The sequence below is a fragment of the Mesorhizobium sp. M1312 genome (assembly GCF_040318115.1).
GTDB lineage: Bacteria > Pseudomonadota > Alphaproteobacteria > Rhizobiales > Rhizobiaceae > Mesorhizobium.
On the sequence record NZ_JAMYLQ010000038.1, the window covers coordinates 1 to 56167 of the forward strand.

Below are 56167 nucleotides of genomic sequence, written 5' to 3' on the forward strand. Positions count from 1 at the left end.
TGCGGGCCACGCACCGCCCAAACCTACCGCAGAAAACCCTCGCCCGAAATCATAGCACCACCGCGGCCTTGGCCGAATGGTTACGGTTCCCCTTGAGCCTGCGTCTGGTCGAGGAAATGCTGCTGGAGCGCGGGATCGCGGTTTCGTATGAGACAATCCGCCGGTGGGGCATCAAGTTCGGTCCGGATTACGCTCGCCGCTTGCGCCGCAAGCAGCGCAGCCGAAACGATGTCTGGCACCTGGACGAGGTCGTCATCACCATCGCCGGCAGGAAACGCTGGTTGTGGCGCGCCGTCGACCAGGATGGCTATGTGCTCGACGAGATCGTCCAGAACCGCCGCAACACCAAAGCGGCCAAGCGCTTGCTGACGCGGCTGCTGAAGAGGCAAGGCGTCGCGCCGAAGTGCATGATCACCGACAAGCTGCGCTCCTATGGAGCAGCCAGGCGACAGGTGATGCCGGACGTCGAGCATCGGTCGCATAAGGGATTGAACAACCGGGCGGAGAATGCACATGTGCCGCTGCCTGCGGCACGGAGGTCTTGTTGAGTGCGCCTCTGCCCACAAAGCGGTGGCAGCAAGAAAAAGCGCAATTGTTTCGGCCTTCGTGATGACCACCGTCCTGTCTTCAGCTTGATTTTGCGGAATGCCGCCACTTCCGCTCGTCCTGCGCCTCAGACCGCGCGTCGGTAAGTCCAGAGTTGTGCGGGCGGGATGTTGCGGACGACGAAATCATAGTGAGACACGACATAGCGGTCGGGCATTTTGATCACCGGCGACAAGGGTCCGTAGGTGATTTGAATCACCGGTCTGCCATCCGGTATCCGGGCCAGCAAATCCTCAATAAGGCCAACACGCTGTTCCATCGGAAAGCTCAACAACGGCACCGCACTTATGACACAGTCGAACTGCTCCCCGCTCCGCTCGGCGAGCACGTCTCTCAGCGCAAACGCATCGCCCAGTCGAAAATCCACGCCCGGAAGGGCTCGCTTCAGGCGCTGATAGAAATCCTTGGAATACTCGACCGAAATCAGCTGATGCGGCTTGATGCCTCTTTCGAGGATTGCCTTGGTGATGACGCCAGTTCCCGCGCCAAGTTCAAGAACCGGCAATCCGGATGCCGGGTTAATGACGCTTGCCATGCGACGCGCGGCATGAATGGACGTTGGCATGAGCGCGCCCACCCGTTTCTTGTCCTTCTGCCAGCCCTTGAAGAATTGCACTTCTTCTTCGAACTTCCTGCCGAGGCGCTCCTTCAATCGAAAGACCATGTGCACTCCCTGCTACTGATATCCGTTGGATCATTTTGGCGACGAACGTTTGTCCAAGCTTTGCGACTGCTCAATTATGCGGCATCGGCTGTCGCGAGCAGCTCGCCTTCGCGCTGCCCGGGCAGAACTCCGACGTTATCGATAAGCCGCGTCCCGCCGAGCCAGGCGGCGACGATCAGGCGGGCCGGTCGGTCCGCGGCGCAAAGAGGCGAAAGATCCTGGTCTGCTCGCAGCTCGAGATATTCGACTTCGTCGTAACCGGCGGCGAGGATCGCTTGCCTGGCCTCGGCAAGCACAAGCTCTGTCGGCGCTCCTGCCGACAGCCGCTCGGCCGAAGTGGACAGGACTTCGGCGAGCCTTGGCGCTGCCAAACGCTGCTCGACCGAGAGCCTGATATTGCGCGACGACATCGCCAGGCCGTCGACTTCACGTACCGTTGGACAGGCTACAATCTCGATCGGAATGTCGAGATCGCGCACGAGCCGGCGAACGACGTGCAGTTGCTGGAAATCCTTCTCGCCGAAGAAGGCGAGATCAGCACGCGTCTGTAGAAAGAGCTTGGCGACGATAGTTGCCACGCCGTCAAAATGGCCGGGACGGAACGCGCCGCAAAGACCCTCGCTCACTCCACGCACCGAGATCGTGGTGGCGAAACCTTCCGGATAGACGTCCGCCGCATTTGGCGCGTAGAGCAGATGAGCGCCGAGCGGCGCGAGCTTGGCGGCATCGTCATGCTCGGTGCGCGGGTAGGCCGTGAGATCGGCCGCGCTGTTGAACTGTTTCGGGTTGACGAACAGCGTCACGATAACCCGGTCGGCCTTGCCGAGTGCCGCACGCACCAGGCTCAGATGGCCTTCATGCAAGGCACCCATGGTCGGCACGACAGCGACCTTGAGGCCATTCTGACGCCATGCCGCGACAGCCACGCGCAATTCGGCGACGGTTCGTGCGATCGCGATGCTCATGCTGCTTCTCCACCATTGACCGTGCTTGGAGTATCGCCGAAGACATGCTCGGCCGCTGGAAAGCTGCGGTCGCGCACGTCCTGCGCGTAAGCCGCGATCGCCGCCTCGGCGATCTCACCGAGTTCGGCATAGCGCTTGACGAATTTGGGCCGGAAGTCGCCGAAGATGCCCAACATGTCGTCGACGACGAGAATCTGCCCGTCACAGGCCACCGAGGCGCCGATACCGATCGTCGGGATCGCTACCTCTGCGGTGATCCGGCGGGCGAGCGCCTCGGGGACCTTCTCCAGCACCACCGCGAATGCCCCAGCTTCGCTCACGGCATGCGCGTCCGCCCCGACGCGCTCCGCATCACCGCCTCTGCCCTGCACGCGGTAGCCGCCGAAGGTATTGACCGCCTGTGGCGTCAAACCGACATGGCCCATGACCGGCACGCCGCGTGCAGCGAGGAAGCGGATCGTCTCGGCCATTGCCTCGCCACCTTCGAGCTTGACCGCCGCGCAGCCGGTTTCCGTCATGACACGTGCGGCATTGCGGAAGGCCTGCTCGGGGCTTTTCTCGTAGGAGCCAAACGGCATGTCGACGATCATCAGCGCCTTCTCGAGGCCACGGCGCACGGCCTGGCCGTGCATGATCATCATCTCAAGCGTCACGCCCAACGTCGACGGCAAGCCGTGGAGCACCATGCCGACGCTGTCGCCAACGAGAACAATGTCACAATGCCGATCAACGAGCTTTGCGATCGGCGTGGTATAGGCCGTCAGGCAGACGAGCGGCGTGCCACCCTTCCGGGAACGAATATCCGGCGGTGTGATCGCCTTGGTGTTAGCAACAGCACTCAAGAAGGCTCCTTCCCCAACGTTACCAACCATGTGTGCCGCGTTTGGCACATTTTTGTGCAGGTGCGAAGATGAAAATCGCTATCGCGCGTGGTGGAGACGCGCTGACAGTCATCGTAAATCATCTATCAAATCGCCAAACAGGAGATCGGCGTAGGAAGAGAAGGCGCACCGGGCGAAATCGATCAGCTATCTCGGCCTTCACTGCTCCCCTTTCGCTATTGGCTCAGTTAATCGCCTCCACGCACAGAGCGACGCCCATGCCGCCGCCGATGCACAGCGTGGCGAGGCCTTTCCTGGCACTTCTGCGGCGCATCTCGTAGACCAGCGTGTTGAAGATTCGGGCACCGGAGGCGCCGATCGGGTGGCCGATGGCGATGGCGCCGCCATTGACGTTGACGATCGAGGGATCCCAGCCCATGTCCTTGTTGACGGCGCAGGCCTGCGCGGCAAAGGCCTCATTGGCCTCGACAAGGTCGAGATCACCGACCGACCAGCCGGCTTTGGCCAGCGCCTTGCGCGAGGCGGGGATCGGGCCGGTGCCCATGATCTGCGGATCGACGCCGGCGGTTGCCCAGGACACGATGCGCGCCAGCGGGGTGATGCCGCGCCTCAGCGCCTCTGCTTCGCTCATCAGCAGCGCGCCAGCGGCGCCATCGTTGATGCCGGAGGCATTGGCGGCGGTCACGGTACCGTCCTTATCGAAGGCCGGTCTTAGCTTTGTCATGGCGTCGATCGTGGCGCCGTGGCGGATGTATTCGTCTTGGTCGACAATGGTGTCGCCCTTCTTGCCCTTGACGGTGAAAGCCACGATCTCGTCCTTGAATTTGCCGGCCTTCTGCGCGGCCTCTGCCTTGTTCTGGGAGGCCAATGCGAGCCGGTCCTGGTCCTCGCGGGTAATCTGGAACTGGCGTGCGACGTTTTCGGCCGTGTTGCCCATGTGGTAGCCATTGAAGGCATCCCACAGCCCGTCCTTGATCATGGTGTCGATCATCTTGTAGTCGCCCATCTTGACGCCGGCACGCAGGTGTTGAGCGTGCGGGGCCAGCGACATCGATTCCTGGCCGCCGGCGATGATCACCTTGGCGTCGCCGGTGGCGATCTGCTGCATGCCGAGCGCGATGGCGCGCAGGCCAGAGCCGCAAACCTGGTTGAGCCCCCAGGCGGTGGTTTCCTTGGGCAGGCCGGCATTGATCGACGCCTGGCGAGCTGGGTTCTGGCCCTGCGCCGCCGTCAGCACCTGTCCGAGAATGACCTCATCGACTTCGCCCGGCTCGACATTGGCGCGCGACAAAAGCTCCCTGATGACGACGGCACCGAGTTCATGCGCAGGGGTGGCGGCGAAGGCGCCGTTGAAGGAGCCGACGGCCGTGCGTGCGGCACTGGCGATGACGATTGAAGTCTTGCTCATGATGGCTCCTTTTCTCGTAAGCGGCGCCCTGACTTTCGGTGGCGCGCCTCCCTATCAGTTAACGATCGTTGCTTCGGTAGCCCCGCGTAGTTCATCATCAGTCACGCCGTCGGCGAGTTCCACTAGCTTCAACCCACCGGCGACGACATCAAGGACGCCAAGATTGGTAACAATCCGATCAACCACTCCTTCGCCCGTCAGCGGCAGTGTGCACGCTTTTAGGATCTTCGACTCCCCTGCCTTGTTGGTATGGTCCATGACGACGACCACTCGCTTTACGCCGGCAACCAGATCCATTGCGCCACCCATACCCTTGACCAGCTTGCCAGGGATCATCCAGTTAGCGAGGTCACCGCTCTCTGAAACTTCCATCGCGCCGAGGATAGCCATGGCAATCTTGCCGCCGCGGATCATTGCGAAGCTTTGCGCAGAGTCGAAGAAGGCCGAATGCGGCAGTGCCGTCACCGTCTGTTTGCCGGCATTGATGAGGTCCGCGTCGACCTCGTCTTCGGTCGGGAAGGGACCTATGCCGAGCAGGCCGTTCTCCGACTGCAGCGTCACGTGAACACCCTCGGGAATATGATTGGCGACCAGCGTCGGAATGCCGATGCCGAGATTGACGTAGGTGCCGTCTTCAAGTTCGCGCGCGGCCCGCGCCGCCATCTGGGTTCTATCCCAAGCCATTCGTCTCTCCCTACTTTCAAGCTGGCGCGCGTGTCGTGCGCCGTTCGATACGTTTCTCGTGCTCGCCCCGGACAAGGCGATGCACATATATCCCCGGCAAGTGGATCTGATCAGGATCGAGGGTTCCGGCAGGTACGATCTCCTCGACCTCTGCCACGCAAAACTTTCCGCAGGTGGCGGCTGGCGGGTTGAAGTTGCGTGCTGTCTTGCGGAAAACGAGGTTGCCCGACGTATCCGCCTTCCAGGCTTTGACGATCGACAGGTCTGCGATGATAGCGGTTTCAAGCACATAGGTCTCGCCGTTGAAACTCTTTTGCTCCTTGCCCTTGGCGACCAGGGTGCCCACACCGGTCTTGGTATAGAAGCCGGCGATGCCGGCCCCGCCAGCGCGCATGCGCTCGGCGAGCGTCCCCTGCGGATTGAATTCGATTTCCAGTTCACCGCTCAGGTACTGGCGCATGAACTCGGCGTTCTCGCCTACGTACGACGAGATCATCTTCTTGATCTGCTTTGTCTTCAGCAGCACTCCGAGCCCGAAATCGTCGACGCCGCAATTGTTCGATGCAATCGTCAGCCCCGTCGTGCCGGCGTCTCGGATCGCGCCGATCAAAAGCTCCGGAATTCCGCAAAGGCCAAAGCCCCTGCCGCAATGGACATGCCTTCAAACAGCAAGCCGTTCAGTGCGGAACCAGCGTCATTAAAGACTTTATTCAACTCACTCCTCCAACGATTCGGTGCTTTGATATCGGGTTAGGCTTCGCCTGCAGGCGTGCACGACGTAGCCTTGGATAAGCCAGACCGACGGTGTCACTCCTTGGGGCGACGTCAACAGGAATTCCGGAAGCATATTGTGATCTTATGGGACGCCCAGACTTGGCGAAGGCAAAACCTTCCTCAGTTACTCGCCACTTGTAGCTCCGAGAGCGGCAAGTCGCGTCAGGTGATAATTTGCGTCGCCAAACAGCGTGTCTATCATGGTGACATGCCTGAAATAGTGCCCAATGCTGTGCTCCATCGTCATTCCAATGCCACCGTGCAATTGGATCGATGTGTGACCGATTGCCTTTGCGGACCGGCCAATCTGCACTTTTGCAGCCGAGATCGCCCGTTCCCGTGCTGTTGCATCCTCCTCTCCAGCCATCACCGCGGCGTAGATTGCCATCGAACGTGATTGCTCGAGATCGACAAGCATGTCGACTGCCCTGTGCTGCAGGACCTGGAAACTACCAATTTTCTTGCCGAACTGCTCGCGCGTCTTGAGGTAGTCAAGTGTAATCGCTTGCATTTTGCCGAAGGCCCCAAGCGCTTCAGCACATACTGCTGCAACAGCCTCGTCCGCTACTCGCGACAGGATTGGGAATCCCCCTGCCGGGTCTCCAATCACGTTTGTCGAGCCAACCCGCACATTCTCAAGCGTTATGTCGGCAGCGCGCGATCCACTATGGGTTGGGTAACCGCGGCGACTAAGTCCTGGTGTGTCAGCGTCAAGCAGAAACAGGCCGATACCTTCTTTTTGTCGCGACTCGCCGGACGTGCGCGCCGTTACAATGAACTTGTCGGCGCTCTCCCCGTGCAGCACGAGCGCCTTCATGCCGTTTAGGATCCATTCGTCCCCGTCTCTCTTTGCCTGGGTTTCGACATCAAAAAGATCATAGCGCGACTGGGGCTCCATGTAGCCAAGGGACATTTTCGCCTGACCCTGAGCGATGGCTGAAATGAATTTCGACTTCTGCGCTTCACTTGCGCCGTGGCGAAGGATCCCGCCCGCAAGCACCACAGTTGAAAAATACGGCTCTAGAGCCAAAGCCCCGCCAAATGCTTCCATAACGATCATCGTGTCGGCCGCGCCGCCGCCGAAGCCGCCATATTCCTCGGCAAATGGCAGCGCGAGAAGTCCTAGATCAGCATAGTTTGCCCACATGGTTTCGCTGTAGCCGCGTTCCTCAGTCTGATAACGCCCACGATCTGCGAAACCATATTTGTCGTGCATCAATCGTTCGATGCTGTCTTTCAAGAGCCGCTGCTCTTCCGATAGATCAAAATTCACGGCCGATCTCCTTTCCGACGCGACCCTAAGTTCTAGAGGCCAAGGATCACCTTCGCGATGATGTTCTTTTGGATTTCACTTGAACCAGAGTAGATCGTTGCGGCGCGACTGTAGAAATACAACGGCGCGATCGTCTTGGCCCACTCGGGCCCCACCGATTGCCCGTCTTCGAGACCGACTTGTCCATCCGTCAGATCTGGAAGGACGTAGGGACCAACCACATCCATCAGGAGCAATGTGGCCGCCTGCTCGATCTCAGATCCCTTAAGCTTGAGAATGGATCCGGCCGGGTCTTGGATTCCGTTCTGTTGCGTAGAAACGGTGACCGCACGCAGCTGGGTGATTTCGAAAGCTTTCATTTCAACTTCGACGGCAGCCACTTTCTCGCGGAATGCCATTTCGTCGATCAACCGCTTCCCACCCACGTAGCACTGCGCGGCAAGATGTTTAGCACGCTGCACTCGTTCCTTAATGAGGCCTAGGCCGGCATCGACGAAGCGTTCATTGCCGAGCAAGAACTTGGCGTAAGTCCAGCCCTTGTTCTCTTCACCGATGAGGTTCTCAATGGGAACACGAACATCGGAGAAGAAGACTTCGTTGACCTCATAGCCGCCGTCAATCAGCTTGATCGGCCGCACCTCGACGCCAGGTATCTTCATGTCGATCAGGAGAAATGAGATGCCGTCCTGTTTCTTTACATCAGGATTTGTTCTGACCAGGCAGAAGATCCAGTCCGCATATTGCGCGCCCGTTGTCCAGATCTTCTGACCATTGACAACATAATGGTCGCCATCGCGCACAGCCCGCGTCTTAAGCGAAGCGAGATCGGATCCCGCGCCAGGCTCAGAGAAGCCTTGGCACCACCAATCCTCAGCGTTGATAATGCGCGGCAGGAAGTGCAGTTTTTGCGCCTCGTTGCCAAAGGTGTAGATGACCGGGCCGACCAGAGTAACACCATAGCCAAACGCCAACCGTGCAGCGGGGAACGCTTGCAGCTCTTCCTCATAGATATATTGTTGGAGGGGAGACCATCCAGCGCCGCCATACTCCTTCGGCCAGCTTGGCACGCCCATCTTGTGGAGAGCACGCATCCCCTCGGCGATTTCGTTTTTTGATAGGTGCTGGCCTTCGGCTAGTTTACGGCGAGTTTCCGGTGATATGTTGTCACGGAGGAGCCGACGCACCTCTTCACGAAACTTGCTCTCATCTTCTGTGAACGCGAGATCCATTGATCCCTCCATGAGCTTTAAATACGACAACAAGGGCGTCGCAATTAGCAGTGTTAACGGCCCGGGGCGCCTGCCTGCCGCGACCGGGGCATTGAATAGGTGGAGAGCGCTAGATGCCCTTCCACACAGGCTTACGCTTCTCGACGAAAGCCCTAGCGCCTTCCGATTGATCCTCAGAATTGAAGCATTTCTGAACCGATGCCAAAGAGCGGCTGTGCTCGAACGCGGCTTGCTCGGGGATATTCTCGGTCCGACGCATCATGTCTTTGATGGCAGCAAAAACGAGCGGCGGTCCTTCCGCCAAGAGCGCTGCCAGTTCACGTGCCCGTGTCATCAAGTCCTCGATCGGGAGCACTTCGTTGACTAATCCCCAGCGTTGGGCATCGAGAGCGTCCATCCTGCGTCCGGTAAACATGAATTCCAAAGCGACGTTGCGAGGAATCCGGCGCGGCAGACCAACGACGGCCAGGTTTGGCACCACGCCAACGTTAATTTCCGGGAGTGCGAAGTAAGCGGTTTCCGCGGCCAAAATGATATCGGCAGATAGCGCGGCTTCCAGCCCACCACCAATGCAAATTCCATTGACCGCGCAAATCACAGGTTTGTTGAGATTGGGTAGCTCGGTCGCTCCCGCCCAACCTCCTGCTCCGTGATCTGCGTCCGCCGCCTCACCATCCGCGGCAGCTTTAAGGTCCCATCCTGCACAAAAGAATTTCTCTCCCGCGCCGGTGAGAATCGCCACCTTCAGGTCCGGGCTATCGCGAAATTCTCGGAACGTTTCTCCCATCAAACGTGAGGTAGCAGCATCAATGGCGTTCGCTTTCGGTCGATCCAACACGATCTCCAGAACGCCGCCTCGTTGTTCGATCTTCAGAGGTCCTGACATCTTCATTCCTCTCCCCTCAGTCTAATAAGGCTGTCAACCGCGACTGCGCCGAGACCTTGTGCCCGAACAATGATCGGATTGATTTCGAGCTCGAAAATACACGCCGCCGGGTCTTGAATCAGTTCGGCAACCGACATGACGACTGAGATCAAAGCATCCACGTCGGCCATTGGGCGCCGCCGATAGCCCGATAATAGACGGAAAGACCGCAGTGTTTTCAGAGCACTGAGCACGTCCTGTCTGGAAAAAGGCGGAAGCAACACTATCGAATCTTTAAGAAGTTCGGCAAGTACGCCACCTGCACCGATCAAAACGACCGGGCCGAACTCATCGTCGACATTGACACCCACAATGAACTCGGCAATGCCGTCGTGGACCATCTCTTCAACCAGGATTTTTTCAGTAATCGCGCCAAGTCGGGCCGCTTCCATTTCCGCCTTTTCGACGTTATCGACGTTGAGGGCGACGCCATTTAGCTCGGTTTTGTGCTGGATCGATTGGGAGGATACTTTCATTACGACCGGGAAGCCGATTGTCTCCGCCGTTCGAGGCGCATCCTTCGCAAAAACCTCGGCGGAACGCGGCGTCTTTATGCCGGCCGACGACAGCATTTGCTTTGCATCGAACTCATTCAAATTGCGTATCGAGCCATTATGGGCACGCCGATCGAGACGCGGTGGCTTGAAGTTTGCCCACGAGGATCCCATGGCCGCGGCAATTTCGAATGCTCGGAAAGTCTCTGACATGCCTTGCATGGGGGCTACCCCTGATTTCAAGGCCATGTCGGCAATAAATGCTGGTGTGGACTCAGGCATCGTACTTGCGATGAAAGCCTTGGCTCCCGTCTTCCGTGCGGCAGCCAGGAAGGCTCTTATCGGAAGCTCTTCCTTATGCGCTTGTGCTTCCAGGTTCGGGTGATCCAGGAAGAAGCCATAGAGGTCGGCATCGCCATCTTGGAACACAGAAAACATCTGGCACAGCTTTTCCTCATCGTGCCAAATGAAAGTCTGGAAATCTAAAGGGTTGCCGAGGGTAACTTGATCGCCCAGGCTTTTGCTCAGTGCATCCTTGGTCTCGGTTTTGATCAGCGGCAATTGCACCTCGACCTTTTCGAGCAGATCGGATGCGATGGCCATGTCACCACCTGACCCACCAGAAATCGCCAGGCGGTTTCCGGCGAACGGGCCGTGCACATGAAGTAGCTTCAATGTTTCAACGAATTCGGCGATGCTATCACACCGGCCCACACCAACTCTTTGCAAAAGCGCATCGAGATACCGTTCGGTACCCGCCATCGCGCCTGTATGACTTAAGGCAATGCTGCGGGCAGACTCCGTGCGGCCGGGTTTGAGGATCAGGATCGGAATCCGCCTTTCCTGAGCAGCGCACGCCAGGTCTCTAAGGTCGGTCGGATCGCCCATAGACTCAAGGTACATACCGATAGCTGATACTCTCGGGTCCTCAAGAGCCGCGTAAGCGAGATCGACAGATGTCACCGACGATTGATTGCCGGCCGAGAAGACTTTTCCGATCGGCAAATGCCGATTGGAAAAGAGCACGTCACAAGCGACCGTCCCCGATTGAGAAATAACGCAAACGCCTCGATCTACGGACTGAGTGACAGCTGGATCCGGAAATAGCGAGATGCGGTCAAAGAAATTAACAAAGCCGAGGCAGTTGGGGCCAAGGAAGGGAAAATCTCCCGCAGCATCTAGCAGCCTGGTGTTAAAGTCGACCCCGCCGTCCCCCGAGCGCTCCGCGAAACCGGACGCCAGACAAACTGCCCCGCCTGCGCCTAGCTCTCGTAACAGTCGCACCGCATCGATCGTCGCGTCCCGGTTGATGCCAAGGAATGTGCAGTCAGGTACCGTGGGCAAAGCCTCGAGAGATGGCCAGAAGCCCTCCACGCCTGCAGCGGCCTTTTGCGGATGAACTCTGAATATTGGCCCTTGAAAGCCGAAATTCCGGCAGTTTTGCTCCACGAGATCGGCCCAGCGCCCCCCCAAGATGGCGACGGATTTGGGCGACATGAGCCGCGTCAGATCTTTCCTCATCGCTACCTCCCGCTACCGGCTCGCTATGCGCGAGCCGGCTTCTCCCCAATGGAACGTCCCACCGCTTCAGGCATCGGAAGCGCCGCGTGCGCTTCAAGAATCGGTTTGAGCTTTTCCATGATCGCGGGCTGAGGCGGGACCGACCGTTTCCCCTTCAGGGAAACGTGCAGCATTACGCTCTCATATGTCGACAACACTTCATTGTCGGATGCCCTATGCAGCGACATGAAACAATGGATCTTCTTGCCGTCTGATGGAAGCAGTTGAGCCTTGACATACAGCGCGTCGCCAAGCTTTGCCTCAGCAAGCAGCCGGACATGACTTTCAACTGTATAGTAGCTATGGCCGCCCTTTACATAGTCCATGTCGACTCCACATTGCTGGAGCAGCACATCGGTAGCGTCAGCGAAGCACTGGGTATACCGGTATTCCGTCATGTGGCCGTTGTAGTCGATCCAGGCTGCCGGCACTTTCACGTCGAGAAGTCGCAAAGCCTGGTCGCGTGAAACGTTATCGACCTTCGGGGCGATCTTCCAAAGGTGGGTTTCGAAATCGGCCAAAAGCTTTCCCGCACCCCAGCCGCGCCCCTCATCTCCCACTTTCAGCGCCTGCAAAATTCCGACCAGGTTCTGGTCGCGGATACGCTCGAGGTCTCGAATACCGCGCTGTCCTGACTGCGCGTCAGACTGGCTCGCGATCTTCTCTACTAGTTCAGGATTGAGATCAACGACGTTCGTTAGCTTGGTCCACGGCCACTCGAGGCAGGGACCGTACTTGGAAAGGTAGTCGCGCATGCCAGCTTCGCCGCCAGCAACGCGGTAGGTCTCAAACAGACCCATCTGCGCCCAACGGAGGCCGAACGAATATCGAATGACGTTGTCGAGCGTTTCGGTATCGCAGATGTCATCCTTGATCAACCAGAGGGCTTCACGCCACAATGCCTCCATGAGCCGGTCGGCGACAAAAGCGTCAATCTCTTTATTGATAAGCAACCCGGTCATGCCGATAGTGGCCAACCTGGCTTTGGCATCCTCGAGCGCTGCCCGCTTCGTTTGGATACCGCCAACGAGCTCAACAAGCGGCAGCAAATAGACTGGGTTGAACGGGTGTGCAACAAACATCCGCTCTGGATGTTTCATGTCCTTCTGAAGATCGGTCGCCATGAGCCCAGAGGTCGAAGATCCGATCAACGCCTCTGGATCGGCGGCAAGATCGATCTGGGTGATCACGCTGCGCTTGAGGTCCAATCGCTCTGGTACACTTTCCTGGATCCAGTCGGCGCCCTTAACAGCCTCCTCAAGAGAAGCGCAGAAGATCAATGCTCCCCTCTTTGGAAGAGGTGCATTTGTCAGAAGCGAATAAGCATATTCCGCATTTGCAATTACCTCGCCAACGAGCCGTTTAGCTTCGGGGTGAGGATCATAAACATTCACGTCGATGCCAGCCAAAATAAAGCGGGCGATCCAGCCGCCGCCGATGACACCGCCGCCAATGCTGGCCGCCTTTTTGATTTGAGCCATTGAAGTTTCTCTTTCTCAGTTGAATGCGTGATCGTTCCGGACATTCACTTCAGCAGGTCGCGAGACCCTGCCAAAATGAGTTTTTACCGCCCAAATAGATTACCGCTTGGTGAGCTTGAGTTTGCGGCGAACTTCCTCCGGACCAATGATCCTGGCTCCCATGTTTTCGACGACATTGACGGCCCTTTCGACCAACTGGCCGTTGGTCGCAAACTCACCCTTTCCAACGTAGAGATTGTCTTCAAGGCCGACACGAACATTTCCGCCAGCCAGAACAGCGGCCGCGGGGTATGCCAACGCGTCACGGCCGATAGCGAACGCGGAAAAGGTCCAATTTGAGGGGATCGTGTTCACCATTGCCATCAAGGTACTGAGATCGCTCGGCGCGCCCCACGGGATGCCCATGCAAAGTTGAACGAGGACGGGATCTTCGATCAGGCCTTCCTCGACAAGCTGCTTGGCAAACCACAAGTGTCCCGTGTCGAAAACTTCGATTTCGGGGCGAACGCCGAAATCGGTCATCATTTTTGCCATTGCGCGAAGCGTCGATGGCGGATTAGCCATCACATAGTCGCCGAGGTTGAAGTTCATCGTGCCGTTGTCAAGCGTGCAAATTTCGGGAGTGCACTCAAGAATGTGCGCAAACCTTTCCGAAGCCCCAACGAAGTCACTGTTCGGCGCCACTGGGAACGGCTGCTCCACACTACCGAAGATAAGGTCGCCGCCCATGCCAGCCGTAATATTCAAAACAACGTCGGTGTCTGCCTGGCGAATACGATCAGTGACTTCCTTGTAGAGATCGTTTCGCCGAGACGGGGCGCCTGTCTCTGGATCACGAACATGGATATGGACGACTGCAGCACCAGCCTTGGCAGCTTCGATGGAGGCGTCTGCGATTTCTTTCGGCGACCGAGGCACATGTCGGGATTTCGATGCGGTGTCAGCTGCACCGGTTACAGCACAAGTAATGAAAACCTCGCGGTTCATGGTCAGTGGCATTGCTCTTCTCCTTGTATGGTCGTGGGGTGTTGCCAGCCAATGCTTCCGCATCGCGGCGCACCACACTCGTCAGATGTTGTCGGTTTTTAGAATTCAGTTGCGTTGGTTTGGCCGTCAATGACGAGCGACTGTCCGGAGATTATCCGTCCGTGAGGACTGCAGAGATACAAAACCATACTGGCGATCTCCTGGACACTCACCAGTCTGCGCATGGACGTTTGATTGAGAGCTGCCTGCCTAATCTCTTCGACTGGCACCCCGCGAGACTGCGCTGCCATGAGATTCACCCTTTCTGCTCGAGGTGAATCGACATTCCCAGGGCAGATCGCATTCACATTAATGTTCTCGGGTCCAAGCTCCCTTGCCAGCACTTCGGTAAGCCCGATGACACCGTATTTCGCGGTGCAATACGGTGACCGAAGCGGAAATGGAAAGATGCCGGCGACGGAGGACATATTGATGATAGACCCACCTCCGGCCTTTTTGATCAGTGGAATCGCCGATCTCGCACAATAAAATGAGCCATCCAGATTTACGGCGAGAGTGCTCTTCCATTCATCATCACCCATAGATTCCACCGGCTTTGCCGGCCCCGAGACCCCCGCGTTGTTAACTAGGATGTCGAGGCCGCCCATGTGGCGGTGAACCTCTTCGAAGAGCTGAACCACGGCATGGGAGATCGACACGTCAGCGGCTAGCGCTTGCAGCCCAGCTTCTGCTTGCGCGCGCTCAATCGCATCGAGATCAACGTCGCAGACGAGCACTTGTGCTCCTTCGGCAACAAACCTTTCCGCTACCGCCCTTCCGATACCAGACGCGCCGGCAGTGATGAGGACGCGCTTATTCTCGAGTTCCAAATTCATGCAGATCAATTCCTCCGCGTTAGGAATTCGTTCGGCGCCTGGGTCTCCTGGGAGGGTCGCCCTATCAAGAAATATATCCCGGATTACATAATGCACATTATATTTAAAAGATCCCTCCGTCAATAGAGCTCGGCGTCTTTGGAGTTCGACCTTGAGAGCCGCTCGGGCAACAGCAAATTCGCTGTGCAGAAGAGCTTTTGCACCTCTCTCGGTCCTAAACTATCCCTCTGATATGGCAGAGTTTCTCCGCTCTCCCCATTTCCAGCCGGAATTTTTTGCGCGCTCAATGTCGAGGATGAAGTCAGGACAAGGGCGCCAAGTTTTCCATTGCAAGGAACAGCAAATTTTTTCAGGAATGCCCATTACGTAAACCTCGACACTGCAGTCGAACACGCGTCCCTTGCCGACGCCGTTACAGAGGCATTGATCTTGCTGGTAGAACAGGTTGCCGGACGAGGAACAACACAATGCACCGCTTGTCGCGCCACCTGCAAACGACTCGGTCCTTGCAAGTCGTCTCCGGCATGGCCGCTCGCCCTCGGCGAGACGCCGCTTTTCGCCCCGGCTCCCAATCAAACGTACTTTGAGGAATGTCGAAGCCGCCCATGGTTTAATATTATATATTGACCATTATCTCATAATGGCGGAGGTTAAAGCGTCCCGGGCAGGTTCGATGCCACAGGAAACGTCGCAAGCGGATTTGATCGGTTATCGAGATATGCCAAAAATTATTGATGTTGAGCAGACCCGACTTCGCATCGCTAGGGCAGCATGCAAGGCAATAGCACAAAAGGGCATCTCGGCTGTAACCATGATCGACATCGCCAATGCCGCAAACGTGACAACGGGAATGATAACCCATTATTTCGATGGGAAGGCAGACATTATCGCAGCTGCCATGCGTATTCCCTTCCTTAACATAGAGCGTAACCTCGCTCATTTGCTGGAGAAAGGCGAGACGGACCTCGCTACGCTGCTTGACGTCGCGATTCCAGCATCGAAGTCTCATTTTGAGGATAGCCTCATTTGGGTGAATTTTTGGGGTGTGATTGCAACCGACCCTGAGTTTCGCAAACTCAATGTCGCATTGCATCGGGAAGGCGGGAATATATACGCACACCTAATCCGATCCAGCTGGCCTGAGAGTAACGAGTGGCCGGCAGAGGTCTTTGAGGCAGCGCTTCGGTCTATCGTAACATTTATCTTCGGGCTGACAGCGGGCGGCGTAACAAATCGCGCCGTTTGGACGGCAGCCGTGCAGCGCACACAATTGCAGTCACATCTGAATTTGGTTCGCCAATCATCGCGACTACAGGCGCTTCACGTTCGCAGCGCCGAGGATACCCTGATAGCTACTGAGGCTCGTTTGTCTACAAGATTAAGCGCGGCACGGGTCACTGATACCTTGAGCATTACGCAGGATGACTAGAACTGGTAAATGTCGCAGGCTCAACCTGTCTCGGAATCGATAACCTTCAACGAGGTGTTGGAAGAAATCGACGATAAAGCCCGTCGGCTTGCCGGGCCTGCAATTTTCGATCTTTAGGCTTTTTGCTAAAAGCGGTTCCTCCTGCATTCAATGCTTATCGCGGGTGCGGGACAGACATCGAGAGCAACCTTCAACCAATAGAACAGCCGACTGTTCGCGTCAGCGCCGGGCCAGTGAAAGCATGCACGCGTTCTTAAATTGAGGCTTGCCGTTTTCTCGAGGCCTTGCCTTCGGGTTGCGAGGCGAGGCGTCGGACCCGGGCGGCTCTTGGAACCATCCTTTAATGAAGCTGCTGTTGACTCTTATTATCTCACGTGTATTATATCATAGGAGCTCGAAAAATAAGAACGCTTGCGACACTGGATGGGCTGATTAGGCCTTTACGACTCCTGGCGCGCTGGGTCGCGGCGCGGCTTTTTTTGGCAAGGGGAAGGTGGTGAGAATCTCAATGAAGCCAGGTTCGACATCCGACGTTCAGCCTATTCTAGAGGTGCGCAATCTCGGAAAGTCCTTCGGCCCGCTAGAGGTACTGAAGGGCGTCAATGTATCGGCCTCCAAGGGGGACATCCTGACGTTGATCGGCAGTTCCGGATCCGGGAAAAGCACGCTGATCCGCTGTGTCAACTTCCTCGAAGAGCCATCTCAGGGAGAGATAGTACTAGACGGCACCGTATTTCCGGCCATTCCGAGCCGACGGAGGACCCGACAACAGAATGCCGATCTGATCATGCTCAGGCGCAAGGTGGGCATGGTCTTTCAATCCTTCAATCTCTGGCCGCATCGCAGCGCCATCGAAAATGTGATGGAGGGTCCGCTTCAGGTGCTTGGAGTATCGAAGAAGGAAGCGCACGAGCGGGCACAAGCTTATCTCGACAAAGTGGGACTAGGCGACCGCAACGGTTACTACCCAGCTCAACTCTCCGGTGGGCAGCAACAACGCGTGGCGATTGCGCGAGCACTCGCCATGGAGCCAGAAATTCTTCTCTTTGACGAACCGACATCTGCGCTCGACCCCGAGCTGGTCGGCGAAGTCCTACGTGTTATCCAAAATCTGGCTGTCGAAGGTAGGACAATGGTGATTGTTACACACGAGATGCAGTTCGCACTCGAGGTGTCATCTGAGGTTATTTATCTTCTAGGAGGAACTATCGCAGAAAGAGGTAAACCAAACGACGTCCTAAGACAACCAAAGTCGGAGGCTCTTGCCTCCTTCCTCCAAAGATATAGGCCATAGTTAACCATGACAAAGAGGGAACTGAAATCATGATCATTAGACTCAGAACAATCCTGTTCGCAACTACTCTCGGTGCAATGGCGATGTCGCCGGCATATGCGCAAGATACTATCAAGATCGGCATCGACGCATCTTATAAGCCAAATGCCTGGGTCGCCCCCGATGGGGAGCTCACAGGTTTTGAAGTTGATCTCACCAAGGCAGTGTGTGCCGAGATCAAGGCAAAATGCGACATTTCCAATGTGCCCTGGGATGGAATCTGGACGGCACTTGATACGAACACGATCGACATGGTAGGCACTACTGTGACCGTGTCGAAAACACGTCTGGAGAAGTACGACGCGTCGCGCGTTATTTACAAAATCGGGTACGCCTTCTTGGTTCCTGCCGACGCGGATATCTCGGGCGGCATTCCGGCTTTAAAGGGCAAGTCGATTGGCACGATAACGGGCACCCAGCCTTACTACGAATACATTAAGGCGATGCTCGGGGACGACACCGACATTCGCGGCTATGACAGTCCTGATGCAGCGGGGCTCGACCTCGATGCCGGCCGCATAGCAGCTTTCATGAATGACGACCAGCAGCTTCAGTACCAATTCATTAGTACTGGTAAGTACAAGCTCGTTGATAAACCGACTTACGACTCAAAGTTTGTCGGCGCCGGCCGGGCGTGGTTCTTCCGTAAGGGGTCAAAGGACCTCGTCGACAGGTTCAACAAGGGTCTTGATGCCGTCATTGCATCTGGCAAGCTGAACGAAATTGGCGTGAAGTATCTCAAGACAAACTTCACTACCCCATGATGGATCTGGACCGGATGGTGACGAGCAGTGCTTGAGATCGTCGCGCCGTACTTGAGCCTTTGGTTGAAAGGCGCAGCACTCACCTTTGGGTTAGCTGCTGTGTCTTTCCCCATCTGCGTAGCGATAGGGCTGGTGGTAGCTTTCGCCAGCTTCTCGCCAGCCCGAGCGATTTCCACACTGGCGTCCGTGTTTATTAATGTTTTCCGCGGTCTACCGGAAATAATCGTAATCTTCATTGTCTTTTATGGCTCTACAATCGTGCTTGCTGCTATCGGCAAAAGCGTTGGTTATGAGGCGGGAGGAGTGAACCCGGCCATTGCCGCGACATTTGCGATGTCTTTTCAGTCAGGATCTTACGCAGCTGTCATCTTCAAGGATTGGATAAGCACGCTTCCTAGAGGCTACGTGGAGGCGGGCCTTGCCATCGGAATGACCCGCTTTCAAGTCCGCCGGCGAATAGTCGTGCCGCTTGTACTACAATCGGCGACTCCCGCTCTGGGCAACTTGTTTATGGTAATGCTGAAGATCTCAGCACTCGCATCGCTAATTGGAGTTCAGGAGCTTAGCCGCTCCACGAACATAGTCGCTGGAGCGACTCGCGAACCGCTGTTTTGCTACATGATCGCCGCAGCCATGTATCTTGCTATCTCCGCTGTGTCGAGTCTAATCCAGCATGGCTTTGAAGCGGCCATTGAAAGATCTCGGTAGATGCTAAATCTGGCATTATTGGAAACACCAGGGTTTTGGTGGACTGTTTTAAACGGGCTCGTGACAACCGCTGCCCTAACTGTGCTGAGTATGGCATTTGGGTTCCTGTTGGGCGGTGCGCTGGCGACGTTACACCAATATGCCGGCGCGCCGGCGCTGCGCATCGCCGCCAAGACATATATTTTCGTATTCCGCGGCGTGCCGCTGCTCATCCTGCTATTTTTGGTCTACTATGGCATGCCAAGAATTGCGTGGCTGCGCGGAGGACTGTTTTGGGATCTCGTGCTGAGTTCGCCTTTTCGAACGGCCGTATTTGTTCTTAGCATCAACAATGCCGCCTATCTTGCTGAAATGATCCGCGGAGGCCTCAAAATGGTTCCCCGCGGACTGCTTGAGGCGGCCGTTGCTCTCGGGATGACCAGGAAGCGGGCGTTCTTTCGCGTTCACGCGCCGCTCGCACTCAGGTCTATCCTTGGCAACTTAGGCAATGAAACAGTCGCTGTGATCAAAGCATCCGCCATCACCAGCGTGATCACAGTCCACGACCTCATGGGAGGTCCTACTATCTTAGGCAAGATACATTTGGACCCCCTCACGCCTTTGTTAGTCGTTGGTTTGATTTACATCTTGATAGTTCAAATCATCGATCACCTTATAACCCGATTACAGGCTCATTTGGCGGTCGAAGGCATTGGCTATGTCCGGAACCTCTAGGGTGTCATGCCCTTCAAGCGACACCACTACCGAGTCTTATGTGGGTCAGCACATCTCTGGCGTCATGCCTGAGATGAACAATAATTTGGGGGGCGTGTTGCTATCAGGTAGTTATCATTCCCGCATTACGTCGATGTTCAGTAAGCGCTGTTCTCAGGCCACGGCCTCGAGCTCAGGAGCCTGGATGTAGGCCCATGGCAGCAGATCATCGATCTGGCTGTTGGGCTGGCCGTTGACGATCCTGGTGAGGACATCAGCAAGATAGCCGAGCGGCTCGACACCGCTGAGTTTGCAGGTTTCGATCAGCGACGCGATGACTGCCCAGTGTTCGGCGCCGCCGTCGGAGCCTGCAAAGAGCGCGTTCTTGCGGTTGAGCGCAATCGGACGGATGGAGCGCTCGACCACGTTGCTGTCGATCTCAATGCGGCCATCGTCAAGGAAGCGCGAGAGGCCTTCCCAACGCGAGAGCGTGTAGCGGATCGCCTCGGCGAGCTTGGTTTTCTGGCTGATCAAGCCGAGCTTTTCGCGCAGCCAGGGTTCGAGATCGGCGATGATAGCGCGGCTATTTTCCTGAGGCATCGCACGGCGCTCCTCGGCCGATTGGCCGCGGATGCCGTCCTCGATCTTATAGAGCTCGGCGATCCGTCTCAGCGCCTCACTGGCGATCGGCGCGGGACCGGCTGCCACCAGTTCATAGAAGCGTCGGCGCACGTGTGCCCAGCAGAAGGCGAGCGTGACACCGCTCTTTTCAGCCAGCACGCGATAGCCGCCATAGCCGTCGACCTGAAGGATTCCGGTGAAGCCAGCGAGATGGGCGATTGGACGCTCGGCCTTGCGGTCGGGCGCATAGACATAGGCGACGCCCGGCGGATCGCCGCCATTCCATGGTCGGTCATCGCGGGCATAGGCCCAGAGTTGGCCGGTCTTCGTCTTGCCGCGGCCAGGATCGAGCACCGGCGCGGTGGTTTCGTCAGCAAAGAGCTTCGGCGAAGCCTTCAGCTTGCCAAGCAGCCGCTCATGCACAGGACGCAGATGCCAGGCGGCGCGGCCGACCCAGTCGGCGAGCGTGGAGCGATCAAGATTGATGCCTTGCCGGGCATAGATCTGCGCCTGACGATAGAGCGGCAAGTGATCGGCGTATTTGGAGACCAGCACCTGGGCGACCGTTGCCTCGGTCGGAAGACCACCCTCGATCAACCGGGCCAGCGCGGGAGCCTGAACGACCACATCCTCACAGGCGCGACAGGCATATTTGGGCCGGCGCACGACGATCACACGCAGCTGCGCCGGAACGATGTCGAGCCGCTCGCTCACGTCCTCACCGATCCGATGCAGGCCGTTGCGGCAGCACGGGCAAGCATGGTCCTCGATGTCGACGACCATCTCGACACGAGGAAGATTCGCCGGCAGTGCACCCCGGTTGGCCCGGCGTTTGGCAGTCTTTGCCTGTCGCTGGTCCGGAGAGGCCCCCTCGGCCTCTTCCTCGCCGGCCGCCTCGATCTGTTCAGCCTCCTCGAGCCCAAGAAGGAGCTGATCCTCGGGGAGCGTCTCGGCGCGACGGCCGAAGCGGTGACGCTGCAATTCCTTGATGATCTGGATCAGGCGGGCGTTCTCGACGTCGCGCGCCAGGACCATCGCCTTCAGCGCATCCGGATCGTCGGGAAGCTGGTCAGCCGTTATCGCCATGAGCGGATCAGACCATATTCGCCGACAGCCCGCGACAGCGGAACGCGGGTCCGGCGCGCCTCGTGGACCCGCCGCCAGTCGAGACCTTCGAGCAGCGCCGACAGTTGCGCGGCCGTCAGTCGCATCATGCCGTCATGCACTTTCGGCCAGCGGAACTCGCCGTACTCCAGACGCTTGGCATAAAGGCAGACGCCAGTGCCGTCCCAGAAGATCAGCTTGATCCGGTCCGTCCGCTTCGCCCGGAAGACGTAGACCGTGCCGCTGAACGGATCGGCCCCATCGTCTCGCGCACCAGCGCCGCCAGCCCCTCCGCGCCCTTGCGGAAGTCCACTGGCTTCGTCGCCACCATGACCTTGACCGCACCCGTCGGCCCGATCACGTCGTTGCCTTAAGCGCGCAGATTATAGCAGCCACCGTTTTGGTGTCGGCGCCGCGGCCAACGCGCATGGCGACACCGTCGATCTCAAGCTCGATCACGCCAGCGTCGCGGACCGCCTTCTGCTTCCATGGTCGTCCTGGGCGCTTCGCTGTGGGTTCGGTTGTCGGCGCCGCCACAACCGCCAGCACAAAGGCAGGAGAATCTTGCTGCACCGAAGCGGCCTGTTTGCGCGCTTCCCGACGCCAGGCGAACACCTGCTGCGGCCTCAGGCCATAACGGCGGGCGACCTCGGAAATGATTGCGTTCGGCTCCAGCGTCTCCGCGATGATCCGCGCTTTGTCATCCACCGACCACTGACGCCGGCCGCCAGCACCGTTGATCACCTCGAAACGTCGAGGCTGCCGTTCCGGGTCAAGCGTAAGGTCAAGTCCAGACACAAGTCGATCTCCGATCCCATTACAGAACCGGCAACCTCACAGATCCAGACCACTCCTGAAAGGTGGTCCGGAAACACCGCTTACGATGTTCAACACTAACTCCCCGTGCTGAGGCCTTTGCCGTATCAGGTAACTTCGGCCACCTCGCTAAAGTAACATATGCCCATTCTTGACCATTTCCGGTCGCCCGAGCGCGGCCGCGGATCTGAGAGTGGCTCGCAGAGCCATCGCGGAGAAATGATGACGGCGGGTCCTGGTTCTACTTCGCCAGCGCCGCCGCGCGCCTTGACCGTGTCAGATTCGAATGCCGCAACCTGGTTGCCGTCGATCACCGTTGTCATATTCAGCCCATGCGCTCCGATGCGTAGCTTCCTGGGCTCGCTGGGAAGACGACAGAGCGGTTGCCGTTCATGAAGACACGGTGATGGATGTGGGCGTGGATGGCGCGGGCCAGGACCTGACTTTCAACATCGCGGCCCATTGAGACATAGTCTTCCACAGATTGAGCGTGCGTGATGCGCACAGTATCCTGCTCGATGATTGGCCCTTCATCGAGATCCGGCGTAACATAGTGGGCCGTGGCACCGATCAGCTTCACGCCGCGCTCATACGCCTGCTTGTAGGGATTAGCGCCCTTAAAGCTCGGCAGGAAGGAGTGATGGATGTTAATGATCCTGCCCGACATCTTGCGGCACATTGCGTCTGAAAGAACCTGCATATAGCGGGCGAGAACAATCAGCTCGGTACCTGTCTGCTCGACAAGGTCCATGAGCTGCGCCTCCGCCTGGGGTTTGTTCTCCTTCGTCACCTTGATGTGGTGGAAGGGAATATCGTGATTTACGACTACCTTCTGGTAGTCGAAGTGGTTCGAGACGACGCCGACGATATCGATCGGGAGTGCCCCGATCCGCCAACGGTACAGAAGGTCGTTTAGGCAATGCCCGAACGCCGACACCATCAACAGCACTTTCATCCTTTGCGTCTGGATGTGAAGCTCTGCTTCCATGTGAAATTTTTCGGCGATTGGTTTTAGCCCTTCGGCAAGCACTTCGGCTCCTTTCCCGTCCTCTGAAATGAAGGAGACGCGCATAAAGAAGCGACCAGTGCTGAGATCGTCGAATTGCGAACTATCGACGATATTGCAGCCCATTTCGTAGAGAAAACCGGAGATGGCGGCCACTATGCCTCGCGTTGATTGACACGTTGCCGTCAGGATATAGGGGGTCATTCGCTTGCCTTTGCAGGTTATCGGGAAAGGTCCCGCTAATTCGTGAGGCGGGAAGTTGGCCGCAAAAGTGGCTAGAGGCTTTTTAGGCCGGCCTTTTGCATCCGACCACGACAAACGTTGCGATTCGGCGAGGAGGTTAACTCAGAAATTCGCGCCAGGCGCTCATATCCACGTTCCCCCCGGATACCACTGCAACGACAGTCTTGCCGCTCCACATTTCGGGGTGCCGCAGGACCGCGGCAACCGCAGCTGCTCCACCGGGTTCGGCAACGATCTTCATCTCATCCGCCAATAATTGCATCGCGCAAATGACGTCAGCTTCCGACGCTTCATAGCCGTGGGAGACAAGTTTCTGATTGATCGGAAAGGTCTTCTCACCTGGAATTTGCGTTACGATCGCGTCGCAGATCGAGTTGTACCCGGGTTCATTTCCAACACGCTCGCCTGCAATCAAAGATCGCCTTGTATCGTCGAAATGTTCCGGCTCAGCCGCGCAGATAGTGGTCGCCGGGGACAACACTGCCATAGCGGTCGCGATGCCAGCGACCAGCCCGCCGCCACCAACGGGGCACACCAGAGCGTCTGCGGACGTTTTCAGTTTCGCCAGTTGATCGACGATTTCCAGTGCAACGGTTCCCTGCCCCGACATCAAAACATAATCATCATAGGGAGCAATCAAAGTCGCCCCCGTTTGCTCCGCCACATCTCGTGCAATCTTGGCCCTGTCGCCGGTTGCCCGATCATATGTGATTACCTTGGCCCCGTACTGGGCAGTGTTGCGCAGTTTCACGGCTGGTGCATCCTGCGGCATGACTATGGTAGATGGAACATTCATTTCCGCAGCCGCGGCAGCAACCCCTTGAGCATGATTGCCGGATGAAAAGGCCACGACCCCCGCCGCGCGCTCCTTTTTGCTCAACGACGCGATCTTGACGTAAGCTCCACGAATCTTGAATGATCCGGTGCGCTGCAAGCACTCGGCTTTCACGAGGAAGCGGAAACCAAGACGGCGGTTGAGAAGTTCGGATTCGAGCATGGGCGTAACTCGTGTTACGCCCTCGAGAACCCGGGCGGCATGAACGATCATTTTATATTCGAGCATCGCGCTGCTTTCCAACTAGGAGCTAGTAAAATCTCGTTGCCGCTCGTTGATCACATCACGCAATCAGCGGGTGAACCCGGGGCGGGCTCTAAGCCTTGGAAGGCCCGTGCTCGCGGCAGGCCTGTTCAAATCGCTGAATTTGCTCTGTGCTGTCGCAGTAGGACATCACCATGCGGAACCCTTGACCTTTGGGAGAAAAGCTCCACGGCCTTAGGTTGATATCCTTGTCCCGGAGTGCTTCCAGAAGGCTCGCCGGCAGAATGGCGAACACCTCATTAATGTGCACTGGATGAACCAGCTCAACACCCGCACACGGGCCTAAAGCATCTGCTATTCGTGCTGCGTTTCGGTTCGCCTGCAGAGCATTTCGACGCCAGAGCTCATCCTCCAGATAGCTCAAGAGCTGCACTGACATGTAGCGCATCTTTGAGCACAGGTGCCCGGCGCGTTTGTGCATGACGCTCAGTATCCTTGCGATTTCAGAATCGAAGGTGATCACCGCTTCCGCATTCATGGTTCCGTTCTTGATCGTGCCGAAGGTGAGAATGTCCACTCCAGCCTTCCAGGTCATTTCGGCCGGCGTTGCGCCTAGATGAACCATGGCGTTGGCCAAGCGTGCCCCATCAAGATGGACTTTCAAGCCGGCCTTATGCGCTATTGCACTCAATGCGCGTAATTCGTCCAGTTCATAAACGACTCCGGCTTCCGTGGCTTGGGTGAGGCTGACTGCGCTGACCGCCATATGATGCACATTGCCGATACCGTGACTTTGTAGGCTGTGCTCCAATGCAGCAGGCGATATCTTACGGTGCCCACCTGCCAGCAAAGTCATGCGGCCACCACCGCTATAGAATTCGGGCGCGCCAGCTTCGGTCGTCACAATGTGGGCCCCCTCGTGACAGAAGATCGTACCATACGGCGGCGTGATGGCGCCGAGCGCGAGACCATTGCCAGCGGTCCCCGTAGGCACCGGAAAAATAAAGGTTTCACGCTCAAAAAAGTTCGAATAGGCCTGTGCCAAGGTCGCGGTGAATCGATCCGCTCCGTAGGCCACCTCAACGCCTCCGTTGCAGTTGACGAGCGCGTTCATCACCTGTTCGCAGACCGGCGCGCCGTTGTCCGAATTGAAGTGATAAGTTGCTATTTTAGATCCTCCCGTTCCCAGGAAAAGCCGCCGCCAAATTCAGTTGAAGCATCCTGGAGCACATCCCAAAGGTAGTCGGCTGAGGCGAAATCAGTCAGCATGTGCAGGCCGTAGGGCCCGTCCTTCATTTCGCGGATCAATACGGCGCTGATCCGCGCTACGACCGTTTGTACGACCTCACCTTGGAGAAGCCGATCGCTGCGCAAATCCACACCGCAAATCTTCGCCATCATCTGCGCAATACACCTGCCCTCTAGATGGAGCCAACTATGGCTGTCGGCACGGGGAAGCGGGTACCCTATTCGGCGCTCACCGCTGGCATCGTCGGCATTCCAGCTTGCCTCCAGGTCGCTGCACACATTACCTACCGCGTCTGGGTCAGGCAGGACGAGGTACTCTTCCTTACCGAGCCGCGCGATGAGAGAGCCAGCGGACAGGGCGATCGCTTTGTTTGGAACGTCCGGGACGGCGCTGACCTTCGAGCTCAGCCATTTCGTCGTCCCGTTACCCTTGAAGCCGATCCGAGGCAGCGTCGAGAGGTCACGGATGACGACGTTCTCGTTCTGCGGAGTCTGACCCGCGCCGGTCAAGCGATGAGCGAACGGACTTCTAGCAATAGCGCCCACCTTACATCTCCTGCCGCAGGTTTTCGGGATCGTAGAAATGTGGGGAAGCAACTTGCGCATGGTGCTTGCTTCCGTCACTTGCACGCAGCACAATTCGGCTTCCAAGATTGGCGTCCAAGCGGTCGGCATAGGCTAGACCGATGACTCGTCCCAAAGTCGGCGAAAAAGCGATTGAGGTGATGAACCCTGCTATGGATCCATTCTTCACGACCAGATTAGACTCCTGGAGCCCAGCCGCCGGCATCCGGTCGAGCACAAAGCCGACCAGTTTTCGGCTCGACAACGTCTTGTTGCGGATTTCCAAACTGCGCTTTCCAATAAAAAAGGGCTTGGAGTTAGCGACTGCCCAGCTCATATCGAGCTCTTCGGGCGTGGTCATGCCGTCAGTGTCTTGACCGATTATTACGTGCCCCTTCTCGAGCCGCATGAGTCTCTGGGCTTCAAGGCCAAACGGGCGAATACCGAAAGCTCTCCCTGCATCCCCGACTGCCCGCCAGAGTTCCGATGCGAAGCGTGAGGGCACATGTATTTCGTAACCAAGCTCGCCGATGAAACCCACTCGAAATACCCGAGCAGGGATGCTCGCTACCGTCCCTTCACGGTAAGCCAGGTATGGAAAGTCTTGCGGCGACAAGGCAATGTCATCGCAAAGTTTTTCAAGTACCTTGCGGGCATTAGGCCCTGCCAGGTTAACCCCCGCATAAGCGGCCGTAACATTCGCGATATCCACGTCGAGGCGCCACTGGGCGTTCCACCACAGCATGTTGCGGTATATTCGATCCACGCCCGTGGTGGTCGCCGTGACATAGAAATAGTTTTCGCCGCGCCGACACGCGACACCGTCATCAATGACCGTGCCCGCCTCATTTGTCATAAGCAGGTAACGGGTCTTGCCAACGGGCAGCTTCACATAGGCAAACGTGTACATCCGATTTAGAAATTCGGCCGCATCGGGCCCGCGCACATCTAACCCGCCCAAAGTCGAAACATCGATCATGCCTACGTTGTTTCTTGCGTTCACAACCTCTTCGGCAATGAGCCTCTTGGCATCGCGTTCATGGCCGTAGTAGGCGGGGCGCAGCCAATTTCCCGCAAGCAGCCATACTGCTCCTTGAGCGGTATGCTGTTCATGCATCGGTGTTTGGCGAAATGGCGTGAACTTTCGACCCGCCAAAGTGGCGATTTTTTCCGTTGTGACCGGCGGCCGGGCGGTGGTGACGCCCACCTCATTTATTGTCCGATTTGTGTATTTCGATACGAGCATGGCAGTCGCCAGAGCAGCATGCCGGCCTTGACTTGGCCCCATGCCGACGGTCGAAAACCGCTTTACGAGTTCGAGCTCGCGATACCCGTCGGCAATGGCATTCTTGATGTCCTTGACCTGAAGGTCTTCGTCAAAGTCGACAAAGTCCATTCCCTTCGGATGCGGGAAGATCGGGCAAGGATGATTTGGGGAACCTCGATCCCGAGCTGGGAGCGCGGGCCGACGTTTACTCTTATAGCCGCAATTGATCGCGGCCGCTAAGCCCTGAACCGCGCCATGAGCTATGCAATCGTCCAGGTCGAAAAATCCGTCGACCGATCCGGCAAGCAGAACGCCTTTGTCCTGCCCATCGATAGTGAACTGCGCGGCCGCGTCATCGTAAGCGAGCTTGCCACCCGCTTGCAGTGGCAGCTGATAGGCGGGGACATAGCCCACGGACATGCAGACCAGGTCACAATCGATCTTTCGGCGCCTCCTGCCTGCAGTGCCCTCCGCATCAATTTCGGCAAGCTCTACCCCACGGACGTGCAAATCCCCCTTTTCCGGTCGTGCCTCATAGAGGCACCATCCATCCAGAATCGAGACCTTTCGTTGCGTTAGCTCCGAACGCAATGGTCCGTGGTGGCCGGCCTTTCGGAGATCGCAAATTGCCGCCAGGTCGACGCCGGCTTCGAGAAGGTCAAGCGCCACGCCATATGCGTCATCGTTGGCAGCGAGCATGACTGCACGATTGCCAGGCTTCACACCGAACAGCCGAATGAGCCGTTGGGCCGCCGAGCCCTGCATGATGCCGGGCAAATCATTGTTTCGAAACTGGGATGGCTGCTCTATGAGCCCGGTCGCGAAAATGACCTGTTTAGCCCGCAGCTTGTGTAATCGGTTACCGCGAAGTACCGGCAGCCAGTTATCAGCATACCACGCATTGCAGATCGCGTCGGTCCAGATCTCGATGTTGTCGTGAACCTTCGCCTCGCCGACTAGGTCCCTTTCGCTTGCCAGTCGCGCATAGTTCAGCGCCCCGCCTATCCGTGGATTCTCGTCCAACAGCAAGACTGACGCGCCAGTATCAGCCGCAGCAATCGCCGCCGCCATACCAGCAGGCCCCGCACCGACGACGACCACATCGTACCAGCCATAGGCCTTGTCGTAATACCCTTCGGTGGGTTTTGTGACGTCGAGCTTACCCAGCCCCGCTTTGGCCCTAATGATGGGCTCCCACACCTTTTCCCAAATTCCTTTGGGTTTGTAGAAGGTCCGATAGTAAAAGCCGACCGGCATGAAGCGGGAAAGCCTGTTCATGACGAACCCGCTGTCCCTGCGTGCCGACTTGCCAACATTTTGGGCACGTACGGTCAGACCGTCTGATATAGGATGACGATCGGCAAAGACGCTTACCTCGTTCCCGATTTGGACAAGTGTGTTCGCGTCTTGAGCGGCCATGGTCAGGATACCGCGCGGTCGGTGATATTTGAATGACCGCGACAATATCCATTCGCGGTTAGCCGCAAGCGCTGAGGCGATCGTATCCCCGGATAGGCCTTCATACTCCCGCCCGTCGAACGTGAACTTAAGCTTTCTCGACGCGTCGATAAGCAGGCCCTTGCGTGGCGTCGCGCTTTTCATGACGCTTCTCCCAGAGGTCCATCTGCCGGTACAGGAAATGTGGCCAGAATCTCATCGGTCACTGTGTTCCGTTCCGCAAGGAACCAGAAGTTTGTCGGTGTGTGACACCACCACTCACGCACGACGCCCGCCGTATTGTTGGACATCCAGACGTACTCAGCCCACTCGTGGTCGCTCGCGCCGGATGGCTCAGGTTGCCGATGCACCTCTCCATGGCACTGGAACTCGGTTATGTTGCGTGGCCCGTTCAGAGGGCAAGTCATCAACTTCACGTTCAGTTCCTCAATGGCTTGCAGCGGTAGCGCCCATCTCATTGACCAGATCGAAACTGTGGAACCGGCTTAACTGAAATGGCCTGATCTCGTCAGGAATGCGGTTTTCCGAAATGGCCTTCGCCAAGAAGAATCCGCTGGCCGGGGTCGCCTTGAAGCCCCAGGTGCCCCAACCTGCGTCCAGCCAATAGTTCGAGAGCGGACCCTGACCCATGATCGGGCTGTAGTCCGGCGTCATATCGGTGATCCCGGCCCACTGGCGCAAGATCTTGAGTTCTCCTATGAATGGGAACATCTCCAACGCCGAAGCAGCAAGACCTTCCTTGAGCTCCAGGGTCGAGCGAGTGTTGTAGAGCTCGTATGGGTCCGAGCCGCCTCCGATGACGAGTTCGCCTCTCGCCGATTGCGAAACGTAGCAATGCAGAGCGGTTGACGACACCATCGGATCCAGGAAGGGTTTGACAGGATGCGTCACCATTGCCTGAAGTGGATAGCTGCGGATCGGCAGCTTCAAACCGGCCATCTTTGCTACGACTGAGGAGTAACCGGCGACGCACTGCACCACGGTCCCTGCTGATACATGGCCGCGATTTGTGCGCAGGCGTGTGACTCTATTCCCGGCGACTTCCATCCCCAGGACTTCCGTCCTTTGATGAAGCTCGACCCCACGCTCACACGCGCGGATAGCATATCCCCATACGACTGCGTCATGACGCGCGATGGCTGCGCTTGGGTGCCAAAGACCGCAAAGGATCGGCATGCCCTTGATATCGAGATTGAGCGAAGGCACCAAGCTTCTGATTTGCTGGCGATCAACAATCTCGTTAGCCTCACCACAAAAGACGCCGGCGTCGGCGCGCAGGCGAAGCGATCGCGAAACGCCGTCCGAGTGCGACAACGTGAGCTGTCCCCGGCGGGAATACATCATGTTGTAATCGAGCTCATTGGCCAAGGATTCATAAAGTCTCAGGGCCTTCGCATAGAACCGTATCGAGCGCTGATCCGTGTAGTTCGAGCGGATCACCGTGGTGTTGCGCGCGGTGTTGCCGCCTCCAAGATAACCCTTCTCCAGAATCGCAACGTTGGTAATCCCATGGTGCTTCGCCAGGTGGTAAGCCAATGAGGCTCCGTGACCACCGCCGCCGATGATGACGACGTCGTAGTGTGATTGCAGATCCGGAGTGCGCGGTATCTCGTCGCGTTCGGGATAACGTCTTGAAAAGCCGTACTTTAGAAGCGCAAACACCATATTTCTCCCTCTAGGAGCGCGGCCGCGAAATGGACGCCTTGCTCGCTTGCAGGAGCGATGCCAATAACCGTTGTTTCGTCAAAGCGGGATCCAATCACACGCGATGCGATACGCATCCGCGCAGCCTTTCCAGGTTCGGCAAAACGTCGTGAGAAGGCATATCTTAGGGACGTATGTGCCATCTCAGGCGTCTACTTTCGGTAGCGGAATTGAGAACTGGTCGCTTCGCTCAATTGCGTGTGCAGCACGCAAGACAGTCATCTCGTCAAAATACCGGCCCACCAATTGCAGTGCGATCGGGAGACCTTGCGTATGCATCGCGCATGGCATTGTCAGCGCCGGGTGACCGGTCATATTGAAGAATGTCGTGAACCGGGTGATCGCGTTGCCGATCGCTTCGTTGACCCCGTTTCGTGTCACCTTGACGGTGCCCACTTTCTGGGCGATTTCGGGCGTCGCCGGGGTGAGGATCAGATCGACTTGGTCAAAGAGCCTATTCGTCTGCTGTCGGTAGATCTCGATGAACCGCTTCGCTTTGACATAGTGCTCCGCGAGAATGCACTGCCCCAACGCCAAACCAGCACGGAAATCCGCGGAATAAAGGCAGCCACGCTCCTGCAAATAGGCCGAATGCGCACTGAGCGCTTCAGGCATCTGCACGGTGAGGGAGACTGTACGGCTATGTCCCATATCCGGAAATGTCACCGGGACCAGCTTTGCGCCGTTTGCAACGAGATACTCTTTCACACGTTCAAGAGCCTCAAGGATTTCGTCGTCCGCACGCTCGTAGTAGAAGTTGCTCGGAATACCGACGCGCAATCCTGAGACGTCCTGATCAAGCGCTTCAGGGTAATTTTCAACGGGCCGATTGACTGAAGCGGGATCGCTGGGATCGTAGCCCGACACGATGCTCAGCAGATCGGCGCAGTCGGCAATCGTGCGCGTCATCAACCCGACGTGATCCAGCGTCCAGCAATACGGCACCACTCCCGAAGTGGGGATCCGCCCAAGCGTAGGCTTAAAGCCGACAAGCCCGTTCAACGCAGCGGGCGCTCGGACGGAGCCGCCGGTGTCCGTTCCAAGTGCTGCCGGCACGAGACCAAAAGCCACCGCTGCCGCTGAGCCGCTCGACGAGCCACCCGCAAGACGTGTCGGATCGTAAGCGTTGACGGCCGTCCCATAAACCTCGTTTTCGCCCGTTGCGCCGTATGCGAATTCATGCAGGTTCGTCTTGCCAAGACTAAGCGCTTGGGCTGCCCGCAGCTTGGCGATCGCAAAAGCATCCTTTTTGGCAATCCTGTCGTGGAAGACCCGTGACCCGGCCGACGTTCGAACACCCTGCACGTCGAACAGATCCTTGGAGGCGTAGGGAATTCCGGCGAACGAGGAGCCGGTCAAATCACCACGCGAGAGCTGTGATGCCTGTTCTCGCGCAATATCAATCGTCGTCGTGATGAACGCCTTTGATTGTGGATTGTGTCGTTCGATCCTCTCGGCAAATGTATCCACAAGCTCGACTGGGGTTATCTCCCCGCGCTGAAGCATCGACCTCAGGCTCTTGACGCTTTGAAATGCGATATTGTTATTCATGCCTGTCTGCACCTTGGACGCTCATAGCGGGTGGCGTTGTCCCCAGGTCGATTTTCCTCAGCTGTTCAAGCTCATTCAACAGATCTTGAAACCCGGTAATGATCCCCAACTGGGGATCGACCAGCTCGTTTATTTCCTCTTCCGACCAGCTGTGTGATGCCATCTGTGCGCATATGCCGGTCAGCGTAGCTTTTGTAAGTTTTTGCATGAAGCTCCTCGGACAAATGGTAAGATCAGCGTGCGCTAACACTTAGGCCATTGGCGCCCGCCTGCGAGTCATCAACGAATGATCGGGGTCTCGGGCGTCTTATTGGTCAATATCTCGCCGCCGTTCTTGGTCACCAACACAGTATTGGAAATGAAATAATCCGCCACTGTTGTGTTGGTAAACCAGGAATGGGCATGAACAACCATGCCGACTTCAATTTTGCGAGTCGATCTCGGGAAAAGGCTCGTCACCATAGAGCCGCCCGTCCAGCTGGGAGGGAAACCGATCCCTACAAGGTAACCGCAATGATGGCGATGATAGTCGACAAGGCCGGCGCTTGCCGCCACTTCATGCCAGGCCTCATAGGCGTCACCCGCATCCGCGCCCGGCTGAAGCGCTTCGCAGATCGCCTTCATGCCGCGAATAGCGAGTTCCGCAGACTCTTCGACACCCTTCGGTGTGCTACCGACATAGACAAGCCTGCCCATCGGAGACTGGTACTTGCGATATGAGGCGCAGGTTTCAAGGAAGACGGCATCTCCGTCCCGGAACACCTCACCGCGCCAGGTAGTGTGCTCTTCACCCAAGCGGCTGGTCGGACGGATGAACGGGCCAAAGCCAGGGTATTCGCTGCCCTCGAGGATCATCTTGTTGTGGTAGGCCGCCGCGACTTCGTAGTCCGACCCGCCGTCACGTATTGCTGCGACCGCGGCCAACGTACCAAGATCCACTGCATGGGCCGCTTTCCGGGTATATTCTATTTCAAGGGGAGACTTCACGAGACGAAGGTCATCAAGAATTCCGGAAGCATCCACCCACTTTACACCCGAACGGTCATCTTGAATGCGCTCTGCGTGGCGGGGCGTGAGGAAAAGGCTGCGCTTTTCAATGCCGACCCGGGCACCCAGCAGGCCCAGGTCCTTCATGGCCTGATGAACATGATCCGAAAGCTCCTCGTGATCCTTGTGCCCGTAGAAGCGTGCGTTTTGAACCTGGTTCTCAACCGTTATCCGCTCCATCGCGCGGCAGCAAAGGGCCATTTCTCCACTTTGATTTAGCACGAGCACATGTGCTGCGAAGAAGCCCCAGTGGTCCAGGCCAGTGAGGTAATAGATGTTTTCAGGAACGGCAATCAAGATGCCATCAAGGTTGTTCTCTGTGAGCGCCTTAAGCGCGTTCGATGTGCGACGATCAAGCTCATCTTTTGAAAAGGGTGAAAGGTAGGTCATGGACGCCCCTCGGGTGCTGTATCCAGTTTTCAACATCGTGAATAGGTATACCTCTCGTATCGTCACTCGCGAAAAATGACAAGAGACAATTTTCCAAAGTCGACGCAATTGGCCACATTTGGCGGTAAAGTTCGACGAGCGGAAACATTCCCTTGCGATATATCGGGTGCAATGGTATACCTCTGAGGCAATTTTGCATAAACCCAAAACAGAGGGAACGGATGAAAATGAAAGCTATCTTGGCTGCAATCGCCGCGACTGCTGCTCTCTTTATCGGCGTCGCTCACGCTGACGGGCTGACGGACAGTGCTAAAGCGGGAAAACCAATACGCATTGGCTTCTCTCACGAAATCCCTTGGGCTTATCCGGGGGATAAAAACGAACCGCTGGGATTCGCGAACGCACTGGCGGTCGGCGTCCTAAAGTCTATGGGATACACTAATATCGAGCCAGTCGTGACCGATTGGGGTGGCTTGATACCGGGGCTTCAGGCAGGGCGCTTCGACATTATCACCGGCGGAATGTACATCACCGGCAAGCGTTGCAAGAACGTCGCTTTTGCCGAACCAATGGGGAAATTCGGCAACGCGTTTATTGTCAAAAAAGGCAACCCGAAGGGGATTCAGAACTATAAGGACATTAAGGAGAAGGACGCAACGATGGTGACTGTCTCCGGCTACGTCAATGTTGACGAGGCACTTAAGGAAGGAGTCTCTGAAAGCAAGATTATGCAGGTGCCAGGCCCCACTGAACTGCTGGCTGCCGTTCGCGCGGGCCGAGCGGATGCCGGGGCTAGTAACTATTTCGATGCCAAAAATCTGGCCGCTAGCGCATCCGACGAAATCGAAGTGACTGACCCGGCCGCTCTACCTGATTGGACGAATAATTGGGTAGCGATTGCATTCAAGCCTGAGGACAAGGACTTTCTGAAGGCGTACAACGAGGCCCAGGCAAAGTACCTCGGTTCGCCCGAAATGCTTGAGGCAGTCGGGAAGTTTCAATACACGAAAGCTCAGCTTCCGGGCGATGCAAAAACCGAATGGGTCTGCGCCAATCGGTAACAATGAGTTGGCTGACGAGCTGCGTGAGGCAGCTTGTCAGCATTGCCGAAGCGAGCTCCTATGACATACACCTCGTTCCTTGCGGATTATGGTAGCCGGTTTGTAGACGGCGCGCTCGTGACCGCCATTCAATTCCTTTGCTCGTTGGGGCTGGCCGTATTAGTGGCCAACCTCTTCGGCCTGATGATGCTATCTTCAAACCCGGTTCTGAGGAGAGCCGCGGTAGGCTACGTCGAGTTTTTTCGCGGCACCTCACTGCTGGTCCAGCTTTTTTGGTTGTTTTACGTGTTGCCCCTGTTTGGCATCACATTGGACAATTTTCTTACCGGATTTCTTGCAGTCGGCCTGAACCTTGGCGCCTACGGCGCTGAGCTAGTACGGGGCGCCATACAGTCAGTTCCCCGCGGCCAGTGGGAGGCATCTTACGCATTGTCGATGTCGGCAGCCCAACGCATGCGACGGATTATCATCCCGCAGGCCTTTGTCACCATGCTGCCGGCTTGGGGAAACCTGGTGATCGAGCTGCTCAAAAGCACCGCGCTGGTGGCGCTGATAGCAGTTCCAGATCTTATGTTTGAAGCGCGGCAGCTGAACAATACAACCTATCTCTCTACGTGGACTTTTGGGACAGCCCTGGTCATCTACTACGTCTTCTCTCGCTTTCTCATCACGCCTTGCATGCGCTGGACCGAGCGCATCATGGCTCGGCGGATAGGACGGGCTTAAGCGATGCAGTGGGACTTCGCATTCACAGCCGAAATCCTGCCCAAGATGCTTTGGGCTACGGGCAATACCCTTTTGGCTGCTGGCATGGGATACGCCATTGCCGCTGTCATTGGTCTCTTGTTCGCACTTGCTCAGCGAACACCGTTGCGTATTCTGACGTATATTACCCGGGAAATTGTCGAGTTCATCCGCTCAACTCCCCTCGTACTGCAAATCTTCTTTGTGTATTATGTTGGGCCGGAATACGGGCTCTACCTGAGCCCTTGGGTGGCAGGCATGATCGCGATCGGCCTGCACTATGCCGCCTATATCTCTGAAGTTTATCGGGGTGGCATTGAGTCCGTCCCGAAGGGGCAATGGGAAGCATGCATCGCCATCAATCTAACGACGATGCAGACCTATCGGCGTATTGTTTTGCCGCAAGCTCTCCCACCATCAATTGCTGGGATGGGAAACTACCTAATCAGCATCTTTAAGGATACCCCGATTCTGTCTGTAATTGGTGTTGCCGAATTGATGCAAGCAGCAAACGCTGTAGGCGGGCAAAACTATCGCTACCTTGAGCCTTACACTATGGTGGGTGTTATTTTCTTAGTTATCTCACTGACCGCCGCGCGCGCCATTCGTTGGTTTGAAGCGACCGTTCGCCGTAAGTTAGGAATGCAATGATGGAAGATCTCTCGTCATATCCCCTCGAGCTCGTCGGTCCAGACATACCGATGGTACGGTTCATGAAGGTCCGTAAAAGCTATGGCGACCTTATCGTTCTGGACAACCTGAACTTGGACATCGCACCAAGTGAGATGGTGAGCATCATTGGCCCATCGGGATCCGGCAAAACGACGGTGCTGCGCATGCTGATGACCCTTGAGACCATCAACGGCGGCGTCATCTATGTGGATGGCAAACCCCTCACCCACATGCCAAAAAACGGCGTGCTGGTGCGGGCAGATGCAAAGTACCTACGAAAAGCACGCTCCTCGATAGGAATGTGCTTCCAGCATTTCAACCTGTTTCCCCACATGACGGCGCTACAGAACTGTATGGAGGGGCCGGTCTTAGCCTTGGGTCTCTCGCGCCGCGAGGCTCGAGAACGTGCCGAAGAGCTTCTCCTGATGGTTGGCATGATCGACAAGAAGGACCAACATCCCTCCCGGCTTTCGGGTGGCCAACAACAGCGCGTAGCGATTGCGCGCGCCCTGGCGATGAGGCCCAAGGTTATGTTGTTTGACGAAGTTACCTCTGCCCTTGATCCCGAGGTAATCGGCGAAGTCACGAATGTGATTAAGGATTTGGTGTTCAAGCACAGGCTGACGATGCTTATGGTGACCCATCAAATGGGTTTTGCTCGTGATATTTCCGATCGCGTCTGCTTTTTCTATGGTGGAAAGATTGAAGAACAAGGCAGTCCTGCTGAACTGTTTTCCAATCCCAAAAGCAAACGAACGCAACAATTTTTGAGCGCAGTCAAAGCGGCAGATTGATGGTCGGGACTCCTATCAGAATTGGAATAGCTGGGATTGGCGCCATAGGCTCGTCCGTGGCACACGCATTGGATCGGGGGGAAATAGTTGGGTGCGAACTGGTGGCTATCTCGGCCCGGAGCCAAAATCGGGCCGCAGAGTTCAATGCCACTTTAAACAATCGTGTTTCCTGCCTCTCGTTTGAAGATTTGGCTAGAGAGTGTGATACAGTTTTGGAGGGTCTCCCGCCACAGATGTTCGACGCTATCGCGCTGCCTGTCCTGAGCGCCGGCAAGATCCTCATAGCTATGTCTGCGAGCCAGCTACTCGGTCGAGAAGATTTAGTGGAGTTGGCGCGCCGAATGGGAGGACGAATTGTGGTCCCATCCGGTGCCATGCTTGGGCTCGACGCCATCAAAGCCGCGGCCGTCGGCGAGATCCGCAAGGTGAAGATTCGAACCCACAAACCGCCAAGGAGCCTTGCAGCCGCACCTTATGTTGTTCGCAACGGATTGAACTTGGAAAGTCTTGTTGAAGCGGTTTGTGTTCTAAGAGGCAGCGTTAGCGACGTGGCGAAGGAATTCCCCGCAAACGTGAATGTCGCTGCAGCTCTAAGTCTGGCGGGTCTCGGACCGGACCGCACGCAGATGGAAATTTGGGCAGATCCAGGTCTAATGTTCAATACCCACAACGTGGATGTGGAATCCGACAGTTCTAACTTTTCGATGTCGATACAGAACCGCCCAAGCGACGAGAACCCGGCCACAGGGCGTATTACCGCGCAGAGCGTAATCGCGTACTTACGTCAAATGAACTCGACTTTGCGCGTTGGAACGTGACTCGATGCCGTTCATACCCTGCTGCAGCCTAGAGAAAGCTAGCGATGACACGCCACAGCTCCCTGGTATCTACGAACGAAACCACCTTGACTGCTCCTGAAGACAAAGACGGGGTTATGGACGGAGAGAGGCAACCCGCCGGAAAAATGAGCAAACAGGAAATATACCTCGAGTTACGGCGCCGAATATGCCTGCTCGACTATCAGCCAGGTAGCCGGCTCAACGAGAGGGAACTCGCATCGGAATTTGGTGTCAGTCGGACTCCCCTTCGCACAGTCTTGCAACGCCTGGAGTACGACGGGCTAATCATAAGCCAGCACGGCAACGGCACCGAAGTCACATCGATCGATCTGAGCTCGATGCGAGATATATACATCGTTCGGATGCGATTGATGGACGCTATGGCCGAGTCCTCCCCCCTTCCCGTGACTGACGACACACTCCGCGAAATCCAAGACTTGGAGCAAACCTGTCGACAACTTTTAGATGTGAAGGATAAAAGGCAATTTGCCGAAATCATTATCCGCCTGCATAAAGTTCTGCATGGTTTGAGTAGCAATGGCCCTCTGAGGGACTTCAACGATATCCTTTTCTTCCAGTCAGCTAGATTTTGGTTCCTGCTTCTTGAGAAAATGGATTTTCGGCAGCAGGTGGAAGACCTTATCGATGAGCTGCGCATGATACGAAGAAGCCTGGAGCTTCGGGATGTACGTCTGGTTGCGACGGTTCACAAGTCACATCTGGCCATGGTGTTATCCAGGCTCGGCGCCATGGAGGCAGCTAGCGCAAACCGGTCGGAATTTTGAAAGCTCGGGCGGCATTCGATATTGGAGTCACCATATGAACATGCCGACAATTGGGTTTATTGGAACCGGCGACTTCTCCGCCTACTTAATCGCCGCCCTGCGAAGGGGTGGGTTTGGCGGTCGAATTCTTCTCTCGCCCTATAGCCGAGTCAAGGCAGAGCGGCTTGCCACCATCCACGGCTGCATGGTAGCCGCGGATGATGCGAGCATGCTCGCCGAGGCCGACTGGATCCTTTTGGCGGTGCGGCCCGAACAGCTTGCCAATGCGTTGCCCAATCTGGCTCTGCGTCCAGAGCAGGTATTAATTTCGGCCGTCGCCGGCGTCACCGTCGGAGAATTACGGGCGGCAACGGGCAAAGGCATATCGGTGGTGCGCATCATGCCGTCGAGCTACATTGATACGATTAACGATGGCATTATTCCGGTATTTCCTGCGTCTCACGGTCTCGACGCGGTGTTAAATTGTGCAGGTAAGGTCGTGACGTTCGATACCGAAGATCAATTCGAACTTGCGATGTTCGGTGCCTGCCTCGCTGGGTGGATGTACCGTTTCCTCGCCACGCTTGAAGGTTGGTTCTTGGAGCGCGGGCTCACGCCGACCCAAGCCCGGCTAATTGTTGCAGGGAATGTTGCGGGAGCAACTGGCTACGCGCTGGCGCGGCAGGATGTCCCACTTGAGGTCGTTTCTGACGGGATCGCAACGGAAGGTACCTACACAAAAGTGGGGCTGGAGCACCTCGCCGAAAGGCGAGCCGCTCTGCCTTGGGTGGAGGCTTTTGATATCCTCTTTGAACGGTTGAACTTGTCAAAAGCCTAATCAACGACTGGCTGGCTGGCGACTAATACGGCGCACCTTCCTGCCGGCCGGGTCCGGGCAATCGGCGACGGGGCGTTCGACCTCGGGCAGATCGCTCACGTCGATGCGCGCGAAGGTCGCCATCGCCTGATCGGCATCGAGTTCGCCGCCAGCCATCTGCTTGCGCCAGGTATAGAGCTGTGACGGAGCTACGCCGAACGCTTCCGCGACCTGTCGCGGCAATTGAAGGTGTGCGCAGCGCGAGCCGTCTCGCAACAAGGCTTGGAATCAGGATCATGAAAACCACCGCCGCCAGTGTCGGCAGCAGGATCCGCAGTCGTACCTTACTGGCGATCTCGACTTCCGTCGCCATGCTCTCGAGTTCTTCCAAGACGGGGTCCATCTGTTCGTGTAGGCGGGCCCATCGTTCAGAGCTCTGACAATGCCGAGCCCGCTCCAGCTTCCGGATCGTCATCTCCTGATGTGCGAGCGCCGCACCATCCGATACTTCAGAGGGGTGGGCCGGGCTGCGGCACGTCCGGCGGCGTGCCCTTCAAAATGCGGATGATCCCGCCCGAAAATTTCGATCGGCTAGTTGCCTGTCTCCTCGTCCGAGGAACAGGCTAATCTCAAACTGATTGCTTTTCAGGGAACACCTCGTTGCCAGCCTGGAGACCCCGCGTTTCTTTCGCCAAATCCGGCTCAGCTGATCGGCCACTTTGTTTCTTCAATGATCCGCAAAGAGCCGACCATACCCATCCATCCTATCGTTCACACCGGCCAGTCGCAAGCAATCCCACATCATAGCTTGATTGCTGACGATTACCGGCTTGCCTAAAACGGCCTCTAGATCCGAGATGATGTCCAGCGAACGTAGAGCGCCACAGCTAATAAAGATCGCGTCAGCATCCGGACTGTCAACGCTACAAGCGAAGTCAAACAGATATTGCCGAGTTACACGCACAATATCTGCGTCGTTTTCAATTCCAAGACCTTGAATGTTTAACACCTCGAAGCCACGTTGCTCCAAGTAGACGTGCTCGATTTCATTAATCCCGGCAACGTACGGTGTAGCGATCGCGATTTTTCGGGCGTTCACGGCTTTCAGAGCACGTATCACTCCTGAGATTATAGAGGTCGGTATTGCCGTCGGAGCTCCGCAGCGAAGCAGATCGAATACCTTCTCTTCGCCGATAATCACACTACCAGATGTGCAAGCGTAGCATACGACATCTAGGTTTCCCTCCGGAACGATCAATGCTGCGGCGCCTTCGATGCCTTCAGCCATTGCCCCTAGGGTTTCAACATTACAAAGGTTCGGCATAGGCGCTCTCTGGAAGTGTACCCCCACGCCCTTAGGCGCCATACGAAACATGTTCTCCTCGATGGTTTGCTCCATCGCTAGAAGGACGAAGCCAAGCTTCGCTCTGTGATGGCTGCCGGTGTCAAGCTGAACGTCAGCGCGTTCGATCTTTCCTGATGGGACTGAGTTATGCCGCAAAAGCGCTCCTCCGAAAATGCAAGCTAGGTGTACACATCTTCGAGAACGCTAGCAATAGATTGAGATCAATTTTCTCGGTTGACGGCGCATTTTTGCGAGATTCATGAGCTGAACTCTCCTGCAGCCGTTGATGGTGCATACAGCTTAACGACGATGGGGCTGGATGAGCTACATGTGCTTGTCGCGTGTGCCATTGCCAATTGGCTTTCCCCCTCACAGACGTGCCGCTTTGATCTCCCAGCACTCGCCTTCTTCCCGACCCGCGTCGTAGTTCGCGCCATCCGCGTAGCTGGCGGGGCAAGGAAGCGCGTGTCAGCGTCTCACTCTGACCAGCCCGCCAAGGCACCGTGCCGCAGCGCCGTCAGCTTGCGCCAGGCGCTCCCTTTTGTTTGTGATATACCGGTCATCCCGGATCCGGCCGGACAATTCGCAGCCCAGAAAGGCTGAGGTCTCGGGCCGGGCTCGCCTCTCAGTTGTCGCGAGAGGAACGCGAACCGCCCAACGGCGACAGCCGGGTCTTGTCCTCATGGAACGTTAGGCCAAAGCCGGCCAGCCGCACCTAGAGCCAACAGCAACCTCTACCTCGCCCTTCTTCTCAACCTCTTTGTGAAGTCGCCAGTGTAACGCAAGATCATAGCGCAATGCATCGCGCCGATCCCCATTCGTCGGCCGGAGATCAAGGACAATTAGGACTGCCTTGCTAAGAACCAGACTGACCCCACCCGTTGCGGGGTATCAATGTCTGTCGTTCTCGTCCTCAAAAACGCCAGCCTGTAACCACAACTCAAAAAGCCGTCGGATGGGAGTATTAGCGATCTTTTGCGCCACCATCCGCAACCGATGCGTGGTACGCAGTCGGGTCGAGCATCCCGTTGCAGCATTCACGACGGCGGACTGATTTCAAGACCGCTGACTGATAAAGTCGATGTCTTGGATCTAAGCTGGCAAAGCGCTACTTTGCGGTGCTAGACACAGAATCATTTATTTCGAGCAAAGTGGCGCTTCAGGCGAAACATTCCTTCCGCTATCATATTGCGGTTTACATATCCCATGCCGCGTATGTCCGAAACTTCCACACAGTTTTTGATTAGCTCGAGTTCTCGACAGAGACCATCAACTGCCTCAGGCCACATCTTATCGACGACCCCATACCACACTCTAGCAGTTTGAAAATACAGGTTGTCATGCAACGCCCTGAGGGGCGCGTTGCTGATCATCTCATTGATGAAAATATGTCTGTCATTTTCAATTCTCCAGAACTGGCGTAGATCCTTCCCACTTCGAAGGAGGTTTGCCGAGGCAAGCAAGATGGATATCTGCTTCACGGCATCTGCCGAAGGTTGACGGGGAGTAAAATCTCCGACCAGTTCGGCCACTCGAAGCCTCAACCTGTAAACATCCGAGAGCGCAGAATAATCGACAGGGGTAACCAAGTTCCCCACACCGTCGCGAACCTCGACGAGCCCCTCGATCTCCAACCTCTGTAAAATCTGCCGAATTGGCGTTCGGCTTGTTTGGAATTGCCTTGCAAGTTCGCTTTCGCGAAGAATGCTGCCTGGAGGAATTTCAAAGAAACAAATGCGGTTGCGCAGAATATTGTAGATCGCGTTAAGCTTCGCCCGCCCGCCCTTTCGGCCGGACCTATTAGGTGTCTGCCGGCGTCGGGACACAACACTGTCATTCATTGCGGTAGGTCATCTCAATGCGGCGGCGATACTGAGCAAATGGATTCGATTGCGAGGCATTCGGTTAAGACCTAGAGATCAACATTCTCTAAATAGTCTGCCATATAAGTCGCTCCGATCGCGGACCCCCGCCAATCTCAGGCAGTCCCACATCATGGCCTGATTGCTGGTGATGACCGGTTTCCCAGTTTCTGCTTCCAGTGCCTGAATGATGTCCACTGACCGCAGCGCTCCGCAACTGATGAAAATTGCGTCGGAACCAGGACGATCCACTTGCTTAGCAAACTCGAATAGATAATCAGGAGTTATCCGAACCATGTCCTCGTCATTTTCGACGTTAAGGCCCCGAATGTTCAGGATTTCGAATCCTCTTTCCTCCATATATCGACGTTCAATTTCATTAACGGGATCGACGTACGGCGTCGCAACAGTAATCTTTTTCGCGTTCACACTTTTCAGAGCACGCATAACTCCGGAAATAATCGAGGTCGGCTTGGCGCCAGGCGCCCCTCGGGTGAGCTCGGCAAAAACCTTGTCTTCACCGATCACTACGCTCCCAGACGTACACCCATAACATATTACATCAAGCTTCACCTTCGGAACGATCAAAGCCGCCGCGTCGCCGATACCCGATGCCATTGCCAACAGAGTTTCGACATCCACTTTGTTGGCCATAGGCGCTCGCTGGAAGTGAACTCCCACGCCTTCTGGTGCCAATTTGAACATGTCCTCTTCGATTGTCTGCTCCATGGCCAAAAGCACAAAACCGATCTTTGCCTTATTGTGGCGACCCGCATCAAAGCGGATGCCGCCGCAGCCGATCTGATCTTCAAATTCTCCAGTGCGCTGCATCTTTCCCTCCAATGCGACAAGCCAACATGTACACACCTTGGACAGCTGCTGCAAGACAAACCGGGAAAGCCCCGCCGTTTTCGGGCGGTTGACAGGGGTTTAGAGCTGGCATATAGATTTTTTTATCGCACCTGCATACAGCTCGGATCGAAAACATGAAAACGGGTGAGCTTCGCACCGAAAAATTGAAGACAGCGCTTGAGGCAGCCGGCTTCGAGATCGCCTTGCTGACCAACCCAGACTCCATTGCGTACTTCGGGGAGTATCTAAACTACCTAGGTATCGACTTCGGCCGCCCCACCTTAATGGCCGTCCCAGTTGATGGTGACCCGATCATCATCACGCCTCTTATGGAAACAGAGATGTGTTCACGGATGAGCTGGGTCCGCGATATCCGGCCCTGGAGCGATGGCATCGATGATGAGTGGCGAAGCGTCCTCAAATCAGCGATCGAGGGCAAGGCCCGCCGTATCGCGGTCGAGAAACGATCCATCCCTGCCCTCGTTGCCAACGACTTACTTCCCATAGTTCGAGACGCCGAACTCGGTGATGTTGGACCCATCGTGTCCGAGATACGCATGATAAAGTCCGCTGACGAAATCGAGATTATGCGAAAGGCAGGTCAGGTCGCGGTGGCGATGGTGCAAGGAGCGCGCGAGACCATCGCCGTTGGTGTGCCAGAGTACGAAGTCGCACTAGCGGTCATTGCTGCTGGAACACGAAAGGCTGCGTCATTCCTCGACGACGATACCGACCGTTTCGTGTCTCCTACCATTTACAATCTCCAGATTCTCCAATCCGGCACTGACGTTTGCTTAGTTCATCGCCGCTCTTCTGTCCGCGAAATCCGCTTAGGAGATCCCGTCTATCTCTGCTTCTGCGGCATCGCCAACTTCCGCAACTACAAGCTTGGCTTCGACCGCGAATTCTTCGTGGGTGGAGCGACGGATGAGCAAGCCCGTGTTTACCAGACCGCTGTAGCCGCACAGCAGTCGGCACTCGCAGCTATCAGGCCTGGAATTAGCTGCGAGGAAGTGAATGCCGCCGCGGAGGCGGTCTACACGGAGGCGGGCTTCTCTCCGGGATATCGCACCGGCCGGTCCGTCGGCCAATCCTTTCTCGAAGCGCCGGAACTAAAGCGAGGAGAGAAGCGAGAGTTGGCTGTCGGTATGACTTTCGCGGTCGACGGGGGCGTTACCATCGAAGGCACCTTCGGTGGACGCATTGGAGACTCGATTGTTGTGACGGAAACTGGATTTGACTGCCTGACCGAATACCCGCGTGAACTCGCAGTGTTGTGAGGTACAGCGTAGCACATCCCTACGGAATCTAGACGCGACAAACGTTGAGGTCTTTGCCAGTTCCGGAATGAAGAGGGCACCAGCAATATCGTCACCAACGCGGCTCGGGTAAGGGCGTTGGCCCTCATTCCACATCTTCGGGGATCGCTGCTTGTGCGGTGCTGTTATTGCCCCAGTCCGTAGCAAAATGCCGTAATGCTTCGGCGACGAGTACACTTTGAGGAGAGAAAACAAGTCATACAAAACAACCGGTCCACCTTCAATAAGCCGAGCTGGCGAAAAAGAGCCAGCCAATCCAGAGGAGTAACAACTATGAATAGAATTTCGATTTTCTTGGCAGGCGTTGCACTGGCCAGCGTATCCACGATTCCGGCCTTCGCCGAGGATCGATTGGTGGTAGCTTCCTTCGGCGGTGCCTACACTGCCGCTCAGTCGAAGGCTTTCATCGAACCTTACATGGCCGAGAAGGGCACGAAGGTACTGACGGCCGATTACAATGGCGGTCTGGCTGAACTTCGGTCGCAGGTGCAGTCTGGCAATGGGGCATGGGATGTCATCGATCTTGAACTCCAGGACGCGCTTCGGGCATGTGATGACGGTCTGATCGAAAAGATCGATGCCACCCAGCTCGCGCAGGCCGCGGACGGGACCTCCGCGATCGACGATTTTCTGCCGGGCACTTTGATGGATTGCGGCGTCGGGACCGTCACCTGGTCCAACGTGATCGCTTACGACAAAACGAAGTTTCCGAACGGGGGGCCGAAGACGATCGCTGATTTCTTCGATCTGAAGAAGTTTCCGGGGAAGCGAGGCTTGAATAATAAGCCGAACGTGATGCTCGAATGGGCACTCATGGCAGATGGCGTGCCCAACAATAAGGTCTACGAAACGCTTGCGACGAAGGAAGGCCTTGACCGGGCATTCGCAAAGCTTGACACAATAAAGAAGGACGTTGTGTTCTTTGGCGCGCAAGCGCAAGCGCCGCAGCTCCTTGCCGACGGCGAAGTTGTAATGACGACGGCGGGCAACGGTCGCATCTACGACGCCATCTCAAAAGAAAATAAGCCGTTCGAAATCGTCTGGGATGGCCAGATCTGGAATCTCGATGTGTGGGCGATTTCAAAAGCGAGCAAGAACAAGGACGCTGCCTTGGACTTCGTGAAGTTTTCGACGACAAGTCAGCGCTTGGCGGACATGACGAAATGGATCAGCTACGGCCCCGTGAGAAAGTCTTCGCAGCCTCTCGTACCGGAAGCTGTCCGACCCAACCTTCCTACATATGAATCTAACTTCAAGACGTCCCTCGCCAATGATCTTGAGTTCTGGGCAGATCATCAGGACGAGATCAATCAGCGCTGGGCGACTTGGCAGGCGAAGTGATCCGTCTTCGATTAACCTCTTTAGTGAAGGTCGGAGCTTAAGCTCCGACCTTCGGATACGGCGATTTGCTGCTACTGTAGCTGGTTGGGGTCAGGACGAATGCTCATGAATACCGACAACAGCTTCGTAAATTTCCACGAAGTACAAAAAAGCTATGACGGTTCTTCTCTCGTCGTGAAATCCCTTTCGTTGACGATCGCTAAAGGCGAATTTTTGACCATGCTAGGGCCATCCGGTTCTGGCAAGACCACATCTTTGATGATGCTCGCCGGCTTCGAGCGGCCCACGGGTGGTAAGATTAGCGTAGCGGGTCGCGATCTGACCGACCTTCCACCTCACCGACGTGAGATCGGTATGGTCTTTCAAAACTACGCCCTGTTCCCACACATGACTATCGAGGAGAACGTCGCATTCCCGCTTGTTGCTCGTAAAATCCCGAAGCCAGAGATCGCCTCGCGGGTGTGTTCTGCTCTCGAGCGGATCCGTATGGGAGCTTTGGCGCATCGACGACCTGCACAACTTTCTGGCGGCCAACAGCAGCGGGTTGCCCTCGCCCGTGCACTTGTCTTTGAGCCCTCACTCGTCCTCATGGATGAACCCCTCGGAGCGCTCGACAAACAGCTTCGAGAGCACATGCAGATGGAAATTAAACACCTGCACGAAGAGCTCGGCCTGACAGTGGTCTATGTTACCCACGATCAAGACGAAGCCCTGGCACTGTCAGATCGAGTGGCCGTTTTCAACAATGGTATGATCGAGCAGGTGGGGCCGGCCCGGGCTATCTACGAGGCGCCGGAAACGTCATTCGTTTCGTCTTTTGTCGGCGAGAACAACCATCTCGCTGGCATTGCAACTTCCGTGAGCGGAAGCGCATGCGCTATCATGGTTGGAAATGCCCAGATTCAATGCGTCGCTGTCGGCCGGTTAAAGCAAGGTGGTCGGGTGGTCGTCTCGCTTCGACCAGAACGCATTTGCCTGGCGCTTAGTGACGACGATTTCGCCAACAAGGTGAAGGGCATCCCTAAGGAGGTTGTGTACTTCGGAGACCATCTGCGCATATCTTGTCGGCTTGAAAGCGGCCAAACCCTAACAATAAAGCAACCTAACCGAGGCGGCATCCCTGAGGTCTCGGTAGGGCATCCCGTCATACTCGGTTGGCATGCGACGGATGCTCGGGCTCTTGCAGCCGAGGGAGAGGCCTCCAATGGCTGAGGCAATAGGTTTCGCCACGCCTGATGACCTGGGCCGCCGAGTAGCGCGGTCCCGTCACAGCGATACACGGAAGGGCCTTCTACTGTTGGCGCCTGCATTGGTGCTCTTGTTCATCGCTTTCATCGTCCCACTCGGTTACATCTTCCGGCTGAGTATATATGACCCGATCGTTCCGGATGGGCTTCCACGAGTCGTCCAAGCGCTTGAACATTGGAGTGGAAGCGGTGCTCCGGATGAGGAAACCTTCCGAGCGCTTGCGGAAGACCTCAGCGATGCCCGGAAAGCTAATACGGTTGGCTTAATCGCAAACCGCCTCAATGTTGAGTACCCCGGTCTACGCAGCACGGTCATGCGGACTGTGCGCCGCTTGGGTCAAACGCCACCCGTCGACAACTTTACAGCGTTTTTTGTCAAAGCCGATCCAAATTGGGGAGCTCAATCGACCTGGCAGGCTATCAATCAGTTGCGCCACTCCGTAAATGCTAACTACTATCTCGCGGCTGTCGATCTTCGCCGCGACGCTTCCGGCAGCATGGAACTCGCGCCGGAGGAAAATCGCATTTACACCACACTGTTCGTGAGGACTTTTCTTATAGCATTTTCAGTGACGTCGTTTTGTATTCTGCTCGGATATCCTGTCGCCTACTTGATCGCTACGTCATCGAAGCTCGTTGCCTCCGTCTCGATCATGCTCGTTCTTCTACCATTCTGGACGTCGCTGCTTGTCAGAACAACAGGATGGATCGTGCTGCTGCAGTCGCAGGGTGTGCTGAACGATCTCTTCGTCTATCTCGGCATCATTTCAGACGAAAACCGCGTGAGGATGATTTACAACCTCGCCGGCACGTTGATCGCTATGACGCATATCCTCCTGCCCTTCTTTATCCTTCCGCTATACAGCGTGATGGTCTCCATTTCGCCTGTGTACATGCGCGCGGCGCAGTCGCTTGGTGCTCACAGGTTCTATGCGTTCTGGAAGGTTTATTTCCCAAATACGCTGCCCGGACTTGGATCTGGCGCTCTCCTAGTCTTCATCCTTGCTGTCGGGTACTACATCACCCCCGCACTCGTCGGCGGACAATCCGGACAAATGATCTCTAACCTGATTGCATTTCACATGCAGTCATCGCTCAACTGGGGGTTGGCTGCGGCACTCGGGGTGATACTCCTGGCAGTCGTGCTGATCCTTTACGGCGTCTACAATCGATATTCCGGCGCAAACCGCCTGATGAACTGAGGGCTCGACATGCACAGTTTTAATGTCGAATACGCGTGGTCGATGCTGTTTCGTGTGATCTGCGGCGCAATTTTGATGTTTCTCATCGCGCCTATTTTCATCATCGTACCCCTCTCCTTCAATTCGGAGCCCTACTTCACCTTCACCAGTGGCATGTTGCATTTCCGGCCGGAGGCATACTCTATCCGGTGGTATGAAGCGTTCGTGTCGGATGCGGGCTGGAGGGTCGCCGTGCGCAATAGCTTCTTTGTGGGTGGTCTTTCTACTCTGCTGGCTACCGCACTCGGCACTCTTGCCGCTCTAGGGCTAAACAGGCCTTTGCCAATGCGCAGCTTCATCCTGAGTCTTCTTCTTGCGCCGATGATCGTTCCGATCGTTGTGTTGGCGGCTGGTACGTATTTCGTCTTCGCAAAAGTCGGTCTTGTGGACAGCTACGTTGGACTTGTACTTGCGCATGCAACCCTTGGACTTCCTTTCGTTGTGGTAACGGTGCTTGCCACTCTATCCAATTTCGATCAGGGGCTCGTGAAGGCCGCCCTAATTTGCGGCGCCCATCCCACAATGGTTTTCCGCCGAGTCACGCTGCCTCTTATCGCTCCAGGAGTTCTGTCAGGAGCCGCTTTAGCGTTTGTCACATCGTTCGATGAGGCAGTAATCACGCTGTTCCTTTCACCTAGTCCAGAGTACTACACGGTTCCTCGCAAAATGTGGTCAGGGCTGCGCGAGCAGATCAGTCCCACCATCCTGGCTGTAGCCACCACTTGGATCGTACTCTCCTTGATGCTGATGATCCTCGTGGGCGTCTTGCGGCGGCAATCGGCTCGAGCCACAGGAAACCGCTGACTGGCCAAAATCGAGTCCCGAAGCGTTCACCTGCGCAGTCGGATTCTGCGGCCTGCCATCGAGCACTTAATATCACACCTAAATCGTTTGCACCCAGCCGACCCAAAGTAACCGCTGTTCTCAGGCCACGGCCTTGAGCGGCATAGGGCTGTAGGCCCAAGGCAGCAGATCGTCGATCTGGCTTTGTGGATGGCCGGCGACGATCCGGGCGATCACGTCAGCGAGGTAGGTGTGAGGCTCGACGCCGTTGAGCTTGCATGTCTCGATCAGCGAAGCGATGGTTGCCCAGTGCTCGGCGCCGCCGTCGGAGCCGGCGAAGAGTGCGTTCTTGCGGTTCAAGGCGATGGGTCGGATGGCGCGCTCGACGACGTTGGAGTCGATCTCGATCGTACCGTTGTCGAGGAATCGTGTCAGACCTTGCCAGCGCGAGAGCGCGTAGCGGATAGCTTCCGCCAGCTTGGTCTTCTGGCTGATAAGGGTGAGTTGCTGCCTAAGCCACGGCTCAAGGGCATTGATGACGGAACGGCTTCTCTCCTGCCGAACGGCGCGGCGTTCGTCGGGGGAGCGACCGCGGATCTCGCTCTCAACATGGTAGAGTTGGGCGATGCGGGCGAGCGCCTCCGTCGCGATCGGCGCGGGGCCGGACTGCGCGAGCTCATAGAAGCGGCGACGCACATGCGACCAGCAAAAGGCTAGGCTCACGGCGTTGCGTTCGGCCAGCGCTTTATAGCCCGCGTATCCGTCGACCTGCAGGGTTCCGACAAAGCCCTGAAGATGGCGGATCGGTTGCTCGGCCTTGCGGTCCGGTGCGTAGAGATAGGCGACGCCTGGCGGATCGATCCCGCCCCACGGGCGGTCGTCACGGGCGTAGGCGAACAACTGCCCCGTTTTGGTCCGCCCCCGGCCCGGGTCAAGCACAGGCGCAGTGGTCTCGTCCGCGAAGAGCTTGTCTGATGCCTTCAGCCGCTCGAACAGCCGCTCATGCACAGGGCGAAGCAGGAAAGCTGCCTTGCCCACCCAGTCGGCGAGTGTCGAACGGTCGAGATTGACGCCCTGGCGGGCGTAGATCTGGGCCTGACGATATAGGGGAAGGTGGTCGGCATACTTCGACACCAGCACATGAGCCACCGTGGCCTCTGTAGGAATGCCGCCTTCGACGAGACGCGCCGGCGCTGGCGCCTGCACGACCACCTCTTCGCAGGCCCGACACGCATACTTCGGTCGACGGGTGACAATCACCCGGAACTGGGCGGGCACGATGTCGAGACGCTCGGAGACGTCCTCGCCCATTACATGCAACTGGCCTTGGCAGCACGGACAGATCTTGTCGGCGACGTCGATTACCTGCTCGACGCGCGACAGATGGGTGGGCAACGAGCCGCGGTTGGCGTGACGCTTACGAGCCCTGGCATCACGCTTTGAGGGGTCCGCGGCTTCCGCGCTGGCGAAGCCCTCCGCCTCTACCTGCTCGGCTTCCTCCAGCCCCAGAAGCAGCTGGTCCTCAGGCAGGCTCTCCGCCCTTCGCCCGAAGCGATAGCGCTGCAACTCCTTGATGATTTGGCGGAGCCTCTCATTCTCCGCACGCGCGGCCAGAAGCATCGCCTGAAGCGCATGAGGATCGTCGGGTAGGGCAGCGGCCGCGTCGGTCACGAAGCGGATTCAAGCATGGATTCCAGTGATTTGGCAATGATGTGATGGTCAGCTCGCCGCAATAGGAACACGCGTCTCGCGCGTCTCGTGCACCCGCCGCCAGTCGAGGCCTTCCAGGAGTGCCTGCAACTGTGCCGCCGTCAGTCGCACGACGCCGTCGGTAACGCCCGGCCAGCAGAACTTGCCATCCTCCAGCCGCTTGGCGAACAAGCATACGCCCGTGCCGTCGAAGTAGACGAGCTTGATGCGGTCGGCCCGCTTGGCCCGGAACACGTAGACCGCGCCCGAGAACGGATCCGCGCCCAGCGCCTCGCGCACGAGCGCTGCCAGACCTTCCGCTCCCTTGCGGAAGTCGACGGGCTTCGTCGCCACCATGACCTTGACCGCTCCCGTTGGCCCGATCACGACGTTGCCCTCAGCGCACGGATCACCGCTGCAACCGTCTTCGAATCCGCCCCACGACCTACCCGCATTGCGATGCCGTCGATCTCAAGCTCGATCACACCAGCGTCTCGAGCCGGCTCCCGCTTCCTTGGCTGTGGCCGATGCTTCGCCGCGGGCTTCGGAGGCGCTGCCGTCACCACCGCCGGCACGAACATGGACTCCGATACCGCTGCCTCCCCCATCGGCCGGCGAGCAGCCCGACGCCAGGTGAACAATTGCTGCGGGGAAAGTTCATACCGGCGTGCCACAGCACAAACCGTCTCGTCCGCCTCGTAGCTCTCCGCCACTATCCGGGCCTTCTCCTCCGGCGGCCACTCACGCCGCCGACCCGAACCAGTGAAGATCTCCAGCCGACGGACCGGCTCCTCGTCCTTGGACTTAAGCGTAAACTCTGAAATCGTCATATGTCGAAGCCCTCAAAGGCCTCGAACATCGTCCCTTACATCCATCCGCGAAAGGTGCCGCCGGGACAGCGCTTACGACCCAAAGGAGAAGGGTAAGACCGTAAGTCCGCCTCTGCCGATGAGGTGGCTCGCCCTACACTGCGCGTCCGAGGGTTGCTCGGGCGGGCCGAGCCGATCCTCACCACAGGAGGACGAGCCGTGGCGAATTATAGAGAAGCATTTGTCGGAATCGATGTTGCGAAGCTGAAGAACGCTATCGCGATTGCGGAGGCAGGCCGGGAAGGAGAGGTTGGGTTCGTCGGTGAGGTCGACGCGTCGGCCACCAGCATGCGGCGGGTCATAGGCCGGATTGCCAGCCGCTTTGATCACGTCCATTTCTGCTATGAGGCTGGGCCGACCGGGTACGGCCTTTATCGCCTGATCCGGTCGCTCGGGCACGAGTGCACCGTGGTTGCACCATCATTGATACCGAGGAAGCCCGGCGATCGGGTGAAGACGAACCGCCGAGACGCCATTTCCCTTGCCCGGCTATTGCGCGCCGGCGAGCTGACCGCGGTGTGGGTTCCCGATGAAGGGCACGAGTCCATACGGGATCTTGTTCGCGCGCGGGCGGCCGCGGTCGAGACACTGCGGGTCCATCGCCAGCAGGTGAGCGCATTCATGCTCAAGCACGGCCGTAGCTATCCGCGAAAAAAGAGCTGGACGATGCGCTATCTACGCTGGCTTCAGGAACAGCGGTTCGATCATCCCGCGCATCAGATCGCACTCCAGGAAATGGTCGAGGCGGTGCGCGTCTCGAAAGAGCGGGTCGAGCGGCTGGAGCGTGTGATCGAAGAGTTCGTCCCGGCCTGGTCGCTGGCACCGATCGTGTGGGCGCTTCAGACATTGCGTGGGGTAGACCTGATTGTCGCGGTGACGTTCGCACCGAAGTCGGCGACGCCAGCCGGTTCGAAAGCCCACGCCAGCTCATGGATATCTCGGTCTGGTTCCCGGCGAGCGCTCAACTGGGGAGACAGTCCGGCGCGGCGGCATCACAAAGGCAGGCAACGGTCGGGTTCGCCACATGTTGGTCAAGAGCGCCTGGACCTATCGGCATCCGCCCAAGATCGGGAAGGCGAAGCTATACCGATTGGAGCAGGCGCCACCGAAGGTGCGTGAGATCGCCTGGAAGGCGCAGTCCCGCCTGACAGCCCGCTACCGCATGCTGAGCGCACGGGGCAAACGGACAACTGTCGTCTGCACCGCGATCGCTCGTGAACTGGTCGGCTTCATGTGGGCAGTCGCAAGGGAGGCGCGCGCCACCTGATCGCTCGCCGCGACGGTGCACATTTCGCGCATGGGCGGAGGCGGGACCACGGCAGGGGAATGCCCGTCAGACGCTTTGTGGCCGGCGAACCGCCGACGCCCGCAGTAAGATAGGAACAGCCCCGGACGCACAATCGGGAATGCGGTAGCCAACCCGCGCATCAGAGATGGGATATTCGGCTTGAGCCCTATCTTTTGCGGAGGTGCTGCGCTTCGAGCTGATGGTAAACGTGGTCTGCGTGGAGCAGCCACAAGCATCAGAAGGAGAAGCGCAGCATGAAACATTATGCAGGATTGGACGTCTCGGTGAAAGAGACCGCCGTTTGCATAGTCAACGAAACCGGCGAGATCTGCCGCGAGGTGAAGGTTGTTAGCCACCCCGACGACCTCACTGCGGTTCTGAAAGATCCTGCCTGGGATTTTGACCGGATCGGTCTTGAAGCCGGGCCCTTATCGCAGTGGCTGTTCGAGGGGCTTGCCAAAGCCAGCTTGCCGTTGATCTGCATCGAGACCCGGCACACCAAGGCATTCCTGAAAGCGCAGCCGAACAAATCCGATCGCATAGATGCCCGCGGGATCGCTCAGATGATGCGGGTCAATCTGTTCCGCCCGGTGCATGTGAAGACAATGATAAGCCAGAAGCGCCGGGCGCTGCTGACGGCGCGCAAGCTGCTGCAGGAAAAAGCGATCGCCATTGAGAACGACATCCGCGGGCTCTTGCGCAACTTCGGGCTCAAGGTTGGCATGGTCAGTGCCGTCAAATTCGAACAAGTATCCGTGAACTCGTCGATGGCATGCCCGATCTGGCCGAGATCATCGAACCGCTGCTCGACGCGCGCAGCAAGCTGCGCCGGAATTCTGCCGCCCTTCACCGCAAGCTTCTGGTGATCGTCCGGAATGATCAGGTCTGCCGCCGGCTGATGTCGATCCCCGGTGTCGGCCCGGTCGTGGCGCTGGCCTACACCGCGACCATCGACATTCCGGCCCGCTTCCGCAACTCCAAAGCGGTCGGGCCGGTTTTGGGTCTGACCCCGGTGCTCCATGAGTCGGGCGAGAGCCGCCGCATTGGCCGGATCTCGCTGTGCGGTGATGGCATGATGCGAACGCTGCTTTACGAGGCCGCGCAAGTCCTGCTGACGAACGTGAGAAAATGGTCATGGTTGAAAGCCTGGGCGATGAACGTCGCCAAGCGGCGCGGTCGGCAGAAGGCCGTTGTTGCGCTCGCACGACGACTGGCGGTGATCATGCATCGCATGTGGAGTGATGGCACGCAGTTCCGCTGGACCAGGAAGGAAATTATGCCGGTTGCGGTCTGATTTGGTCCGTTAAGTCAGGAAGGAGACAACAAGTTCCACTTGCCGGTGGAGAGACGTCCTTCGCGGGACGATGGATGAGGGTGAGTTCGCTGATCAAGGAGTACCGATCGCATCGCAGCGATCAGGACGCATGAGAGATTGTTCCACCTCATTCTGGTGAATCCCATGGAGGGAGGGCCAGAGAGCCGATCCCGGAGAGAAGCAAGACCCCGCGACAGACGTCAGACGCCAGCAAAGCGGAAAGCTCGAAAGTGCTTGCCCTCAACCCGCCGAATAGAGAAGCTTGATCACCGACGTCCTTCAGTTCCGCCTCCACCCATGCGCGGTCCTCAGAATGAGCAGCCGTTCCTCGGATCGGGCGACCTCCTGGGTTCAAAACCTTGACAGCGGACATCAGAGCGGTGGTTCCGGACCACCTTTCGGGCGTGGTCGCGATCTGTGAGGTTGCCGGTTCTGCATTGGGGATCGAGATCGGCTTGTGTCTGGACTTGACCCTACCCTTGACCGAGCGGCAGCCTCGACGTTTCGAGGTAATCAACGGCGCCTGGCGGCCGGCGCCAGTGGTCTGTGGATGACAAAGGGCGGATCATCACGGAGACGCTAGAGCCGGACGCAATCATTTCCGAGGTCGCTCGCCGTTATGGCCTTGAGCGCAGGGCGGCTGCGCCTTTGGCATCCGCGTCTGGTGCATGAACGGCTGCTAGCAAGCTGAAGATCTCACGAAAACTATTCGCTGACGAGACGACGGCGCCGGTACTCAATCCCGGCCGTGGCCAGACGAAAGCTGGGTAGCTCTGGCCCTATCCCCGCGATGACCGAGGGAGCGCCCCCCGGCGCGCCGGATCGGAACGGCGAGCGCATGACGCTCGCCTTCCAGGGCCATTGCTTGAGCTTTGCAGAGAGCTGCTCGATCGGTTCAGATCGGGCGAGTGTATCGGCACCAGAATGCGCCGGCGCCACGATGGCGCGGCGAACAGCCCTGCCCTCAGCGAGCCGAAATTGCCCACGATGTCACCGATTTTGAGCTTCGGAACCACCACCCGCTCGATTTGGAGGTGGAACGGCTGCCCATCAAGCAGCCACGGCGGTCTTCAGGCGATCATGACACAGCGTCGCCATTAAAGTCTGCCTGATGGGACTTCGGCTTGGAGCCGCTGCCCAACCAGAAGCTAGCTGTTTAGTCCCGGCATTTGCTGGAGCGGGTTGAGCGAAAACCGTTCCGGCTGGGAAAGCCACGCCTTGCAGATGAACTCATAGGGTGTGAGGCCTTTGAGGGTCTTGAGCCTGCGGCCGAAATTGTAGGCGGTGACGAAGTCGGCGAGATGGCGACGGAGCTGGTCGTGGCTCTCGTAGTAGAAGCGCTTGACCGTCGCATCCTTGATGGTTCGGTTCATCCTCTCGACCTGGCCATTGGTCCATGGATGTTTGGCCTTGGTCGTGCGGTGCTCGATGTCGTTCGTGGCGCAGGCGTATTCGAAGGCATGTGCCCGGAAGAGTTCGCCGTTTGCAATGGCTTCCCTGATCAGCGGCACGGCCGAGCCGCTGGCGCCGGGCGTCGTGAACTGGATGCCGTTGTCGGTGAGTACGGTGTGGA

At 57.1% G+C, this 56167-nt stretch carries 49 protein-coding genes and 7 pseudogenes; 21 read left to right on the forward strand and 35 right to left on the reverse strand.

The genetic code is table 11. The features are described 5' to 3' along the window. Nucleotides 1-539, forward strand: a pseudogene (locus NKH36_RS30325) (IS6 family transposase); the annotation flags it as partial. 134 nt (nt 540-673) lie between these two features. Here the strand turns inward: NKH36_RS30325 and pmtA are convergent. The 13 genes and pseudogenes from pmtA to NKH36_RS30390 all read right to left on the reverse strand — a co-directional run bounded on the left by pmtA (nt 674) and on the right by NKH36_RS30390 (nt 14767). Then, the gene (pmtA, locus tag NKH36_RS30330; RefSeq protein ID WP_352965691.1) at nt 674-1270 is read right to left on the reverse strand and encodes a phospholipid N-methyltransferase PmtA; all 597 of its coding nucleotides are present in this window, start codon (nt 1268-1270) and stop codon (nt 674-676) included. A gap of 74 nt (nt 1271-1344) precedes the next feature. After that, complete coding sequence (gene panC, locus NKH36_RS30335) at nt 1345-2235, reverse strand: pantoate--beta-alanine ligase (RefSeq protein WP_352965693.1); 891 nt, start codon at nt 2233-2235, stop codon at nt 1345-1347. Next, nucleotides 2232-3077 (reverse strand): 3-methyl-2-oxobutanoate hydroxymethyltransferase, encoded by an 846-nt coding sequence (gene panB, locus NKH36_RS30340; RefSeq protein ID WP_352965695.1) that lies wholly within the window; start codon nt 3075-3077, stop codon nt 2232-2234. Before panB ends, panC begins: the two co-directional genes overlap by 4 nt. Before the next feature lie 223 nt (nt 3078-3300). Continuing rightward, on the reverse strand, nt 3301-4485 hold the full coding sequence (locus tag NKH36_RS30345) for an acetyl-CoA C-acetyltransferase (protein WP_352965697.1): 1185 nt from the start codon (nt 4483-4485) through the stop codon (nt 3301-3303). Nucleotides 4486-4539: 54 nt separating this feature from the next. Next, the gene (locus NKH36_RS30350) at nt 4540-5169 is read right to left on the reverse strand and encodes a 3-oxoacid CoA-transferase subunit B (RefSeq protein ID WP_352965699.1); all 630 of its coding nucleotides are present in this window, start codon (nt 5167-5169) and stop codon (nt 4540-4542) included. 16 nt (nt 5170-5185) lie between these two features. Next, nucleotides 5186-5826 (reverse strand): annotated as a pseudogene (locus tag NKH36_RS30355) (CoA transferase subunit A). Nucleotides 5827-6067: 241 nt separating this feature from the next. Beyond that, a complete protein-coding gene (locus tag NKH36_RS30360) occupies nt 6068-7216 on the reverse strand; it encodes an acyl-CoA dehydrogenase family protein (protein WP_352965700.1) in 1149 nt (382 codons plus the stop codon). 32 nt (nt 7217-7248) lie between these two features. Next, nucleotides 7249-8445, reverse strand: coding sequence for an acyl-CoA dehydrogenase family protein (locus NKH36_RS30365; RefSeq protein WP_352965701.1), 1197 nt, complete (start codon nt 8443-8445; stop codon nt 7249-7251). Nucleotides 8446-8554: 109 nt separating this feature from the next. Then, nucleotides 8555-9331, reverse strand: coding sequence for an enoyl-CoA hydratase-related protein (locus NKH36_RS30370; protein WP_352965727.1), 777 nt, complete (start codon nt 9329-9331; stop codon nt 8555-8557). 2 nt (nt 9332-9333) lie between these two features. Beyond that, nucleotides 9334-11385 (reverse strand): acetate--CoA ligase family protein, encoded by a 2052-nt coding sequence (locus NKH36_RS30375; protein ID WP_352965703.1) that lies wholly within the window; start codon nt 11383-11385, stop codon nt 9334-9336. A 23-nt stretch (nt 11386-11408) separates the two neighbouring features. Beyond that, nucleotides 11409-12905: a carnitine 3-dehydrogenase gene (locus NKH36_RS30380; protein WP_352965706.1), complete on the reverse strand. Its 1497-nt coding sequence runs from the start codon at nt 12903-12905 to the stop codon at nt 11409-11411. A gap of 99 nt (nt 12906-13004) precedes the next feature. Next, nucleotides 13005-13904, reverse strand: coding sequence for a 3-dehydrocarnitine:acetyl-CoA trimethylamine transferase BcoG (gene bcoG, locus NKH36_RS30385; RefSeq protein WP_352963634.1), 900 nt, complete (start codon nt 13902-13904; stop codon nt 13005-13007). Between the two features lie 86 nt (nt 13905-13990). Next, complete coding sequence (locus tag NKH36_RS30390) at nt 13991-14767, reverse strand: SDR family oxidoreductase (protein WP_352963636.1); 777 nt, start codon at nt 14765-14767, stop codon at nt 13991-13993. A gap of 673 nt (nt 14768-15440) precedes the next feature. Here NKH36_RS30390 and NKH36_RS30395 point away from each other — a divergent pair. The 5 genes from NKH36_RS30395 to NKH36_RS30415 all read left to right on the forward strand — a co-directional run bounded on the left by NKH36_RS30395 (nt 15441) and on the right by NKH36_RS30415 (nt 19715). Next, nucleotides 15441-16196 (forward strand): TetR/AcrR family transcriptional regulator, encoded by a 756-nt coding sequence (locus NKH36_RS30395; protein ID WP_352963639.1) that lies wholly within the window; start codon nt 15441-15443, stop codon nt 16194-16196. Nucleotides 16197-16704: 508 nt separating this feature from the next. Next, nucleotides 16705-17490, forward strand: coding sequence for an amino acid ABC transporter ATP-binding protein (locus tag NKH36_RS30400; protein ID WP_352963642.1), 786 nt, complete (start codon nt 16705-16707; stop codon nt 17488-17490). A 29-nt stretch (nt 17491-17519) separates the two neighbouring features. After that, nucleotides 17520-18293, forward strand: coding sequence for a substrate-binding periplasmic protein (locus tag NKH36_RS30405; RefSeq protein WP_352963643.1), 774 nt, complete (start codon nt 17520-17522; stop codon nt 18291-18293). 27 nt (nt 18294-18320) lie between these two features. Next, nucleotides 18321-19001, forward strand: coding sequence for an amino acid ABC transporter permease (locus NKH36_RS30410; RefSeq protein WP_352963644.1), 681 nt, complete (start codon nt 18321-18323; stop codon nt 18999-19001). Then, the gene (locus NKH36_RS30415) at nt 19002-19715 is read left to right on the forward strand and encodes an ABC transporter permease subunit (protein WP_352963647.1); all 714 of its coding nucleotides are present in this window, start codon (nt 19002-19004) and stop codon (nt 19713-19715) included. A 153-nt stretch (nt 19716-19868) separates the two neighbouring features. Here NKH36_RS30415 and tnpC (NKH36_RS30420) read toward each other — a convergent pair whose 3' ends face one another. The 13 genes and pseudogenes from tnpC (NKH36_RS30420) to NKH36_RS30480 all read right to left on the reverse strand — a co-directional run bounded on the left by tnpC (NKH36_RS30420) (nt 19869) and on the right by NKH36_RS30480 (nt 33752). Beyond that, nucleotides 19869-21401, reverse strand: a complete 1533-nt coding sequence (gene tnpC / locus NKH36_RS30420; protein WP_352963649.1) for an IS66 family transposase — start codon at nt 21399-21401, stop codon at nt 19869-19871. Then, nucleotides 21392-21780 (reverse strand): annotated as a pseudogene (gene tnpB, locus NKH36_RS30425) (IS66 family insertion sequence element accessory protein TnpB). Before tnpB (NKH36_RS30425) ends, tnpC (NKH36_RS30420) begins: the two are co-directional and overlap by 10 nt. Then, nucleotides 21777-22217, reverse strand: coding sequence for an IS66-like element accessory protein TnpA (gene tnpA, locus NKH36_RS30430; RefSeq protein WP_352963651.1), 441 nt, complete (start codon nt 22215-22217; stop codon nt 21777-21779). The pseudogene tnpB (NKH36_RS30425) and the gene tnpA (NKH36_RS30430) overlap by 4 nt, the downstream one beginning before the upstream one ends. Nucleotides 22218-22560: 343 nt before the next feature. Further along, complete coding sequence (gene purU, locus NKH36_RS30435) at nt 22561-23445, reverse strand: formyltetrahydrofolate deformylase (RefSeq protein WP_352963653.1); 885 nt, start codon at nt 23443-23445, stop codon at nt 22561-22563. A gap of 136 nt (nt 23446-23581) precedes the next feature. Then, on the reverse strand, nt 23582-24547 hold the full coding sequence (locus tag NKH36_RS30440; RefSeq protein WP_352963654.1) for a threonine/serine dehydratase family protein: 966 nt from the start codon (nt 24545-24547) through the stop codon (nt 23582-23584). Nucleotides 24548-24635: 88 nt separating this feature from the next. Continuing rightward, nucleotides 24636-25730, reverse strand: a complete 1095-nt coding sequence (locus NKH36_RS30445; RefSeq protein WP_352963714.1) for a threonine aldolase family protein — start codon at nt 25728-25730, stop codon at nt 24636-24638. Then, nucleotides 25688-26317, reverse strand: coding sequence for a hypothetical protein (locus tag NKH36_RS30450; protein WP_352963656.1), 630 nt, complete (start codon nt 26315-26317; stop codon nt 25688-25690). Before NKH36_RS30450 ends, NKH36_RS30445 begins: the two co-directional genes overlap by 43 nt. Nucleotide 26318: 1 nt before the next feature. Further along, on the reverse strand, nt 26319-29204 hold the full coding sequence (locus NKH36_RS30455; RefSeq protein ID WP_352963657.1) for a 2Fe-2S iron-sulfur cluster-binding protein: 2886 nt from the start codon (nt 29202-29204) through the stop codon (nt 26319-26321). Next, nucleotides 29201-29518, reverse strand: coding sequence for a sarcosine oxidase subunit delta (locus NKH36_RS30460; protein WP_352963659.1), 318 nt, complete (start codon nt 29516-29518; stop codon nt 29201-29203). Before NKH36_RS30460 ends, NKH36_RS30455 begins: the two co-directional genes overlap by 4 nt. Next, nucleotides 29487-30725, reverse strand: coding sequence for an FAD-dependent oxidoreductase (locus NKH36_RS30465; RefSeq protein WP_352963660.1), 1239 nt, complete (start codon nt 30723-30725; stop codon nt 29487-29489). Before NKH36_RS30465 ends, NKH36_RS30460 begins: the two co-directional genes overlap by 32 nt. 183 nt (nt 30726-30908) lie before the next feature. Further along, complete coding sequence (locus NKH36_RS30470; protein ID WP_352963662.1) at nt 30909-32315, reverse strand: amidase; 1407 nt, start codon at nt 32313-32315, stop codon at nt 30909-30911. Continuing rightward, nucleotides 32308-32523: a hypothetical protein gene (locus NKH36_RS30475; protein ID WP_352963665.1), complete on the reverse strand. Its 216-nt coding sequence runs from the start codon at nt 32521-32523 to the stop codon at nt 32308-32310. Before NKH36_RS30475 ends, NKH36_RS30470 begins: the two co-directional genes overlap by 8 nt. A 71-nt stretch (nt 32524-32594) precedes the next feature. Then, on the reverse strand, nt 32595-33752 hold the full coding sequence (locus NKH36_RS30480; RefSeq protein WP_352963667.1) for a M24 family metallopeptidase: 1158 nt from the start codon (nt 33750-33752) through the stop codon (nt 32595-32597). A 221-nt stretch (nt 33753-33973) separates the two neighbouring features. Here NKH36_RS30480 and ehuB point away from each other — a divergent pair, with 221 nt between their 5' ends. From ehuB to NKH36_RS30515, 7 genes are read left to right on the forward strand one after another with little or no spacing between them, the layout of a single operon-like run. Next, the gene (gene ehuB / locus NKH36_RS30485) at nt 33974-34813 is read left to right on the forward strand and encodes an ectoine/hydroxyectoine ABC transporter substrate-binding protein EhuB (RefSeq protein ID WP_352963668.1); all 840 of its coding nucleotides are present in this window, start codon (nt 33974-33976) and stop codon (nt 34811-34813) included. A gap of 60 nt (nt 34814-34873) precedes the next feature. Then, nucleotides 34874-35539: an ectoine/hydroxyectoine ABC transporter permease subunit EhuC gene (ehuC, locus tag NKH36_RS30490; RefSeq protein ID WP_123170605.1), complete on the forward strand. Its 666-nt coding sequence runs from the start codon at nt 34874-34876 to the stop codon at nt 35537-35539. Between the two features lie 3 nt (nt 35540-35542). Then, on the forward strand, nt 35543-36208 hold the full coding sequence (gene ehuD / locus NKH36_RS30495; RefSeq protein ID WP_352963671.1) for an ectoine/hydroxyectoine ABC transporter permease subunit EhuD: 666 nt from the start codon (nt 35543-35545) through the stop codon (nt 36206-36208). Next, nucleotides 36208-37023: an ectoine/hydroxyectoine ABC transporter ATP-binding protein EhuA gene (gene ehuA, locus NKH36_RS30500; RefSeq protein ID WP_352963716.1), complete on the forward strand. Its 816-nt coding sequence runs from the start codon at nt 36208-36210 to the stop codon at nt 37021-37023. The genes ehuD and ehuA overlap by 1 nt, the downstream gene beginning before the upstream one ends. Then, nucleotides 37023-37841, forward strand: coding sequence for an aspartate dehydrogenase (locus NKH36_RS30505; protein ID WP_352963673.1), 819 nt, complete (start codon nt 37023-37025; stop codon nt 37839-37841). Before ehuA ends, NKH36_RS30505 begins: the two co-directional genes overlap by 1 nt. A 44-nt stretch (nt 37842-37885) precedes the next feature. Next, nucleotides 37886-38647: a GntR family transcriptional regulator gene (locus NKH36_RS30510; RefSeq protein WP_352965718.1), complete on the forward strand. Its 762-nt coding sequence runs from the start codon at nt 37886-37888 to the stop codon at nt 38645-38647. Nucleotides 38648-38681: 34 nt separating this feature from the next. After that, nucleotides 38682-39464, forward strand: coding sequence for an NAD(P)-binding domain-containing protein (locus NKH36_RS30515; RefSeq protein ID WP_352963679.1), 783 nt, complete (start codon nt 38682-38684; stop codon nt 39462-39464). Here NKH36_RS30515 and NKH36_RS34945 read toward each other — a convergent pair whose 3' ends face one another. The 5 genes and pseudogenes from NKH36_RS34945 to NKH36_RS30535 form a co-directional block, all read right to left on the reverse strand. Continuing rightward, nucleotides 39465-39620, reverse strand: coding sequence for a hypothetical protein (locus tag NKH36_RS34945; protein WP_502912146.1), 156 nt, complete (start codon nt 39618-39620; stop codon nt 39465-39467). Nucleotides 39621-39786: 166 nt separating this feature from the next. Next, nucleotides 39787-39945, reverse strand: a pseudogene (locus NKH36_RS34950) (IS66 family transposase); the annotation flags it as partial. Between the two features lie 225 nt (nt 39946-40170). Then, nucleotides 40171-40731, reverse strand: a complete 561-nt coding sequence (locus tag NKH36_RS30525) for a maleate cis-trans isomerase family protein (RefSeq protein WP_352963684.1) — start codon at nt 40729-40731, stop codon at nt 40171-40173. 1190 nt (nt 40732-41921) lie between these two features. Then, on the reverse strand, nt 41922-42629 hold the full coding sequence (locus NKH36_RS30530; RefSeq protein WP_352963686.1) for a GntR family transcriptional regulator: 708 nt from the start codon (nt 42627-42629) through the stop codon (nt 41922-41924). 78 nt (nt 42630-42707) lie between these two features. After that, nucleotides 42708-43481 (reverse strand): maleate cis-trans isomerase family protein, encoded by a 774-nt coding sequence (locus NKH36_RS30535; RefSeq protein ID WP_352963689.1) that lies wholly within the window; start codon nt 43479-43481, stop codon nt 42708-42710. A gap of 155 nt (nt 43482-43636) precedes the next feature. On the opposite strand from NKH36_RS30535, the gene NKH36_RS30540 reads away from it, so the two are divergent. From NKH36_RS30540 to NKH36_RS30560, 5 genes are all read left to right on the forward strand, one after another. Further along, a complete protein-coding gene (locus NKH36_RS30540) occupies nt 43637-44782 on the forward strand; it encodes a M24 family metallopeptidase (protein WP_352963692.1) in 1146 nt (381 codons plus the stop codon). 312 nt (nt 44783-45094) lie between these two features. After that, on the forward strand, nt 45095-46162 hold the full coding sequence (locus NKH36_RS30545) for an ABC transporter substrate-binding protein (RefSeq protein ID WP_352963694.1): 1068 nt from the start codon (nt 45095-45097) through the stop codon (nt 46160-46162). Nucleotides 46163-46267: 105 nt separating this feature from the next. Then, nucleotides 46268-47374 (forward strand): ABC transporter ATP-binding protein, encoded by a 1107-nt coding sequence (locus NKH36_RS30550; protein WP_352963697.1) that lies wholly within the window; start codon nt 46268-46270, stop codon nt 47372-47374. Continuing rightward, a complete protein-coding gene (locus NKH36_RS30555) occupies nt 47367-48611 on the forward strand; it encodes an ABC transporter permease (RefSeq protein WP_352963699.1) in 1245 nt (414 codons plus the stop codon). Before NKH36_RS30550 ends, NKH36_RS30555 begins: the two co-directional genes overlap by 8 nt. Nucleotides 48612-48620: 9 nt before the next feature. Further along, a complete protein-coding gene (locus NKH36_RS30560) occupies nt 48621-49454 on the forward strand; it encodes an ABC transporter permease (protein ID WP_352963702.1) in 834 nt (277 codons plus the stop codon). Nucleotides 49455-49574: 120 nt separating this feature from the next. On the opposite strand, the gene tnpC (NKH36_RS30565) is transcribed toward NKH36_RS30560, so the two are convergent. Genes tnpC (NKH36_RS30565) through tnpA (NKH36_RS30575) form a run of 3 tightly spaced genes read right to left on the reverse strand, consistent with a single transcriptional unit; the run spans nt 49575 to nt 51952 of the window. After that, nucleotides 49575-51104 carry an IS66 family transposase gene (gene tnpC / locus NKH36_RS30565; protein WP_502912147.1) on the reverse strand — a complete coding sequence of 510 codons (1530 nt, stop codon included), beginning with the start codon at nt 51102-51104 and terminating at the stop codon, nt 49575-49577. Between the two features lie 48 nt (nt 51105-51152). Then, complete coding sequence (tnpB, locus tag NKH36_RS30570) at nt 51153-51509, reverse strand: IS66 family insertion sequence element accessory protein TnpB (RefSeq protein ID WP_352963705.1); 357 nt, start codon at nt 51507-51509, stop codon at nt 51153-51155. Continuing rightward, complete coding sequence (tnpA, locus tag NKH36_RS30575) at nt 51506-51952, reverse strand: IS66-like element accessory protein TnpA (protein ID WP_352963708.1); 447 nt, start codon at nt 51950-51952, stop codon at nt 51506-51508. The genes tnpB (NKH36_RS30570) and tnpA (NKH36_RS30575) overlap by 4 nt, the downstream gene beginning before the upstream one ends. Nucleotides 51953-52150: 198 nt before the next feature. Here tnpA (NKH36_RS30575) and NKH36_RS30580 point away from each other — a divergent pair. The 3 pseudogenes from NKH36_RS30580 to NKH36_RS30590 form a co-directional block, all read left to right on the forward strand. Next, nucleotides 52151-53258, forward strand: a pseudogene (locus NKH36_RS30580) (IS110 family RNA-guided transposase). Between the two features lie 275 nt (nt 53259-53533). Next, nucleotides 53534-54573: pseudogene (locus tag NKH36_RS30585) on the forward strand (IS110 family RNA-guided transposase). A 561-nt stretch (nt 54574-55134) separates the two neighbouring features. After that, nucleotides 55135-55266 (forward strand): annotated as a pseudogene (locus NKH36_RS30590) (hypothetical protein); the annotation flags it as partial. A 476-nt stretch (nt 55267-55742) separates the two neighbouring features. Here NKH36_RS30590 and NKH36_RS30595 read toward each other — a convergent pair. Beyond that, nucleotides 55743-56167 (reverse strand): integrase core domain-containing protein (locus NKH36_RS30595; protein WP_352965724.1); only part of this gene is annotated, 425 nt, incomplete at its 5' end.

Bases quoted from the DNA above. Each gene is read 5' to 3' on its own strand.
- pmtA (WP_352965691.1), bottom strand. From the start codon at position 1,270: ATGGTCTTTCGATTGAAGGAGCGCCTCGGCAGGAAGTTCGAAGAAGAA.
- panC (WP_352965693.1), bottom strand. From the start codon at position 2,235: ATGAGCATCGCGATCGCACGAACCGTCGCCGAATTGCGCGTGGCTGTC.
- NKH36_RS30345 (WP_352965697.1), bottom strand. From the start codon at position 4,485: ATGAGCAAGACTTCAATCGTCATCGCCAGTGCCGCACGCACGGCCGTC.
- NKH36_RS30350 (WP_352965699.1), bottom strand. From the start codon at position 5,169: ATGGCTTGGGATAGAACCCAGATGGCGGCGCGGGCCGCGCGCGAACTT.
- NKH36_RS30365 (WP_352965701.1), bottom strand. From the start codon at position 8,445: ATGGATCTCGCGTTCACAGAAGATGAGAGCAAGTTTCGTGAAGAGGTG.
- NKH36_RS30370 (WP_352965727.1), bottom strand. From the start codon at position 9,331: ATGTCAGGACCTCTGAAGATCGAACAACGAGGCGGCGTTCTGGAGATC.
- NKH36_RS30375 (WP_352965703.1), bottom strand. From the start codon at position 11,385: ATGAGGAAAGATCTGACGCGGCTCATGTCGCCCAAATCCGTCGCCATC.
- NKH36_RS30380 (WP_352965706.1), bottom strand. From the start codon at position 12,905: ATGGCTCAAATCAAAAAGGCGGCCAGCATTGGCGGCGGTGTCATCGGC.
- bcoG (WP_352963634.1), bottom strand. From the start codon at position 13,904: ATGCCACTGACCATGAACCGCGAGGTTTTCATTACTTGTGCTGTAACC.
- NKH36_RS30390 (WP_352963636.1), bottom strand. From the start codon at position 14,767: ATGAATTTGGAACTCGAGAATAAGCGCGTCCTCATCACTGCCGGCGCG.
- NKH36_RS30395 (WP_352963639.1), top strand. From the start codon at position 15,441: ATGCCACAGGAAACGTCGCAAGCGGATTTGATCGGTTATCGAGATATG.
- NKH36_RS30400 (WP_352963642.1), top strand. From the start codon at position 16,705: ATGAAGCCAGGTTCGACATCCGACGTTCAGCCTATTCTAGAGGTGCGC.
- NKH36_RS30405 (WP_352963643.1), top strand. From the start codon at position 17,520: ATGATCATTAGACTCAGAACAATCCTGTTCGCAACTACTCTCGGTGCA.
- NKH36_RS30415 (WP_352963647.1), top strand. From the start codon at position 19,002: ATGCTAAATCTGGCATTATTGGAAACACCAGGGTTTTGGTGGACTGTT.
- tnpC (WP_352963649.1), bottom strand. From the start codon at position 21,401: ATGGCGATAACGGCTGACCAGCTTCCCGACGATCCGGATGCGCTGAAG.
- purU (WP_352963653.1), bottom strand. From the start codon at position 23,445: ATGACCCCCTATATCCTGACGGCAACGTGTCAATCAACGCGAGGCATA.
- NKH36_RS30440 (WP_352963654.1), bottom strand. From the start codon at position 24,547: ATGCTCGAATATAAAATGATCGTTCATGCCGCCCGGGTTCTCGAGGGC.
- NKH36_RS30455 (WP_352963657.1), bottom strand. From the start codon at position 29,204: ATGAAAAGCGCGACGCCACGCAAGGGCCTGCTTATCGACGCGTCGAGA.
- NKH36_RS30460 (WP_352963659.1), bottom strand. From the start codon at position 29,518: ATGAGATGGGCGCTACCGCTGCAAGCCATTGAGGAACTGAACGTGAAG.
- NKH36_RS30465 (WP_352963660.1), bottom strand. From the start codon at position 30,725: ATGGTGTTTGCGCTTCTAAAGTACGGCTTTTCAAGACGTTATCCCGAA.
- NKH36_RS30470 (WP_352963662.1), bottom strand. From the start codon at position 32,315: ATGAATAACAATATCGCATTTCAAAGCGTCAAGAGCCTGAGGTCGATG.
- NKH36_RS30475 (WP_352963665.1), bottom strand. From the start codon at position 32,523: ATGCAAAAACTTACAAAAGCTACGCTGACCGGCATATGCGCACAGATG.
- NKH36_RS30480 (WP_352963667.1), bottom strand. From the start codon at position 33,752: ATGACCTACCTTTCACCCTTTTCAAAAGATGAGCTTGATCGTCGCACA.
- ehuB (WP_352963668.1), top strand. From the start codon at position 33,974: ATGAAAATGAAAGCTATCTTGGCTGCAATCGCCGCGACTGCTGCTCTC.
- ehuC (WP_123170605.1), top strand. From the start codon at position 34,874: ATGACATACACCTCGTTCCTTGCGGATTATGGTAGCCGGTTTGTAGAC.
- ehuD (WP_352963671.1), top strand. From the start codon at position 35,543: ATGCAGTGGGACTTCGCATTCACAGCCGAAATCCTGCCCAAGATGCTT.
- ehuA (WP_352963716.1), top strand. From the start codon at position 36,208: ATGGAAGATCTCTCGTCATATCCCCTCGAGCTCGTCGGTCCAGACATA.
- NKH36_RS30505 (WP_352963673.1), top strand. From the start codon at position 37,023: ATGGTCGGGACTCCTATCAGAATTGGAATAGCTGGGATTGGCGCCATA.
- NKH36_RS30510 (WP_352965718.1), top strand. From the start codon at position 37,886: ATGACACGCCACAGCTCCCTGGTATCTACGAACGAAACCACCTTGACT.
- NKH36_RS30515 (WP_352963679.1), top strand. From the start codon at position 38,682: ATGAACATGCCGACAATTGGGTTTATTGGAACCGGCGACTTCTCCGCC.
- NKH36_RS34945 (WP_502912146.1), bottom strand. From the start codon at position 39,620: ATGGCTGGCGGCGAACTCGATGCCGATCAGGCGATGGCGACCTTCGCG.
- NKH36_RS30525 (WP_352963684.1), bottom strand. From the start codon at position 40,731: ATGGCTGAAGGCATCGAAGGCGCCGCAGCATTGATCGTTCCGGAGGGA.
- NKH36_RS30530 (WP_352963686.1), bottom strand. From the start codon at position 42,629: ATGAATGACAGTGTTGTGTCCCGACGCCGGCAGACACCTAATAGGTCC.
- NKH36_RS30535 (WP_352963689.1), bottom strand. From the start codon at position 43,481: ATGCAGCGCACTGGAGAATTTGAAGATCAGATCGGCTGCGGCGGCATC.
- NKH36_RS30540 (WP_352963692.1), top strand. From the start codon at position 43,637: ATGAAAACGGGTGAGCTTCGCACCGAAAAATTGAAGACAGCGCTTGAG.
- NKH36_RS30545 (WP_352963694.1), top strand. From the start codon at position 45,095: ATGAATAGAATTTCGATTTTCTTGGCAGGCGTTGCACTGGCCAGCGTA.
- NKH36_RS30550 (WP_352963697.1), top strand. From the start codon at position 46,268: ATGAATACCGACAACAGCTTCGTAAATTTCCACGAAGTACAAAAAAGC.
- NKH36_RS30555 (WP_352963699.1), top strand. From the start codon at position 47,367: ATGGCTGAGGCAATAGGTTTCGCCACGCCTGATGACCTGGGCCGCCGA.
- NKH36_RS30560 (WP_352963702.1), top strand. From the start codon at position 48,621: ATGCACAGTTTTAATGTCGAATACGCGTGGTCGATGCTGTTTCGTGTG.
- tnpA (WP_352963708.1), bottom strand. From the start codon at position 51,952: ATGACGATTTCAGAGTTTACGCTTAAGTCCAAGGACGAGGAGCCGGTC.